Here is a 40819-nt window from a genome sequence, read left to right on the forward strand (position 1 = left end):
TTAGAAAGCGGGCTATCATAGAGACCGTTAACGATGAACTTAAGAATATTGCACAGGTGGAACATTCCAGACACAGATCTTTCGACAACTTCATTGTCAATACTCTTGGAGCTTTGGCAGCATATTGCTTCTTTCCTAAGAAACCTACAATTGCCGTTCAAAGGACTATTGATAGACAATTGACCTTATTCTAATTCGTCGAACTCACGTTAAAATTAGTAGCTGTAAGAATGTAATAAGACCTCGGCATCCTATAAAGGGTGTCGAGGTCTTCACGTTATCTGATGACAGTTTAGTTTGTTGGTTTCATCTACTGTCCACGCCCTGTATTGCTTTTCTGCATTTGCAGCGCGTGTCATAGCTGGCTGTGCGGCACGAGTCTGCGCAGTTTGGGTTGCATCAATAGTGATATGGCAGTTGATTTCAGAATGGTGGGTATGCCGAAGCCGTTGGCATAGAGATAAACTTGCTTGGCATGTGCAGGAAGTGTGATGTTCTCTTTGACTTGACCGTTCTCGTTAGTAAAAACACGGCAGAGTGGTGTCTGTTTCTTTTGCCGATAATAAATCCTAATTGATTGTCTGACTATCTGTAAGTATCATTTACCGCATATTGTTGCTTCGGCTCGCCTTGATAATGCTGTTTGTAATACTACCGAAAGGATGATGAGCAGTACGCCAAACCAGAATGCGCCATTGAGTTCTTGTCCTTCGTCGAAGAGCATCATGGCGAGTACGATGCTATAAAGCGGTTCGAGGTTATAGCTCAGATTGACGGTGAATGCTGATATGGTGCGTAGTGCTTGTAGCTGTGTGAGGAACGGACCGATGGTAAACACCGATGCAAACATCAATATCATGGCCCAGTCGATACCCGTAGGCAATAGTGTTGCGGTGGGGTAGAGGTGGAGATATATTGGCAGTATGACTGTCAGAGCGCCCCATCCTGCCAGCAATTCGTAGAGTAGCATGGTGCTGCTTGAGCGTCCGGTTTGCTGTTGTACACGTTTGCTGGTAATGGAGAATAAAGTGTAGAACAGCGATGAGAATGTACCGATGATGATACCTGTGCGATGTCTGGTATCCAGACCGAAGATGAGTAGGATGCCTGCCAGAGTGAGAAGACTGAGTGCCAGTTCATGCCACGACATGCGTCGGTGTCCGATGAGCGGTTCGATGATGGCAGTAAAGAATCCGTTGAGTGCGATACAGACCACAGCGATACTTACGTTTGATGCTTTGATACTGGCGTAGAACAATACCCAGTGAATAGCCAGCAGTATGCCACATCCAGCAATACGTGCAAGTTGGTGGCGTTCGGGTATGCTGACGCGGTGGTTCATGCGCATTACAATCCATAGTACGATGGCTGCAATAAGCATTCTATACCAAACTAAAGGAATCTCTGTTAGTGCGATGATACGCCCGAAGATACCGGTAGCTCCCGCCAACAGTATGCCGATGTGTAGTCTCAGATAGTTGTGTGGGTTGTTTTCTTGTGTCATATTAAGGCGTTTTTTTGGATTTGCTGTAAGTTTGTTATTCCTTCTTTGTCGTCTTTACAGGTTTCTTATCGCTCATATATCTCTTATAGAGCGTATAGTATTTATCGTAGCGTCCGTCTCGCACCACCGCCTTGAGCTTGGCATATTCGTTCAGCAGACTGTCTTTTTGAAGAATGGCTTGCGATTCGGGTTGGGCATAGATGCGTTCCATGGTTTTGCTCATGTTCAGACACTCTTTCAACGGGATATTTCCTGCCTCTGCATGCAATATCACCAGATTGACGAATGCCGAGATGAGGTAGTATCTGTTAAGTGGATCTTTGAATTTGGCGAATCTGTCGGCCTGATTCATCATCTTGTGGAAGTATAACTCAGAGCGTATCTCCGCTTCCTTATCACCCATACGTGAGAACTGATAGTTGGTCATACTCGTACGCATCTGGTGGTTTCGGTGCATGTTGGATATCATTGGGGTTTGTTTTGCAAAATTACACCTTATGATTGTAATGACCAAACATTTATTTGGAAATCTGCAAGACTAAGCGTGTTGCTGTTTTGTCTGACAGTTTGATACTATTCTCTATGACGACAATTTTTTTCGGTTGTTGACAGAAAAAGGATAGATGCAGGATGGAAAATACAAAGAAAAAATGGACTGCTCCATCACCGGAGCAGTCCATGTTGAATCAAAAGTAATGAATTATTTGAAAATCAGTTGTGCAAATTGATAGATGCTTTCGCGCCATACAGGCCAAGTGTGACCGCCTGGGTACTCGTAGTAGTCGTATTTCAAACCCATTTCGTCAAAGCGTGCACGCATGGCTTTGCAGTTTTCATAGGCGATGTCTTCTTCTCCGCCCATTGACAGCCAAAGTTTCTTGAGGTTCTTATTGTAAATGGCAACCTTTTCTTTCAGCGTTTTGTAACATGCCTCCGTATCAATAAACGATGCCCAAGGTACTCGTTCTTTAAACCATCCCGAACTGAATACACCGGCATAGCTCACCAGGTCAGGACTTGACACCAAGGCGTTGAGTGTATGTATTCCGCCCATTGACAGTCCGGCTAAGGCACGATACTTCATGCCTTTCTTCACTCGGAAGTTCTTCTCTACGAAAGGAATCCCCTCTTGTGTCCATTCGGCAGTAAAGTCGCTGGTGTTGCCATCCATCATCACTACAACCATTGGCACAGCCTTGCCATCGGCAATCAAGTTGTCGAGAATGATATCTGTCAGTCCTTGGTTGCTCCATCCGCGTTCGTCCTCACCGCCACCATGCTGCAGATAGAGCACGGGAAAGGTGGCTTTGGGATTGGTATCGTAGGCTGCAGGGGTATAGATATACATGGTTTTCCATTTGTTGTCAACCTTTGAGAAGTATCGTTTGCGGTGTACGTCGCCACGAGCAACATCACGTTGGGCAAAGCGTGGAGCTTTGATGTCATCATAGGGAATCTCTACACCGCTGGTCATCATCGAACAGCCATAGAACGATTCACTCTGCGGATCTGCCACACGTACTCCGTCTATTACGAGGAAATAGTAGTGGAAACCTTCGCTCTGCGGATCAGTCACACAAGTCCATATGCCATCACGGTCTTTATACATATCATATTTTCGTCCAAGGTCTATCTGCACATGTTTGGCAGTAGGAGCCTTGACGCGGAATACCACACGATGGTCGGCCAATACCTTAGGATAATGTTGTCCGCGGATATTCCAGAGTGAAGGCTGTCCTTCTTGGTTAGCGAGTGCTTGCTTGGCTTTGGCCTCTTGTTGGAAGAACGTCACCATTTCGTTGAAGGTATTTTCGTTGAATGTCACAGGACCATGCTCGCCACCTTCCACGGTGATGAACTTTTCCAACCGTCCGTTTTTCTTCAGTGCCGCAGCAAAACGCTCGCTCTGACAGTAAGGCACTACGCTGTCGGAATTGCCATGTATGACGAGGAAACGAGGAATGTTTGGTGTGACGTAGCTGTAAGGACTGGTGAGTGAAATCATGTCAGGCATATCGGCAGGCGCACCACCTATCAGTGCGGCTTCTGGTGATTTGGCATCTTTTACAGTCTCGCAGCGTTCCATAGTTGCCATATCGACTGGTCCAAACCAATCCACTATAGCATCCACTTCACTGGAATAGTCTGTATAATGCCCTACATTGCCTTCGATATCTACCGTGGTCTTACCTACGGTGTGTGTCTTCATGTGGTTGGTTACACCAGCCAGCGATGACAGATGACCACCAGAAGAATATCCTGTGATGCCGATGAACGAGGTGTCGAGATGATAGTCCTCGGCATGGGCACGAATATAGCGGATGGCGGCTTTCACATCGTTGATCTGTGCAGGGAATTTTGCGTCACCGCTACTACGATGGTTGATGCTTACTACGGCAAAGCCGGCATCCACCAGAGGTTTGCCGATTGATAGATAGCCCATGGCCTTCATGTTGTTGGCAAACCATGCGCTACCATATATTACCATCACCACTTTATACTTCTCATGACCTGTAGCAGGTAGATAGATGTCCAGTCGGTGAGCTTCCAAACTATCGCCTGCATAGTTCAAATCCTTGTACTGCGGATTGGTTTCAGGCATTTTGAATCCGCCTGGTGCGCTCTGTGGCTGTGCCATCATCACGATGGCACAGCAGAGCATAAGTAATGATAAGATAGATTTTTTCATTATAGTATTTTTGACTATATGCTTTATTTGAAGAGCAGCGGTGCCATAGTGTGCAGGGCACGGCGCCATGACAGAAACTCGTGGGCTGTGCCCTCAGAGATATGTCCCACAGCGTTGAAACCAGCTTCTTTCAAGCGAGCTGTTGAAGCGTTGATGGCTTCGGGACGCTCTTTGCTACCACAGCTTTGGAAGATCAGTTTCACCTCGCCCTTATCTTTCAGATCGGCAGGTTCGTACTGTCCACCGCTCAGCAGTCCCCAGTATGCAAACATCTCTGGGCGGCGCATGGTGATGAGTTTGGTTTCAAAACCACCCATTGACAATCCTGCCATTGCACGATTGCTGCGGTCAGCCTTGGTCTGGAAATTGGCATCAATATAAGGAATGAGCTCATCCACCAATACGGTTTCAAACTCCTTGGCATCAAACTTATTGATATGTCCGAAGCGCACATCGTTGGTCATGCCGTAGGTCATCACAATGATAAACGGTTTGCACTTACCTTCTGCAATCAGGTTGTCCATTATAAGGTTGGCATGACCTTGGTTGCTCCAAGCTGTTTCGTCCTCGCCCCATCCGTGTTGCAGATAGAGTACAGGGAAGCGTTCTTTCTTGTTTTTGCCATACGTCGGTGGAGTATAGACAAAAGCGCGACGCACGGTGTTGGTGCTTTTTGAGGGGAACAATACCTGTTGTACATGACCATGAGCCACATTCATGCGGTTCTCATAGAATGCTTGATCGTGGGCAGGAATCTCAATACCACTCTCCCAACGGCATGAACCATAGTAGTTGTTGGCACCTGGGTCGTTTACCACAGCACCATCAATGGTCAGGTGATAATAGTGGAAACCTTCATCCATAGGACCTTCTGTAGTTCCAGTCCATACGCCGTCCTTGTCTTTGCGCAGTACTGTACCGCCACGACCACCTAATCCGAGACTTACAATAACAGATTTGGCATCTGGAGCTACAATGCGGAAACGGGCATAACCCTCAGAGTTGACCATAGGATACTGTTGTCCAGGCTGGTTCTTTGAACTGGGTACAAAGTCTTCCTTAGGCTGATGTTGGTCGAGTGCAACATTGAAGTCCTTTACTACGCTATATACCTTCTTGGCTTTGTAGTTTGCATCAAAGAGCAACGGATGGTTATTCACGCCAAGCCAGGAGTCGCGGTCAGAAAGATTCCAAAATGTTACGTTGTCAATCACGTCCTTGTGTTTGCGCAATACGCGGAACACACGTGCATACTGGTCTTCCTGCAGTGCAGCAATATATGCGGGCTGTGCTACGGCTTGACCACGTGAGAACTGCAACTGTCCACCCATTTCCTCATTGGTACGGATGTCGAGTTCGGTGATGTGGATATGTTTTACCAACTGAGAATATTTGGTCAGTGCAGCATCAATATCCTTTTCCGATGGTCCATAGATGTTGTAGTGCCCCTGCATACCAATACCAGTGATTGGTACACCGGCATCCTGCATCTTCTTCACCATATTGTATATTCGCTCGCACTTCTTGGGGTCTGCAGCGTTGTAGTCGTTATAGAACAGCAGAGCGTTGGGGTCTGCCTCATGGGCATATTCAAAAGCTTTGGCAATAAATTCATCGCCACAAAGTTTGAACAGACGACTTTGGCGATAGGGAGAAGGCTCCTGTCCAGGACGGAAGCGCATCATGTTGTTGTCGTTCATGGCTTCGTTGACCACATCCCATGCATATACAATGTCCTTATATCTGTTGACCACAGTATGGATATGTTCGCGCAAGCGTTGGTAGAACACCTCTTTTTTCACTTCCTTACCTTTTTTATCGGTAAACATCCAGTCGGAGAACTGGCTGTGCCAAACCAGACAATGTCCGCGCAGTTTGATACCATTCTGTCGACAGAAGTTGGCAATACTGTCTGCAGCCCCCCAGTTCCATACACCTTCTTTCGGGTGTACCGATACAGGTTTCATATCATTCTCGGCAGTCACACTGTTAAATTCGCGCTTGATCAGTGCGATTTGTTCAGGCTGTGCAATATTGTGCTTATTGACAGCCACACCAATAGTGAAATAGTCTTTGTAGGCATCTTTCAAACCCTGTGCCTGAGCGGTTGTTGCGCTGATTGCAGCAAGAGCAACCCATACAATCTTTTGTTTGATCTTCATGTCTTTAGTTTAATTGTTTTAGGATGATGCAAAGATACATATAAAATATGTAGTAATGGTCATGCGGTGTAACACATTCTTTTTCGGTTCTTTCATTTCTGCTGGTTGAGATAATAGATAAAGATGTTGAAATGGTGTGTGGGATGGAATCGGAAGCAAGTATAGATGTCCTGATATTGATTATTCTTGAATAAGAAGACAAAAACAACGAGTCCACGAAACATGGTTTCCGTGGACTCGTTTCGTATGATAGCGTGAGTGCTTTCTGCTTGAAGTTTAGTTTTTCTTTGTCAGCACATAGTGTTTAGCCATTTCTCCTTCAGGCTCGTTGCCGAGCGAATCGGTCATGATAAGGCTATTGTCATCCTTAACCTTGTAGTAAGAGGCCTCACCACTTGATGGGCGGATAATCTCAATCACGTGATTTGCTGATACCTTGAAGATGCCACTTGCCTCGTCGTGTCCATCCTTGCGGTCGATGTAGTCGGCAGCATACTGGTAAGTGCTATCGCTGTTGAGTGTCAAGACAGTCTTGATTCCTGGGCAATCTGCTGCGGGGAGTGTTCCCTCATAGGTGCCCGCAATCGATTCGATAGCAATGCCATCAGCCTGCAGCGAATCACTCTCTACACAGCTGAGGCTATCTGTATCAGTTTTCTGACCTGTTGTCTTGTTGCCATTGCATGAAACAACAAACATTGCAGCAATAACGGCTACTGCTAAAATAATTGTCTTTTTCATATTTTATACACTTTGTTTTGATAAATAGTCAAGGGTAATCCACACTTTTCCTGATGAAGTTCCCGTTTCATCATCTAATGAGTGGGATTGTTGTATGTGGAAGTTTATGTGGAGTAGGAGGGTGTTGCACCTGTATTGTTATTCATCCCAATAGCGAATCTTGCGTGTCTGCACCACGTTGGTAGATTGGCTTTGTGCATCTTTCTCCCAATACACGATGTTGAGTTGGTTGCGTGTCCAGTTGCCGTCATCGTCGTGGGCGGTATATTCATTGCGCATATTGACCGACATCAGACACTCCTTCTGTTCATTATAAACCTTTTGACTCTCGTTGAGTATTTCGTTCTTTTCGTTGTAGATATACTCATTGACATAGGTGATGGCAGCTTTCTCGTTGGTCAGCGTGCGGCGCACCAGTCTGTTTCTGTCATCATACTCATAACTGATGCTGCTTGTGCCGTTGCGTTCCAGCATCTTCGCCTTTGTCAGATAACCATATTCATTATATATGCGCTCCATGATGTCAGGATTCTCCATCTTGCCGTCTCGTGCGAAACGCTCCATGGCATTCTCCGACACCGGATTGGTGGTCATCACCTCTTGCACATTGCCTTTCAGTCCCAACAGTACCGCATCTTTATAAAAAGGAGTAGTAGGTTGGAAGAAGATATTGATATCCGAAGCCCCATCGTTGTTTTTAGTGATAGATACTTTCACATTGCCATAGTCGTTGAAGAAATAGTATGATCCGTTTCGTGTGGTATAGTTGCCATAGTCTTGCGACAGTTTGCGGAGGAAATAAGCCGTATTGCGGTTCATCATCTCTTTGGTACGATAGGGTCCCACGGTGAAATACATCGATTCAACCCGTTTGGTGTCTTTATCGGCACTAACCATCAGTTTGGCACGTATGCCATAGAAGTTTCCCCGGAAATAATAGTCTTCGCCATCTCCCGAATCTCCCCATGGTGTGAAGTTTTTCTCTTGTATGCGTACAAGGAACGAATCGACCGCTCCCTCGATGGGCACACCCATAAAGTCGAGGCAGCGCACATCTGTAGTCTGTGCCTTTCCGCTGGCAAGTGATAGCCAGACCATTAGTGTTATGATGCAGTATCTAACCATTTTCCGTGCAAAGATAGTGCAAACCGAGAGAAGTACAAAGAAAAAACACTTTTTTCTTTGTACTTCCGAGGTGTAGCCTATCTAAGCAATGAGATTGCAGAGATACGATTAAGTGAGCGAAAAGCAAAAGAAAAAGTATTTTTTTCTTCTGCTTTGCCGAACGTGAGTATCTTGGGGCTTCAAGTCCAAAGATAGTGCAAACCGAGAGAAATACAAAGAGAAACGTAGTTTTTCTTTTATTTCCGAGGTGTAGCCTATCGAAGAGGCATTGCCTCAAAGATAGTGCAAATCGAATGCAGAATAGCAAGCTTGCTTAAATATTATGCTTAAAAAAACATAATAACCCAATTGTTTTGCTATGTTTATTTGGATGTATGTGTCAAAAAGTGTATCTTTGTGATGATTTTATGTGTCAGAAAGTGTAAGATATTGCCATTGTTATGTGTCTAAAAGTGTAAATCTATGAAAAGAAAGATATATACTCAGCTTGTAGATTGGAAGAACCAAGAGCGTCGTAAGCCATTGGTATAAAATGGAGTAAGACAATGTGGAAAAACCTATATTCTAAAAGAATTCGGCCAAAAAGAGTTTGATAATCTTGTTTACGTCAGTTGTGATAGGAATGAGAGTCTGCATGCAATATATTCAAGCGACTTTGACACAGCAAGAATTATTAGAGGATTAAGTGCTTTGACCGGAGTGGATATAATCCCCGGCAAGACTCTTATATTCTTAGATGAGGTGCAAGCATTTCCACAAGCATTGGAAGCATTGAAGTATTTCTGCGAAGATGCCCCAGAGTATCATATTGTAGTTGCAGGTTCGTTGTTAGGAGTAGCCTTGCATACAGGAGTGTCTTTTCCTGTAGGCAAGGTACAGACCATGCGACTATTTCCTATGGATTTTGAGGAATTTCTTATGGCAATGGGTGAAGATCAACTATTAAAACTTATGCATAGCAAGGACTATGAGCTGATGAATGCCTTTCATGAGAAACTGAAAGACTATTTGCGACAATACTATTACGTGGGTGGAATGCCTGAAGTAGTGAAGACGTATGTGGAAAACAGATTGTTAAACCAAGTGCGCACTATACAGAACGAAATTCTCTCCAACTATGCCAGCGACTTCTCCAAGCATGCTCCTACGCAAGAGGTGCCGCGCATAGACATGGTATGGCAGTCGATATTGGGCCAACTTTCTAAAGAGAACAAGAAATTTGTGTATGGTGTATTGAAGAAGGGTGGCAGAGCCAAGGAGTTTGAACTGGCCATACAATGGTTGGTGGATACTGGTTTAGTGTATAAGATAACAAAGGTGACAAAGCCGGAATTGCCCTTGAAGTTTTATGAAGACTTGTCGGCATTCAAGCTTTATCTATGCGATTGTGGACTGATGGGGGCTATGGCAGATACCGCAGCCAAGGATGTGTTGCTTGGTGATAACGTGTTTACGGAGTATAAAGGAGCGTTCACCGAACAGTATGTTCTTCAACAGTTGCTTGCGTCAGGCATCAATCCCATCTACTATTACAGTTCTGACACATCTCGTATGGAAATGGATTTCCTTGTTCAACGCAATGGTGCCCTATTGCCTATAGAGGTGAAGGGAGGAACAAGCATAAAGGCCACTTCGCTGCACAACTATCTTATGGAACATCCTGACATATCAGCCATACGCTATTCTATGCTGCCATACCGCCAACAAAAGAACATCACAAATATGCCGTTATACGGAGCTTTCCTACAATAATAACATCGGTCAAGCAAAGTAGCTCGTTAATAATCCTCTACAAACCTATCTGCACTACGTTTCTGAATCCCGCCACCACTCCCTACTTTTGAAATGCTTTCGCCTGTTGGAATCACTTATTGGTTCTTATCTTTGAACAGTTGCCTATTCCTTCAGCCATCCACTGATGAGGTTGATGATTTCCTGTCTGGTGGGTTCGGGGAATGAGAGAATTCGTGTGCGGTGTGAACCACCCTTGCAAACATATACATGCAAGTTGGTTTTGTTTTTGGTGAATGGTAGTCCGGCAACGCCCGATGCGCCCCATGGGTCAAGGTCACCATAGATATAGATCATCTTAGGATCGTTGTGGGTCAGATATTCCACTGTGCGTTTGTAGAGTTCCGGTGAGAATTTTACGTCTTCTGCACCTTTGGGCAACATCAGTCGCTTCAGGTATCCTTTTGCAGTCTTGATGCTCAGGTATTTCTTGAAAGGTTTGGTATAATAGCCATAGTATTCCTGTTGCCCTCATCTTTCGCGTGATGTTCACGCGCGTATGCGCATGCGCGATGTGTTGTTTTTTCGACCACCGACCACCCGTGATGGTTATGTCTCTGAGTAGTAAAGACTTATATGGTGTTCGATATTGTGGAATCGACCACCCTTCGACCACCGATCGACCACCAACTATATTTTTCTTTCCCTGGTAGTCTGACGTGTTTGAATCGATTGCCTATCGCTGGAAACTACATTTACCCAACGTTTGACACAACTCTTTCGCAATGTTTGAAATAACTTTTACCCAACGTTTGATATAACTCTTTTCAACGTTGGACACAACCATTATCCAACGTTTGACAATACTATTATCCAACGTTTGATAATACTATTATCCAACGTTTGACACAACCATTATCCAACGTTAGACAAAACTTTTGTCAGGCGTTAGAAAAACGCTGAAAAAAACAAGTGTAGCATTTACATTGATACCAGTTTGTGTGGAAACTATCGTTAGGGCTATCCAAAAACAAGAGAATAGCGATTCCTATATGCCTACGAATAGATTGTGTCGTAGTTATTTTTCGTGCGTGAATAATGCATATGAAATCCACCCATATCTATATGTCAACCCACACGAAGAAGTGTATGGATGAACATATAGTTATGGGTGGCACGATATTCAACGAACCGATATTACATCGTTGCTCCGAATCTGGCGCTTGGCAGTGGAGCTGTGAAGTAGTAGTTCTGATCGTTGTTGTTATCCAAGAAAACTACCTTTTTCATGCCAAAGAAAGGAATGCCGTTGGGGAAAAGGCGAGCAAAATCGGTAACACCGCCAGAGCGTGCAGGACTTTCGGCTTTCACGTCGAAGTTCCATGCCTTGTCGAAGGCGAGTGGAGCACCTTTTTCCACATCATCTGATTCGCAATTGATATTCATGTTACTGCTTTGTTTGAAATTTTCGAATAGTGGGTCGAGTTGTCCGGCAACGCCGCTCTTGATGTCGGTATCAAACCAAATGCCGAGTGAAGCCCCTTTCTCCATTTGTTTCACACCCGTTTCTGTTGAGGCGAAATAATAGTTGGGAGTGAGTCGGCTGTGCTCCATATCTGCACCGTCCTGCTTAGGTTGTTTCAGTCCGAAGCGTGAATCGTAGATCAAATTGTTGACGAAAATGGGCTTTGCAGCCTTCTCGACCCATACCGAACCGCCTTTTGTGTTTTTGGCGCGACGCCATCCACAATCTACAACCGTATTGTTATATACGGTCATTTCGGTGAGAGGAATCACCTCGCTGTTACCCGCATTTGAGAGTTTGAAAGCATTGGTGCAGGCATTGTAGATGATATTGTTAGCCACATCAAATTTGCATCCAGCCTTCACGTTGATAGCTTCGCCACCATCGGTCTTGTTTCCGCAATCAGCAAAGATGCTGTTGACAATGACGGCATTGCCGCCAGTAAAGTAGGTTAGGTCGTTGTAGGCATCGTGGAAGAAACTGTTTGCAATCACAAACTTACCGTTTACATTGCAAAAATGGAAGGCAGGCACACCGCCATCGATAGTAGTTTTGAAGAGTTTTCTTTGAAACGAGATGGAGTTTTCTGTAGGTGTTGCTCCTGCGTAGGCTATCTCTACATGGTTGAGCACCACTTCTTCCGAATTGTATCCGCAGATGATACCACCCCATGCCTCAGGTTTCTTGTCGTCTGAAGTAAACACAACGGGCTTCTCGGCAGTACCCATACAGTAGAGGTTGCCCAATACCACGATTTCGATGGGCACTTGCACTTCAGCCTGGCAAGTGACAGTCACACCCGGTTCGATGTAGAGCGAAGTGCCTTCCGGAATTTCTATGCTCTCGGTCAGCGTAGTGTCTTTGGTCCATACCAGCGACCCTATGGGGTATTCGGCAAACGATGTTTTGATGGCATCGGTAGAACCTTGGTTATTATTATCCTGATTGTTGTTGTTTACGTAATCGTATGGATTGATATTGTCGTTCTCGCATGCTGTTGAGAACACTGTCGTTGCCATGATCAACATGCAGGCGAAAGTATTTATCTGTTTCATATTTGTTCTTGTTTTTTATAGTTTATATCTTACTCCCAAAAGGAATGTTCTGCCGTATTTATACGTTCCTATGATGGTCTTATCACTCTGCTGTCCCTCATATTCAAGGTTGGCAGGGTTCACCGTCTTGAGGTATCTCTCTCGTTTGGCATCGAGCAGATTGTTGGCTTTGAAGAAGATAGAGAATCCGTTCATGAATTGTTTTTCGGCGCTAAGATCGAGTCCAAACATGGCTTTGTCCCATTGGTCGGCATCTTTGAAAGGTGATACCAATGCCAGTTTGGTGCCAGTGAACGAAGCCGCGAGTTGTCCATTCCATCCGTGTTCGGTATCCTTATACAGCAGAGAGAGGTTGGCGGTGTGTGGAGCCTGATTTACCAGAGGTCGGGTCTGGGTCACTCCCGTCTTATATTCCGCGCTGCCCTCTTGATATTCACGCTTTGATGTGGTGATTCTCGAATAGGTATAGGTGTAGTTTGCCTTTATACCAAAGTGGCGGATATACTTGATGACGTCGATTTCGAAACCCATGTTTTTGGCATTTCCCAAATTGTCGGGCATATAGTAGGCATCGGTTCCCGCACCAATCTTACCGTCGGAAGTGACAAACACCTGTTCGATAGGATCCTTCAGGTATTTATAGAATACGCCAGCCAGTATCTGCTCATTCTTTGACGGAAACCACTCCCATCGCAAGTCGATATTGTCGATGCGTGCTCGCTTCAGATTAGGATTACCCTTCTCCTGATATTCCTCGCCCTGAATCTGATAAGGCACAATCTCGTAGAATCCAGGTCGGTTGATGGAACGATAGTAGGATAGACGCACATTCATCTTTTGTGTAGGTGTCCACTTGATATTGGCAGAGGGCAGATAGTCCCAGTAGCTCTGTTCTCCCACCTGTCCCATGTTGCGGAAGTGTTGCAGCATGGTGTATATCTGGTTGGTGTGTTCTGCGCGGAAACCAACATTCACCTCGCCCAATTGACTCTTCATGGTCACCATGGCATAGGCTCCACCGATATGTTCCTTAGAGTCGTAGTTGAGTTGTGAGGCTTGCGAGTATGGAGTTCTGCATGTCCATTCGATATGGCCAAACTGCTCCAGACTATTGTCATCCAACGTCAGTTCGGTATCGGCAGGATTGAAGATGTAGGAATAGTATCTGTTGCTGCGTTCCTTGCGACGATACTGCCCGCCAGTTTTCCAAATAGCTTCCATATCGTTTCCGAAACGGGTGTTGTAAGTGAGGTTGATGTATCCAGCCCAATCGGTATCTCTGTTGTGTTGGAATCGGCGTTCCGCATTTTTTGGATACGTCTTGCTAATGGTCTTGTTGGGCGACCAGATCGAGCCGGAAACGGCATCCCCCTCTGTGTTGTCGGTAGTCACTGTGTTGCTCAGTGTGGCGTAGGTTCTATCGGGATCCTCCTCTTTGGCTTGAGAAAAAATTCCCGCCCAGTCGATGGTGAAATCCTTGGTGAGATGGTGAGTGCCCTTCAGATTGGTGGCAAAAATGCTTTGCGTGGTAGAGGTAGATCGCATCTCGTCATCTTGCGTATAACTGTTTTCGCCGATATATTCAGTACCGATGCCATTGCTGTATCTGATACCTTTGGAGTTGGTATGCACATACATATTATACCATTCCAACTTGTGACCAGGCAAAGTCAGGTCCAGTTTGGCATGAACACCCGTATTCAAATCGTGGATGCTGTAGTAGCGGTGTTGCAGCTTGGAAATATACATGGCCTGTTCGCCCGAAGCCATCTTTACAGAATTATAAGTGCGCTCAGTCCCCCGGAAGGTGTTTTGTATGCTACCTGCAACTATCACGCCCAAGCGGTCTTTCCAGAAGCGATTGCCTATGCTGATGCCACCAATGAAGTTGGGACTTGGAGCGGAGTGACTCTTTAGTTGCATCGGACCATTCTTAAAGTCGCTCATGCTTGCCTTGTATTCCGAACCGAAAGCCTCGTAAGGCGACTTGTGGGTATAGTCAGAACGGTTGCTTGTGAGATAGTCTCTGCCGTCTTTCCAGAAGTAATCGCTCGCTCCAATGGCAGCATTGGCTTGGAGCTGAAAACGTGAAGGAGCGTCCTTCATGACCATATCGACCACTCCACCGGCAGCATCACCTTCCATGTCGGCAGTCAACGACTTCGATACTACGAGGCGATCCATCAGGTCGCTTGGGAAGATGTTCAACGGGATGTAGCGGTTCTTGTCATCGGGACTTGGAATCTTCACCCCGTTCACAAGCGTGTAATTGTAGCGTTTGTCCATGCCACGGAGAATGGCATAAGAAGCCTCACCCGAGGCATCGCGCTCCATCGTGACACCCGATACGCGCTGAAGCACACTGGCCACATTGACGTCGGGAGACAGTTGGATGCTCTGCTGGCTAATCACGTTGATCACATTGCCAGCCGCCTTTACGGTTTCTACGGCACTACGGTCGGAGCGATATTCGCGATGACCCGTCACCACCACTTCGCCAAGTTCCTTCTGATCTTCAGTCATCGGAATGTCGAGTTTGTCTTTCTTGGCAACATCCACCACAATCTCCTGAGTCTTGTAGGCAATGTAGGAAACGATAAGGGTGAACTTTCCCTTGTTGGGCAATTCATGCAGGGTGAAAGTTCCGTCGAGGCCTGTAGTGGTGGTCACTTCAGGCAACTCTTTCACTCGGATCACAGTTCCGATGAGCGGTTCGCCCGTTTTGTTGTCCTTGACAGATCCATCCAGCGTATGGGCTTGGATAGTAGCTGTCACGGCGGCAAGCAATGCCGCACTGATTAAAAATCTTTTCATCTCAATATATGTCTCAGTAGAATACTTCTCTCTGCTTCCTTTTATTTGCTTTTTTCTATCGTGTGAATCACTTTGCCCTCTTTGTCAATCATCGACATGCGGAGCTGATTCTTGTCGGCTGTGATGACAGAAAAACCATCGGCAGAACTGCAAAATACGGTGCCGTCGATAGGTTTTACTGGGCGTGCCAACGACGACGATGAGTTGACCACATAGTCGATAGCATCTCCTTTCTTCTCGATATGCTGGAAATTATGGATGTGTCCGCAGGCGTAAATTGCCACATTATTATATTTATGGAGTACAGGCAACAGGCGCTTCTGCATATCAAGACGCTCGGTTTCCTTCTTGCCTGTCTCGGCGTAGATGGGGTGGTGACCCACCACGACGACCCAGTCTTCGTGGGCATTCTTTAGCGTTTCGTCGAGCCAAGAGAGTTGCGCTTGCATATCCTCCTTACACGCGTCGGGGTATGTGTCGGCATTCTTGCGATAAGAATCGATAAGGGGTGTGGTGTCGAGGAATACGATGCGTATGGTGGTATTCTTATGTGAAAACACCTTTGTGTAGTATTTGGCAGGCATCATCCAACGGCGGCTCACCTTGCCATAGTTGAGGAAAGCCTCGGTATTGCCCCGATATTCATGGTTGCCGCAAACAGGAAACCAGTCGAGCATGAGGTCGGGATGGGAGTAGATCAACTCGTAATTGGTCATCCAAAGTGGGTCTTGCAATGATGCCACTCCATTGAAATGATGGATATCGCCCACGGCAAGTACTGCTTCCGGATCTACCACATCAGCCATTTCGCCCATCAGTTCGGCAATCGGCTTTTGGTCGTAATAGCCATTCCGACCCATGTCGTTGGTCATATAAAGTGTGATTTCACCTTTCAATTTCTCCCATTCTGTGGCATTTTGTGCTTGCGCCTGCACGTTGGCAAGCATCAGACAGACAGCCATCAGCATCATGGCAACTCTATTGCCGCATGCTCTCATTACATTGTTTCTCATTTTATTTCTCTTTTAAAATTGATTTTATCCTCATCTAAGTAGTGTTCCGAAATACCGATATATGCTATTAAAGCACCCGAATCTCAAACCCATTCATGGTGGGTGAAATGCGAGTGCAAAGGTAGTGGGACGATGTGTCAAACGTGTTACGAGTGTTTGAACATCTTGATAAAGTCGTGTAACAATACTGTTACAAGTCAGAGAAAGAACAGTCGCGATGTTACAAATCTGCATTACAGATGGTCAATTTGCCACAAAACATCATACTTTTGATGGAAATGTCTTAGTTCTCGATATTTTTATTTAATTTTGCAACGATAAGCAATCAACATACACATTATCTATAATAAGCATACACTATGAAGATATTCGCCGTTGGCATGAACTACCTCCAGCATACCGAAGAACTGGACGGAAAGGCATATAAACCAGAAAAGCCTGTGATATTTACCAAGGCTGATTCGGCTTTGTTGAAAGACCACAAGCCTTTCTTTATTCCTGACTGGAGCAGTCAGGTGGACTATGAAACAGAATTGGTGGTGCGCATCTGCCGATTGGGAAAGAGTATTCCAGAACGCTTCGCTCACAGATACTATGATGCCGTGACCGTGGGAATCGATTTTACAGCCCGTGATCTGCAGCGCGAAGCACGCGAGAAAGGATTACCCTGGGAACTCTGCAAAGGCTTCGACGGCTCGGCGGTTATTGGCGACTGGGTCGATGTGGAGAAGTTTCGCGACATCCAGGCACTCCATTTCCATCTCGACATCAATGGCAAGACGGTGCAGGAAGGCTGTTCAAGCGATATGATCTATCGTGTTGACGAACTCATTGCCTATATCTCACAATATTTCACACTGAAAACTGGCGACCTGCTCTATACCGGCACACCTGTTGGAGTGGGACCCGTGCATATCGACGACCATTTGGAAGGATGGATAGAAGAACGAAAAGTATTGGAGTTCAACTGTAAGTAGATGAAACACGCATGGCTGAGTCTTATCGTGTTGCTCGTGTTGCTGACACCTTGTCGCGCACAACGCACCATCAACCTGACGGCTTCTGAGGTCAGGATCGACTCTGTATTGCCACGCGTAAGCTATTCCATTCCACTCTGTGGCGCATACCTCGACTCCGTATATACAGTAAGTCTCGACTATCCCGAATTCATCCCGATGGGTAATGCCGATGTGCAGCGCCTGCAGAAAATTACAGACGCATCGTTGCCGCGTATTCCACGCATGTCCCAACAACTCAGCGTCGCACGTAAAAAAGGAAGCCTTGAAGTTTCTTTCGTACCGTTGGTGAAGCGCGGACGTAAGCACCAGAAACTCGTGAGCTTTGTGCTTCGCATCGATGCCAAAGCCAAACCAGTACGCAATCGCACACAACAATCTGCCGCAGCACCTGTCAATCGCTATGCCGACCACTCGGTATTGGCAGAAGGGAGATGGGTGAAAATCAGCGTGCCTGCCTCAGGTATCTATCAGTTGACCGACAAACTGCTGCGAAATGCAGGATTTGCAGATCCCTCGCGTGTTAAAGTCTATGGCTATGGTGGTGCCTTGCAGCCTGAATGGCTGACGGCAGACTATCTGCAAACCACCGACGATTTGCATGAAGTGGCAACCTGTCGCCTTTCCGATGGGCGTTGTCTGTTGATGGCAACAGGCCCTGTGACGTGGGACAGCAACCATCAGCGCATCCGTAATCCCTATGCCAATTACGGTTGTTATTTCTTGACTGAGGGCGACAATCCACTTACAATCGATACAGAAGCCTTTTTGACCAACTGGCAATCGCATGCAGACCGCACGCATACGCTCTATGAGGTTGATGACTATGCATGGTATCAAGGTGGCAGAAATCTCTATGATGCCACGCGTATCACAGCTGCCAATCCTCGTAGCATTACGTTGCAAGGTGCACAAGACCACGATACCGGATCTCTGACTGTGACGCTCTCTGCCGACCAAGCCACTGCTGTGATGGTGGGAGTCAATGGGCAGAACGTGGGACAACTGGCGGTGGTATCGCGTGGCGAATACGATGAGATGCGTACTGCCACGGCAACTTTTCCCGTGACCGAACTGCTTGCAGCCAACAATAAAGTGACGCTCACGCCCGTCAATGCTCAGGCTGTGGTGCGTCTCGATCATATCTCGCTCTATCATGCTACACCGGAGGCTACACCCAATCTCGCTTCCGCAACATTTCCTGCACCAGACATTGTGGGACTGGTCAATAATCAGAACCTCCATGCCGACGGTCCTGCCGATATGATTATCATCATTCCTGCCGACCGTAAGATGCAGGAACAAGCCCAACGGTTGGCTGATTGGCACGAAACCCACGATACCCTTCGCGTGCGCATCGTTGCGGCCGACCAACTTTACAACGAGTTCAGTAGTGGCACACCCGATGCCAATGCCTACCGCCGCTATCTTAAAATGCTCTACGACCGCGCCACAACAGAGGCTGACCAACCGCGCTTTCTGTTGCTGATGGGGGATGGAGCATGGGATAATCGCATGCTTACCACCACTTGGCGAGGGTATCAGCCTGATCAGTTCCTACTCTGTTATGAGAGCGATAACTCCTATAGCCGTACCGGCAGCTATGTCTGCGACGACTATTTTACGCTCCTTGACGATGGCGAAGGTGCCAATCTCTTGGGTAGCGACAAGAGTGATGTGGCTGTAGGCCGCCTGCCCGTGCGTACTGTGAGTCAGGCGGAGGCGGTAGTGGATAAGATTATTGCCTATGCAGACAATCGCGATGTGGGCAGTTGGCAGAATCTTATTGTCGTGATGGGCGACGACGGCAACGAAAACCAGCACATGGAAGATGCCGATGATGTGGCGAAACAAGTCGAACACCAACAGCCTTCTGTCCAAGTGAGGCGCATTCTTTGGGATGCCTATCAGCGCACATCGTCTGCCACATCTAACAGTTATCCCGATGTGACACGGCAGATACGTCAACTGATGAATACCGGAGCACTCGTCATGAACTATTCCGGTCATGGCGCTGCAACAAGCCTATCCCATGAGAAGGTGGTGGATGTTACAGATTTCGCCAATGCCGTTTCCAGTCATCTGCCCCTTTGGGTTGCTGCCACTTGTGATATGATGCCCTTCGACGGACAGACAGAGAATATCGGTGAAACCGCACTGCTTAATCCACATGGTGGCGCCATTGCCTTTTACGGTACCACGCGCACCGTCTTCCAGTCGTATAACCGCCTGATGAACCAGACCTTCATGCGTCATTTGCTCAATATTTCCGATGGGCGCCCCATGCCTATTGGTGAGGCTGTGCGCCGAGCAAAGAACGAATTGATAACTACCGGAGGCGACCTTACCGCCAACAAACTACAGTTTCTCCTACTTGGCGATCCTGCTTTGCGCTTGTCGCTCCCCGTCAGAAAGGTGCTTATCGATAGCATCAACGGTGTGGCTTTGACAGATACCGACCGTCCGATACCACTCTCTGCCGGTACTACAGTCAAGGTTTGTGGGCATGTGCAGCAGGGGGAGGGGGCTGATCCTGCTTTCAATGGACAGATTACCGCCACGGTATGTGATGCTGCAGAGACGGTGGTGTGCCGACGAAACGATTCGTCACAGGCACAGAAAGTCTTTGTATATACCGACCACACCCATACTTTGTTTACTGGAAGTGATAGCATCCGGCAGGGTGTGTTCTCGTTTTCCTTCACCGTGCCACGTGACATCAGCTATTCCGATGCCATAGGACTCCTGCATGTCTATGCGGTGAATACCGACCGCACGCAGACTGCCAATGGACATTGCACCCGTTTTACTCTGGGCGGAACCGATGCCAATACCGATGATAACGAGGGCCCCGAAGTATATTGCTATCTCAATAGTAGCGACTTTGTGGATGGAGGGCGCGTCAATCCCACTCCTTATTTCATAGCCGAACTGGAAGATGCCAGCGGTATCAATGCCGCAGGCAATGGTTTGGGCCACAACCTGACCTTGGTGATTGACGGACAAACCACACAGACTTACAACCTCAACGATTATTTCGCTTATGATTTCGGTAGCCACACCCGTGGCATGGTAGGCTTTAGCATTCCCCAGTTGACAGCGGGCGACCACCATTTGATGTTCCGCGCTTGGGATATGCAAAACAATGTCACCACCCGCGAACTCAACTTCCGTGTGGTAGAAGGCCTTGCTCCTGGAGTGTTCGAAGTGGAAACCACACGCAATCCTGCCACTACCACTACCGGTTTCCGTATCATTCACGACCGCGTGGGTACAGCGCTCGACATCAGTATTGAGGTATTTGACATGGCAGGGCGCATGCTTTGGCAGCATCGCCAACAGGCAACACCATCAGACCGAAGTCTTACCATCGACTGGGATTTGTCTGCCAGTAACGGGCATCGCCTTTCTACCGGAGTCTATCTCTATCGGGTGCGCTTGGGTAGTACGGGAGGACAACAGGTGTCGAAAACCAAGAAACTGATAGTGTTGAGCAATAAATAACGCATGGCTACGTTATATTGATGATGAACAAAGTAAAGATTCTCCTTATAGCCATGTTGATGGCAACGGCAGCAAACGGTTGGGCGCAAGACGGAAAAAGTCAGTTCAACCCCATAGACCATGCCGTCATATCACAGACCATTGCACCCGATGCCCGTGCGGCAGGTATGGGCGATGTGGGTGCTGCCACCGATCCTGATGTCAACTCACAATACTGGAATCCCGCTAAATATCCCTTCTGTATCAGTAGGGCAGGCATAGCACTCAACTATACGCCATGGCTCCGACAGTTGGTCAACGATATCGATTTGGCATATCTGTCAGGTTACTATCGCATCGGCGACTATTCTGCTATATCTGGTTCGCTGCGCTATTTCTCCTTAGGTGAAGTTTATACCGGCACTGGTGACGATGCCATGACGGTGAAACCCTATGAGATGTCGCTCGATGTGGCATATTCGCTCATGCTCAGCGAACGCTTTTCTATTGCTGCCGCCATACGTTGGCTCTATAGTGATCTGCGTTACGACTATAGCGAAGACGCTTCGCCAGCATCGGCAGTGGCAGCCGATTTGGCATGCTACTATAACAACTACATCAATATCGGACAGCGCGAATGTCAGTTGGGACTGGGTCTGAACATCTCCAATATCGGTAGTAAGATTACCTATTTCGGCGATGAACGATCCAACTTCCTACCTGCCAATATGCGTCTGGGCGCTTCGCTGATGGTGCCTGTCGATGAGTATAACCGCTTTACCATAGCTGCCGATGCCAATAAACTATTGGTACCGACGGTGCCCAAACAAAACGAAGGCGAGAGCAAAGAGGAGTATGAACAGCGTGTCATCGATGAATACAACAATGTGAGTGCCATTTCCGGCATCTTCAAGAGCTTCCATGATGCACCTGGCGGACTGAAAGAGGAGTTGCAAGAGATACAGTGGAGTGTCGGTGCTGAGTATGTTTACCATGATCAGTTCACACTGCGTGCAGGCTATCACCATCAGAGTGAGAACAAAGGCAACTTGAAATATTTCACTGTGGGAGGCGGTTTTCGCATGAATGTCTTTTCGCTCGATGTGGGATATGTCATTGCCACAGCCAAAAGCAATCCGCTCGACCAGACCTTGCGCTTCACACTGGCATTTGATATGGACGGTATCAAGGACCTCTTCAAACGATAAATCTACACCAAATATAATACAGACAAACAACTATGATACGAGTAGGAATGGGATATGATGTTCATCAGTTGGTCAGCGGACGCGACCTTTGGATGGGCGGCATCAAGATAGAACACACCATGGGACTGTTGGGACATAGCGATGCTGATGTGCTGATACATGCCATCTGCGATGCTATATTGGGTGCAGCCAATATGCGCGACATCGGTTTTCATTTTCCAGATACCAGCAGCGAAACTGAGGGAATGGATAGCAAGATTATCCTCCGCAAGACTATTGAACTGATTGCCACCAAAGGGTATCGGTTGGTAAACATCGATGCCACTATCTGTGCCCAGCGTCCGAAGATGAATCCGCATATTCCTGCCATGCAACAATGTATGGCAGATGTTATCGGTACCGATCCCGATAATATTTCTATCAAGGCCACCACTACCGAACGTTTAGGATTTACTGGTCGTGAGGAGGGTATCTCTGCCTATGCCGTGGCGCTGATAGAAAAGTAGTGGCGATTGTTTTGGCAATCCCTTTCAACTATCTGTAGGCAGATCTTTTTATTTCTTTATCACTGCTCTTATTACAAACCAAAGATGGCACAGCAGTGTGGAAACAAATCCATAATGGTTGCGCATGACTGTGAAACGCTCACGGAGCGAGGCACGGTGATGTTGTGTGGTATTGCCGCCATCCATAAAGTCGGATAGAATTTGATGGCTGTTGACAATAGGTAGATGTCGCTTCTCCGCATCTTTCATCAGTCGGATACACCAATCTACATCGGCAGAGTGGCGGTACTGCAGATTGTAATGATGCTGTTGCGCCACATCCGTGCGGGCATAAAACGACTGGTGACATACCAACATGCCCCATCGGAACGATCGCCAAGAGAGTTGGTGGGGTGGGCGAAGTCTTCGTAATCGTAGGAAATGGCCTTGCTCATCCACTATTGCTGTATCTCCATAGACCACTGCAGGCAGTGGGGCAGAGGTGTTGCCGGCTGTCTGTAGGGCTATCGTCTGACAAACAGTCTGTAGGGTGTCGTCGGCATGAAACACGTCGCCAGCATTGAGAAATACCAGATAATCGCCCGTTGCCTTCGCCATTCCTTTGTTCATGGCGTCATAGATACCCTTGTCGGGTTCCGACTGGATGACTACGGGATAATTCTTGCCCTCGGCATAGCGATGCGCTATGGCGAGTGTATCGTCTTTCGATGCACCGTCTATAATAAGGTGCTCGATATGCTGATATGTCTGATGCGCCACACTGTCGAGGGTGCGTTGCAACACCGTAGCAGCGTTGTAGGTGATGGTGATGACGCTGATGGTAATGGTCTGTTGCATGAATAATAGTGGAAATTATTGTTTGGCTGTGGTCGGACGCATAGCGTTTTCATAAACCTGAATATACTGTCGTGCCACACGCTGGTGTGAATAGCAGCGTGTCACCTTGTCGAGACACGCTTTGCCAACGGCAGTCGGATCGGCTTCCGATAGTGCCCAGCGAATGCCATTGGCAAGGTCTTCACCACTGCAATAGTCTGCTACATAGCCATTCTGCTGATGGTCAATCTCTTCGGGAATACCTCCGATGCGGAATCCTACGCTGGGCAACCCACATGCCATAGCCTCCATGATAGTGTTGGGAAGATTCTCCGAGAGTGAAGGCAACACAAAGACGTCGGCAGCCTGATAGACACTGACGATGCGTTGCTCGTTGCTGATATAGCCCAGTGGGTAGGAACGGAACGGCAACTGCGCCACTACATCTTCGGCATGACCGCCGAGGATAGCCACTGCGGTATGTTCCACCATGTCGGGGTAGTGCTTTGCTAATAGTTGGCAGGCTTCCGTCAGATACTGCATACCTTTGTTGGGATTGGTAGCGCGCTGTGATACAAATAGAATGATACGGTCATCGATAGGCAATGATAGGCGTTGGCGTGCAACCGTTTTGTCTCCTGGTCGATAAATATACGTGCTGATAGGGTTGGGGATAGCGCTGACAGTCTGTCCTTTCAGCAGTGCGCTCTGTCGAGCCTCACCTGCCAACCACTGGCTACAAGCAACGAAACTGATGTGTCGTCCCTCGAGCATGTGTTGTTTGCGACGCCATATCAACGATGATAGGTCGTTGGCAGAACCGCCACCGGGCAGCAACCGACAGTATTGACAAGCGGTTTTGAACCGTTCACATCCGAGTGTAAGATGGCAGATAGCTGTTGCAGGCCATATATCGTGCATGGTCCACACCACCGGTTTGCCACTCTCCAGGATGCGTCGGATGCCGTTGAGCGATAGCGTGCCTTGGTTGATCCAGTGGAGATGAATGATGTCAGCTTCTCGAAATTCGGGCAGTTTGGTGATGTCGCAACCAGCATTTGCCATATCCACTTCAAAGAGATGGCGGCGCTGAAAGCGTAGGCGCACCCAAATGCACAGGCGTTCCCATAGAAAATTCCAGTGTAGCCGTTTTTGATGAGGTATTTGTGCTACGCTGATATGATCACTTTCTTTAGTGCCTACCAGCATTTTTGCTTTCACACCATTGCCGTTTAGAGCCTCCAATAGACGCTTAGCTGCCACTGCAGCACCACCTGTTCGTTCGCTTGTGTTGACTATCAGAACTTTCATATCTTCTTATTTTGCTACAAAATTACAAGTTTTTCTATAATTCCATTCTATTTTTTAGAGAAAAATCGTCTATGGGTGTGGAAGCAGAAGGCGGTTTGCACTATCTTTGAGGCAATGCCTCTTCGATAGGCTGCACCTCGGAAATAAAAGAAAAACTACGTTTCTCTTTGTATTTCTCTCGGTTTGCACTATCTTTGAGACTACGTCTCTTCGATACTCACGTTCGGAAGAACAAATAAAAAAAACGAGTTTTTCTTTGTTCTTCTCTCACTAAATCGTATCTTTGTGGCAAAAAAGAAAGAAATAGAATATGAATAAGAACGACTTTATGGCAAGAGCCATTGAACTATCGGAAAATAGTGTGAAGAATGGTGGTGGACCATTTGGTGCTGTCATTGTGAAAGATGGAGCGATTGTGGCAGAAGCATCCAATTGCGTCACAATAGACCTTGACCCGACTGCACACGCAGAGGTTAGTGCTATTCGTAAAGCAACAAAAGTGTTGGGAACATACGATTTGGCAGGGTGTGAAATCTATACCTCATGCGAGCCATGCCCTATGTGTTTGGGTGCTATCTATTGGGCACACCTCGACAAAATCTATTATGCGAATGACAGAAAAGATGCTGCCGACATTGGTTTCGACGACGATTTCATCTACCAAGAACTCGAACTGAAACCTGAATATCGTAAGAAACCCAGTGAAATAGTGATGCAACACGAAGCTAAACGAGCCTTTGAGATGTGGCGCGAGAAGACAGATAAGACCGAATACTAATATGGATATGATATTTGTTGATTATATAATCCCCAAACAATAAATATCTTTATGTTGAAACGCACAATTCTATTTATCCTTTTGTCTTACATCTCAGTAGTCTGTATTGATGCGCAACGCCGTTGGGTTGTAACCGACGAAGACCTTACAGTGTGGGATTCTCCCCAATACCTGAATAAACTCGGTATGATACATCGAGGCTATGAAATCACCGAAACGGGTATGGATGGCGATATGATTCGTTTCGAATATCATGGAAAAACAGCTTATGTCGCTGAGTATTGCTGCAAATTGTTGAAACAAGAACCTGCAAAGAAAACTGAGCCAGCACAGCGTGAAGCAGTCATAGAGGTTAAGAAGAGCGAGAGCGATCGTGCATCATACAATACAGGAAACCCCTCAACAGCAAGCAACAACAGCAAATGAAGAAGCTGTTGGTGATGCAACCGACGTCCCCGAAAGAGTTGTTGTACCTAAAGAGAATAATAAAAGTGCAGAAAAAGTAACTTTGCCATCTGTAGTATTCAGCAGTCTATCCTCATTTATTGTTCCATGGTTAGCACTCTGTGTCTTAGCACTTATACTGTTTGCATTCTTTGGTGTAGATGTCCCAGGCATGTTCGATAAGATGGCTGATATGGATGTTGCAGATATAGGAGCAAAGTGTTTTCGCCCACTTATAGCTGCCACAGTATGTGGTATCACCTATTACTTTACCTCTAATCTGGATATCATGGTAGGGGCACTCTTGGTATATCAAGTCCTTTTACTTCTCTTGCGAACAAAGCAACTCGGTAGTTTCAGAGCAGCTATTGTTGAGATGCTATACTTGACAATGATAGCGTCCATATTCGTTTTGGTTATTATACCGTTGATATTCTTCTCAGATAGAGGCTCTACAAAATCATCAAAAAGAAAATCAGATGATGATGATGAGATATCAATCAGCGATCAATATGGTCATTCTGTCAGAGTTCGTAAAACAGGTATGAATACCTATACAGGGAATGACGGTCATGAATATGAGGAATCTGCAACAGGTGGCTTTCAAAGAAAAATGTATGATTAATCCCTTTTGCCGTTTCTTTAGTGGAGCCTACCAATGGGTTTTGTGATGCAAAACCGTATGGTATAAGGCGATAATACCTATTAGTCCGAGGCAAAGAACCATAACTCTCTGCATCGGACTAAAACGTAGTATATATTCGGTAATTACGATGTGCATACTTTGTTGGAACTTCTGAAATCCAAAGAAAATAATAAATTTCCTTTGTATTTCGCTCACTTAATCGTACCTCTGACGCGATGCGTCCAAGTTACTCACGTTCGGAAATGAAAAGAAAAACGAGTTTTTCTTTTGCATTTCGCTCACTTAATCGTACCTTTGACCTGCGGTCCAAGGTAGGCTGCACCTCGGAAATGAAAAGAAAAACGAGTTTTTCTTTTGCATTTCGCTCGGTTTGCACTACCTTTGCACCTAATATTATAGAGAAAGAGATTTGTACTATAAGAATAATATTAGGTAAACAAGAGTGTAGCAACAGATAACAATTGCTCGAAAAAACGATAACGACAGCATGATACAGTCAATGACAGGCTATGGTAAAGCCGTAGTAGCATTCAAAGAAAAGAAGATTAATGTGGAAATCAAGTCGCTCAATTCCAAGCAACTTGACCTAACCACTCGTATAGCACCACTCTATCGTGAGAAAGAAATGGAGGTGCGCCAACTCATAGCAAAGCATTTGCTGCGCGGAAAAGTGGAAATGTCACTCTGGGTAGAAAAGGATGTCATAGTTGATGCCACTACCATCAACACCGCATTGATGCAGAACTATTACGATCAGTTGCGCTCTTTTGTTGAGGCTAATGCTATCGGACAGCAGGTGGATTGGTTGCAGACACTGACCCGCATGCCCGATGTTATGGCAAAGACAGAAGTGGAAACACTGACCGATGAAGAGTGGGAAATGGCACGACAAGCAGTCGAGCAGGCCATCAAAAACCTTGTTGACTTCCGTATTCAGGAAGGTGCAGCTCTGCAAAAGAAGTTTGCTGAGAAGATCGACAATATCGAAGCACTGCTCCAAAGCATCGAACCCTACGAGAAAAGTCGTGTGGAGAAGATTCGTACTCGCATTGTAGATGGACTCAAACAGATACCTTCTGCCGAATACGACAAGAACCGTTTGGAACAAGAACTCATCTACTATATCGAGAAACTGGATATCAGCGAAGAGAAACAGCGCTTGGCAAACCATCTGAAATATTTCCGCGAAACCATGGCAGACCATGCCGGACAGGGTAAAAAGCTCGGCTTTATCGCCCAAGAGATGGGTCGCGAAATCAATACCACCGGTTCGAAAAGCAATCAGGCAGAGATGCAGAACATTGTGGTGAAGATGAAAGACGAATTGGAACAAATCAAAGAACAAGTGCTCAACGCACTCTAAATCGCCTATGAAAGGAAAGCTCATCATCGTTTCAGCCCCATCCGGCAGCGGCAAATCGACTATCGTGCGTTGGCTGATGGAGCAACATCCAGAGCTGAAGCTCTATTTCTCCGTATCCTGCACCAGTCGCCAACCACGCGGAACAGAGCAGGATGGAGTGGATTATTTCTTTCTGCAACCCGACGAATTCCGTCAGAAAATAGCCAATGGCGAGTTTCTTGAATATGAAGAGGTCTATACCGACCGCTTCTATGGAACACTCAAAGCACAGGTGGAACGCCAGCGTGAAGCTGGCCAGAATGTCGTCTTCGACGTCGATGTGAAGGGTGGAGTAAACATCAAGAAGTATTATGGCGATGAAGCCATGAGCCTTTTCATCCAACCCCCATCGGTAGAAGAACTGCGCCGCCGCCTTGAAGGACGCGCCACCGATACTCCCGAAGCCATCCAACAGCGTTTGGATAAGGCAGAATACGAATTGACCTTCGCCCCGAAATTTGACCATATCGTGGTCAACGACGACCTCGAAACAGCCAAACAAGAGGCACTCCGACTGCTCAAAGACTTCCTCGGATGAAGCATATCGGCATCTTTGGAGGGTCGTTCAACCCTATCCACTGTGGACATGTGGCACTCGCGGAAGAGATTCTCCGCCACACCAGCCTCGATGAGATATGGCTGATGGTGTCACCCCACAACCCCCTGAAGCAGCAAAACGACTTGCTTGATGACCAGAAGCGACTGGCATTGGCTGAGAAAGCCCTTCAGGGTCACCCTCATATCAACGTCAGCGACTACGAAATGCACATGCCACGACCGTCCTATACTTGGAATCTTCTCGAGGCATTGACCGCCGATTTTCCCGACCATGTGTTTTCGCTCATCATCGGAGGCGATAATTGGGATCTCTTCAATCGCTGGTATCGCGCTGACGACATCCGTAGGAAATACCCCATCATCGTTTATCCACGCCCCGGAAGTACGATGGTTCCTGCCGACGATGACCATACCTGTTGTCACCTCACCGTGGTAAATGCACCGCTCCTTGACGTGTCGAGCACCGCTATCAGAGCCCGCATACAACGAGGCGAAAGCATCATTGGAATGGTGCCCGATAGTATTATTGCCGACGTAGAACGATTCTATCATCAATAAAAGATAACTAAAAATAAGTAAATTATCATCATGGAGAAATTGTTGCGAATCATCAGCATGCTTTGGAGGCCTATCCGATCCAATGCCTCCTTCTTTGTCTTCATGTATGCATTAGGATATTGCTGCACACAGACAGAAATACGACTGCACCTGCGCGGTGCCGTTCCCTACGAGTTGTCGGCTGTCGAATTGTTTTTCGATCTCTATCTGTTGTGTGCCATCCTGGCGGTAATCCCGCGTAAAGTGCGCCGTGTCATCCGTGCCGTTCTGGCTTTCATATTCTATGCGGTGGCACTCATCGACATGTTCTGCTATGTGCATTTCGAATCCACTTTGACCCCCACTATGCTGATGCTCTTCTTCGAAACCACCGGACGCGAAGCCGGCGAGTTTCTGCAATCTTATGTCGGATGGGATCTCATCACCTCTAAAACAGGACTCATACTGCTTATCGCGCTGCTCCATCTGGCATGGAATATGGTGGCACAACAGTTGCGGAGCAATAAAATGGTTGGTCCACGACTCGCTCCCCCGGTGGTATGGACGCTCAGTGCACTGGCAGGAATCGCTGCCTTTGCCTTTTTCATCCATTGCGCTTCCCGTTGTTGGGACAATAAGTGTGCCACGGTACGCCTGATGAGCAAGCACAATCTGGGAGAGGTGGAACACGAACTGACCCAAAAGGGGTGTGCCAATCTCTATCTCCCCATCTACCGTTTGATGTTTAGTCTCTATGCCAACCGATTGGCAGCGAAGCAGGTGGATCGTCTTCTTGCCACTTCCGAGCATGTCAGCGTAGAGAGTTGCGACTTCCGTAGTCCGCAGATCGTACTCATCATCGGCGAGAGTTACAACCGTCATCGCTCTCAACTCTATGGCTACCAGCGGCCCACTACCCCCCGACAGCTACAGCGCATGCAGGATAGCACCCTTGTGGCGTTCACCGATGTGGTAGCTCCATGGAACTTGACAAGCTTTGTTTTCAAGCACATGTTCTCACTTCACTGTATTGGCGACGATGGAGAGTGGTGCGACAGTCCGCTCTTTCCGCAGGTTTTCCGCAAAGCTGGCTATCACGTGAAGTTCCTTACCAATCAATTCCTACCCAAATCGGGTGAAGAAGTATATGACTTCAGTGGCGGCTTCTTCTTAAACAATCCCACGCTGAGCCGTGCACTCTTCGACGAGCGCAACTCCAAACTCCATCGCTACGACGAAGGATTGCTTGAAGACTACGACCGCATGGTGGCAAAGAAACGCTATCCCCACCAGCTCACCATCTTCCATCTCATGGGCCAGCACGTCGATTACCGTGCGCGCTTCCCGATGAAAACCCGTCGGAAGTTTACTCCTGCCGACTATAACCGCACAGACTTGTCGCCACAACGTCAGCAGATCAATGCCGACTATGATAATGCTGTGCTCTACAACGACTCTGTGGTCGATCAGATTATCCGTCGCTTTGAAAACGAAAATGCCATCGTCATCTATGTGCCCGACCATGGTGAGGAGTGCTTCAACGGCAGTCTTCCCTTCTATGGTCGCATGCATTCTGCCGATATCGACTATCGGTTGGCACGCGAGGAATTTGAGATACCTTTCTGGATATGGGCTTCCGATGAATACCGCATGACCCATCCCTACGGATGGAAAGCCATACAGGAGTATCGCCACCGTCCGCTGATGACCGATGCGCTGCCCCATACGTTGCTTTTCCTTGGTGGCATCCACTCCAATTACTATCGTAAAAACTATGATGTGCTCAATGCCGAGTATAACACCCAACGGCCACGAGTGCTGAAGATGACCACCGATTATAACCATCTGAACAAGACATCACGCTGATGAAAACCACTCCTACGCTCCTTACGCGCACCGAATGCGCCGCCTTGCGCGGTCTCGCCATCATCGCCATCGTGCTCCATAACTATTGTCACTTCGTGGGATCGATAGTCAAGGAGAATGAGTATCAGTTTTTCACCTCTAATAATGACCGCCTGATGCAAGCGCTATCCAGTCCCGACAGTCTGCTTCCTGCCCATCTGCTCTCGTATTTTGGCCATTACGGTGTACCCGTATTCCTCTTTCTCAGCGGTTTCGGACTGGTGATGAAATACGAGCGTGGCAGTGCCCCTGCCGATTCATTGGATCGCCGCTTGTCGTTTGTGCGCTACCATTATCTCAAACTCTTGCGCATGCTCATCGTGGGTTTCACCATCTTTCTCATGGTCGATGCCGTCACTCCGGGGCGTTTCCACTTCCATTGGAATCATGTAGTGGCACAGTTGGTGATGTATATCAATGTGTTGCCCACACCCGATAAAATCATCTGGCCCGGCATCTATTGGTTCTTCGGACTGATGATAGAACTCTATATCGTCTATCGTTTCCTGCTCTATCGCCGCCATTACGGATGGACCGTAGCGCTGATGGCAGTCTGCTGGATACTTCAAATGGTATGCGACCCTGAGGGCGAGCCCCTCAATCGACTGCGCTATAACTTCATTGGCGGCATGGTGCCCTTCGGCATGGGCATCCTCTGGGCACGCTATGAGCAGTGGCGCAAGGCGATGCCCCTATGGGGACGCGGTGTTTGGAGTGTGATATTGCTGGTGTCGCTGATATTGCTTTTTGTCATGAGCTACACCTTCCAGACATGGCTGTGGGTTCCTGTTATTGCCATTGTGGGTAGTGTGGCATTTGTCAAGAGCATACCTGCAGGTGCAGGCCATGTGTTGGCATGGTTTGGTGGCCTGTCAGCCGCCATGTTTGTGGCACACCCCATCATCCGCAAACTCTTTATCACCGTGGCATGGCGAGGCGACCTTTACGACGGACTGATGCTCTATGTCGTAGTGGTCATCGGTGCTTCGTGGGCGGTGCGACTATTGATAGACCAGATACCACAACCCCAAAGCGATAAATAGTATGCGTACCAAGGACATCGAACTGGCAAATATCAGCCGTTTCCGAGGCGAACTGATGGGAGCCGCCATGCTCTTCATCATCCTTTTCCATGTGGGATTACCCCGCACCGATTTGTTTTTTGGCCTCCGTCGCTGTGGCAATATCGGCGTCGATATATTTCTCTTTCTTAGTGGCATAGGCCTTTGGTTCTCCTGGGTGAAGCAACCTTCCACCTGGAGTTTCTATCGTCGTCGCCTGTTGCGCATCTTGCCTGCGTGGCTCATCATGGCATCGCTCTACTATATTCCACGCTTCAATCCGCAAACCGGGAGTATCATCGATCTGATAGGCAATATCACCATCAACTGGAATTTCTGGCTTCACGACGAGCTGACTTTTTGGTATATTCCCGCCATCATGATGCTTTATCTCTGGGCACCACCTTATATGAAACTCATCACCAGGCACCCCATCTATCGTTGGTCGGTGGTATTGATGGTGTTGTGGTGTGTCATGGTGCAGTGGATCATACCCGTCCACCATGCTGTGGGACATTTGGAAATCTTCTGGAGCCGCGTGCCCATCTTCTTCCTTGGCATCAATTTCGGTGAAACGGTACGTCGTGAAGTGCGCATCGACGGTGCTGCCGTATGGCTTGCCCTGATCACCTTTGTGGCATGTTTCGCATCGTGCATCTATCTCGAACAGGTATCTCACGGGCGTTTCCCACTTTTCGTAGAGCGCATGATTTATATCCCTTTGACGCTGACAGCCATTCTGTTGCTCAATAGAATATTTCGCCGACTGCCCCAACGCGTCAACCGTTTCTGGGCTTTCTTCGGCGGATTGAGTCTGGAGGCATATCTCATCCACAACCACTTTGTGATGGCTTGGCTCAGTCCCTACCATCTGGGTTACTGGCCCACGTCGCTGTTGACCATCGTGCTGACCATCCCCTTGGCGTGGTTGCTCCATCAATTTGTGAAACGACTGTTGCAATGGCTATGAAAGAAGTAGTGGTATATGATTTCGACGGAACGCTGACCAAGAGCGATTCGCTATTGGATTTCATCCGTTATGTGCATGGGCGATGGGCAATGCTGTGGGGATTTCTGTGTTATTCGCCCTTGTTGGTGCTGATGAAACTGCACTGTTATCCCAACTACAAAGCGAAGCAAAAGGTGTTTGCCCATTTCTTCCGAGGCATGACGCTTCAGGAGTTTGACCGCCATTGTCGGCAGTTTGCTGCCGACAACCGCACGATACTGCGCGAAAAGGGTATGGCATCGCTGCAACGCGATTGCGATGCCGACCGCCAGGTGGTCATCGTCAGTGCCTCTATCGACAACTGGGTGCAGCCGTTCTTCCCCCATGTTTGTGTGCTCGGCACACAGGTTGAGGTGGCTCATGACCGGTTGACCGGTCGCTTTCTCACCCCTAATTGCTATGGCAGCGAGAAGGTGCGTCGCCTGTTGCAACGCTTTCCCGACCGCCAGCAATATCGCCTGACCGCCTATGGTGATAGCCGTGGCGACCGTGAGATGCTTGCTTTTGCCGATGAGGCTCATTATAAACCATTTCGAGTATGAGAGAAAAACAGTTGGAAAAGATGCTGGTGACGGTTGTTGCCGTGCTGCTGTTGGTGCTCAACGTGCTGATGGTGATGAAGTATGATGCGGTGTTTTCCGTTGTTGCCGCCGACTATGCCAAGCGCTTGTCGTATCTCTTCCATGTCTCTGGCTTTGATCCCAACAACTATGCGATACTCACCGAGTGGGGCATGAAATATGATGTGTTGCGCCATCCGCTGTTACCCTATCTCATGGCATTGCCGGCTTCGGTCAACGAGGTTGTCATGTCGCTGTTCGGCTTCAATGCCGCACTCTATATATCCGCCATGATCGTATGGTTTAGCGGCTGTGTGTCGGCATGGTTGCTCTATCGCATCATCCACCGACTGGTGGGTGTCGTAGCCGAAGATGCCGCCCTGCTGACCCTGTTGTTCTTTAGTTTTGCCTACATCCAGGTCACGTTTTTCGTGCCCGACCATTTCAGTTTGTCGCTCTGTCTCATCCTACTTTCCATCTATTTGATAGGCGGTGCAGCTCAGGAAGGCCGTGTGCTGAAAACCTGGCAGACCGCTCTGCTCTTTATAGCAACCGCCGGTGTGACACTGACCAATGGTGTCAAGGTGTTTGCCGCCGAATGGATAGCCCGTGGACGTCGCTTCTTCCAGTGGCGTTACTTCCTTTTGGCGGTGGTCGTTCCATCGGCATTGATGGTTGGAGCAGGCATGCTGGAGGAGCGAATCTATGTTTATCCGAAACAGCAGGAACAGCAGCGCTACTTCGAAGAACACAAGGCAGAGATGATGGCGAAAGCACGCCAGAACCATCAACGCTATAAGCATGCGCCATGGGTCATCCATAAAGGCAAGGCGCTGGGACAGGGCGGACTGCTCCGATGGACCGATATCTCGACCTCCCGATGGGACACGATGACCGAAAACCTCTGGGGCGAATCCATCCAGTTCCACGAAACTCACGTGCTCGACGATGTGCTGACGAGTTATCGCCCGGTATTGCTGTCCTATCAGTCGGTGTGGCGCTATGCCGTTTCACTGCTTCTGCTTTTGCTCTTTGTGGCAGGTATCTGGATGGGACGTCACCACCATTTGCTATGGATGTGCCTGTTGGGCATCGTGCCCGATGCACTGATGCACCTCGGACTGGGCTTCGCCATCAACGAAGTGTATATCATGGCAGCCCATTGGCTTTATGTGGTACCTATCGCCCTGTCGTTTCTCTTTGTGCGAGCTAACGGTCGGTGGCTGTTGGCGCTGCGTGGAGTCACGTTGGCACTGATGGTCTATTTGGTGAGCCACAACCTCGCTCTCCTTTTCGACTGGATGCAGCAGCCCATCGTATCTACCGCCTTCTGGTATGAATAAGTGTATGATTTCTCAAGCAACAAAATAAAAATTTGGTATGATAAGTATATTCAACGACATTTTCAAGATTCGTAAGGAAGAGCGCTGGATGGCACTCATCGTCCTGCTGGTGATAGTGGCACTCAACGGCTTGTTTATTGCGCGACTCTCCCCGCTGTTTATGCAAGAAGGCTTCGGACCCTATTGGAAAGTCTTTATGCGCGAGTTCCATCTCTCCGGCTACGACCCCTTGACCTATCTTGGCGTTACCGATTGGGGCACCGTCTATAATGTCTATCGCCATCCGCTATTGGCATTTTTCATCTGGCCCCTGTTCCTCATCAATGCCATGTTGAGTGCATTGACGGGTGTCAACTGTGTGCAATATGTCGTAGCACTGCCACTCGTGGCAGCTTCGCTCTATTCCTATCTGTTCACCTATCGCATCATGCGCGAGTTTTTCCTCTTGCCCAAGGGCGATGCCACACTGCTGTCGGCGTATTATTTCTCGATGGCATATATCCTGTTGTCGGTCATTGTGCCCGACCACTTCACCATTTCGATGTTCTTGCTGCTGCTCACCGTCTATGTGTCGGGCTGTTGCATCCATGCCGGGCGACAACTGTCGTGGTGGCAGACCGCATTGTTTTTCGTGGTGACAGCGGGTGTCACGCTGAGCAACGGTATCAAGACCTACCTCTCGGCACTATTGGTCAATGGCCGTTCGTTCTTCCGTTGGCGCCATTTGCTACTTGGCGTGCTGCTGCCGGCAGCATTGATATGGGGATTCTCGCGCTGGGAATACCGCACCTACGTATGGCCCAAAGAGCAGCAACGGGCTGCCGCAAAGGCTAAAAAGGCAGAGGAACGCCAGCGTTTCATGGCTTCGTTGTCGGTAGATGAACGTCAGAAAGCCGAGGAAAAACAGCAGAAGCGCAATCAGGTGCTTGCGCGTCAGGCAGCCAAAACAGGTAAGCCGATGAAGAAAGTGGGCTTCTTGAGCTGGACCGATACCACCACTCCACGATTGGAAACAGCCTATGAAAACCTCTTTGGCGAGGCCATACAGTTCCACCAGCAGCATTTTCTGGGCGATACGCTCGTGTTCCGTCCCGTCTTTGTGCGCTACGATTGGGCTATCAGCTATGTGGTTGAAGGCATCATCGTACTGCTTTTCATCGTGGGACTGTGGGTAGGTCGTCGCAACAGAGTGTTGTGGTTGGCACTATCATATTTTGTTTTCGACATGGGCATCCATCTCGTTTTAGGTTTCGGCATCAATGAGATATTCATTATGGCCCCCCATTGGCTCTTCGTAGTGCCTTTTGCAACAGCCGCATTGTTCCATCGGTTGCAGGGCACACCGCGTCAGGTGCTTCGCCTATTGACCGCAGTATTGTCGATCTACCTCCTTCTCTATAATGGTGTGCAGCTGGTAGATTTCCTCCTGTCGCCCATCAATGCAACGCTCTGAAACGTGTGACCGTACTGAAAAAAACTACCTATACGATACTTACGGACGTTGGATGAGATATCCATCCAGCGTCCATAGTTTTTCTGTTGACAGGCTCTTTCTCTGCAAATCAAATTGTTTTGCTGAGTAAATCAAATTGTTTTGCTGAGTAAATCAAATTGTTTTGCTGAGTAAATCAAATTGTTTTGCTCACGCAAGTATTGTTTCTGATAGTGCAATATATTGTCTGTTAGTGGTTTGTGCACGTTTGGAAGGTGTGCGACAAATGGTACTTTGCAGCGTCATAGAAGTCATGTGCCGATGCAACGCAACATGGTTGTGATAGCAATCTCAATGAATTTGCAGAGGAAATTCAATGAAATTGCAGAGGAAATTCAATGAAATTGCAGAGGAAATTCAATGAATTTGCTAAAGGAAGTGCCGTCTGTGATGGTCTAATATTCAGTAGGCAAGCGAGTTATCTTCGCTTCCAACAATGGCTGTAAACGTAGGGGAATGGACGTAGGGAAATGCAAGACGAGAGAAAATATGGCAATCCGTGGTGTTGTTACAAAATGTTTTCGTAACTTTGCAAGAATGCTCAGCTTTTCTTTGCATAAAGGCAGTCTGGGGAATTGAGGAAAAACTGGGTTACGATTTGGCAACCGTACTCAATTCCACATTCTGCTATAATTTGCATCAAAGAACACCCGATGCTGAGCCAGCAACCGTACTATGACTCATCATCGAGTGCAAAGGTAATCATTTCTTTTAAATTACCAAAAACATTTATTGTTTATTTACTGTATAATTTCAATATTAATCTCCGTCTTGAACTTCCTCACATAGATAAAATCTGAAAGGGCGAAGTTCATGTGCTGAAAGAGCGTGTGAAACTGATTGATCAGATGCAAATCCTGTGTCAGTTCCTGGTCTAGGCCTTCGTTCCAATTAGGAGGAGGGCAGTCCATACCAATAAAAGAATCAAAGGAGTCATCTTCATCTCTTGGGAGTGTTAGCGTCAACACAGATACACCATCAGCATACATAGGATTCAAGTCACCATCACACAGTGCATACCACAAATCTTGTCTATCTTCACCCTGTATAGGATGCAAAACCGGATAGTCTGTATCGAGATAACATTTAGCAGTAAGCACCATCTCTTCGCCATCACCTTCATCTATGATATTTATCATCTTATTCCAAATACAATGAGCTCGATCGTACATTTCACGAAGTGCCTCACGCAGTGCATCATTAAAGGCGATAATATCAGGTAACAGTTCTTTCTGATTTGCCAGAACCTGCTTGTTGATGATGTCTTTTCGTAGGGACAAAAGCACATCATTATCAGAGTTATAACTGCGATAATCATTATATTTTAGCATGATCTCCCTCTCTATTGCATCTACATTGTAGTCCATAATAAAACGATTAGTTAATCCCATAAATATCTATAATGCCTGCAGAACAGTTCAAGTCCTTCCTCGATGATCTTTTCTTCTTCCTCACTGAACGATGTTATATGCTTCAGTAACTCAAAAGCATCAATCATCTTCTGTATGGCCTTATTCCATTCTGCCATTCCCTTAAATGCAGGACAATAGCCATGCTTGTCAAGAGCCTTGAATGCTTTTAATCGAGCAGCAATCACCCCAGCCAAACAGTTGTCAGTGTTCCATACCTCTTCTATGGGGTAGTCATTCTTGTAACTCCAGTTCTCAGCGGAGTCATCTTTCTTCTTCCTTTTCATACAGAATCAATAATATTAATCCGACAAATCACGATAATACTTGCAGAACAATTCCACCCCTTGTTCAAGAGTCCGTATATCTTCCTCATAAGACGGGGAATAATCTTTCACCAATTCGAATGCATCGATCATCTTCTGAATGGTTTTATTCCAATCCTCCAGGGTCTCGAAATCTTCTGGCCATCCGTGCTTTTTATGAGCCTTGAAAGCTTTCAATCGAGGAGCAATCTCTCGTGCCAAATAGTGATAAGTCCCCCAGACTTCACTTATTGGATAACCATTTATATAGTCAATAGAGTCATCATATTTCTTTTTCATATTGCTTGCCAATTAATGGATGTTCAGAATTAAATGTTGCATAGTCGATACGGACCTGTCTGCCCAAAGAAGGATCTGTGGCTACAAGGATGTCGCTGGATTTGCAATTGCCTATAAGGAGCTTGCACAAGCGCTGTTCATCCTGAGTCAGTTCTTGGTGCCATTCGTCAGTGGTTAGAACCACTACCATTCTGTCTAATCTGGTATTGATATCTTCCATCTCCAGCAACTCGCATAGGTACTTGACCCCATTGGTATTCTCATCCGCATACGACGTGATAGTTTCTGGACTGAACAAGTCAGACTGAAACAGGCCGCACAATTGATTCATGCTCATATTGTTTCTTTCGTCACTCAAAGCCGGAATGGCCTGAACGATAAACCTGCTGATAGCTGCCATACGCTCATAGTAGTGTGCCATAAACTCTCTACGAAACATCTTCTTCCTTTTAATCTTGTTCATTGATGCGCTAATACACCAGAAATAATCTTTGGCCTTGCTGAACAATTCTTGTTTCTTTGATGGTGCTAATTCTCTAACAGAAGGTATGTAGCCACCATTTCTGCGGATGACGGAGAAATACTTCTCTGCACGTACCTTATGATATATATAATCATCCCACCTATCTTTGTGGTAATTGTCGAGTTTGAAGAATCTGAATTCTTCTTCCTGTTGTTCTCTTACAAAACCATAGAATGAGGTATGCCAAATACAACAAGCGGCAATCTCTGCATTGGTAGCCTTGACCTCAGGGGCAATGACGATTTCTTTTGTCAGCGAATGCTCCCAATAATCTCCCTCCATAGGGTGAGCATCGAGATGTGGTTCACTGTCTTCGTCCCATTTGCTCATGGAGATATGGCACACATTAGAATTTGCATCATCATGATGTTTGGGAGTCATCAAGCGCAACATATCGAAATGAATCTTATACCATTTCAAATTACCCTCTGCATCTGGGTGCATCTGCAAAATACAAGGAGCCACCTCCTCAAAAGAAACGCTGTTCAGTAATTCTTTGAAAGTCATAATTCCGTTCTTTTATCTTTTTTCGTTTGTGGTGCAAAGATAAAAGAAACCTCTGCCATTATGGGGCAGAGGTTCTAGGAAATAACATATCATTGTATACAAATACAACTTGGCTGTTATTCTTCTTTTCAAATCTGGGTCATATGCCATTTGATCTCTTCACGAATCCCATTCCTTTCATCCTGTGTTAGGGCTCTTTTTCTTTCTTGTTCTTCTTCCTCACAAATCTTTTGATAATAGAATTCTATTTGCCAGTCTTCATGATACTTTCGCAAATACTCTTTCTTTAAAAAAGAATAAATCCCTTGATCTAAAACGTCAGTACACAATTCTCCCAAAGATATAGCCTCACCATCGTTTTTGCCATGTTCTTTAGCCATAGCATATGCTTCAGCAAACATCTTGCAATATTCATCCAAATAGTTCTTCTCACTGACAGCATAAGCATAACCATGTGCGTAGTTTTGGCTTTTGCCATTATCTATCCATTTATGGAAGGCCTTTGAGTATTCTTTTGCCATTTCATATGAGTTCTCTTCTTGCTCTTTAAAAAGATAGATGTATCTCTCTACGAAAACAGGATCATCATTCAACGATTTTGCATGAATAGACAATTCCTTTTCTTTTTCTTCTTCATTTTCTATGAAGTCATACGCATCACGATATGCCCAATAATTGTTCTCGCCTTTATCTGCAATAGTATCACACCATTGTTCACAATGGCCCTTTTCTGCTTCTTTTGCATAATAGGTGATGTATTCATCAGCCAAATTCAAACTTGAAATGGCATAATTATCTTCTTCTGTTTGCCCATCCTCGTTAGAACCTTCTTTTGATAGATCCTTAAAATACCGTTTTGCAATTTTAGCATATATAGGATAGTATTTTTCATCTATCCCAGTTTTCTCAAAAGAGGTTAGTATCATTGCTTCTGTTAATTGAAAATATGCCATAATGAATAGTATTAATAACTATCTGTGATGCCAAGTACGCCCACCATCTTTTGAATATTCGATGTCGTTCTTTTGAGTATTGATGCGGAGTAACTCACTTCCGCGCTGAATCATTTGTGCCATATTGATTATTTTTCCTTACGAATTCAACTATTTCGTTTATTTCAGAAACAATATTCGTCACAATTTCGTCTTCATTCATGCCTAATTCATTAAATGATTTAGTTCCAATCCAAGCTTTTTCAGTCGTTTTATATCCTCGTTCCCTTAATATCTTCTTTAATGCAAGAACTTCATTGTCTTGGATATTTTTATAATCTTTGGAATCATATATAATATGTCTTATTCCTAGATAACCTCCTTGGCTATCAGTAATAGTTATACCATA

The 40819-nt window shown here is 46.8% G+C and carries 35 protein-coding genes and 1 pseudogene; 18 read left to right on the forward strand and 18 right to left on the reverse strand.

Features of this window, described 5'->3' with window-relative positions:
• On the forward strand, positions 1–194 hold a 194-nt coding region (locus tag CIK90_RS10775), incomplete at its 5' end, for a transposase (RefSeq protein ID WP_216820902.1).
• A gap of 404 nt (positions 195–598) precedes the next feature.
• Here the strand turns inward: CIK90_RS10775 and CIK90_RS10780 are convergent.
• The 6 genes from CIK90_RS10780 to CIK90_RS10805 form a co-directional block, all read right to left on the reverse strand.
• A complete protein-coding gene (locus CIK90_RS10780; protein WP_094389817.1) occupies positions 599–1504 on the reverse strand; it encodes a DMT family transporter in 906 nt (301 codons plus the stop codon).
• 34 nt (positions 1505–1538) lie between these two features.
• Positions 1539–1973: a hypothetical protein gene (locus tag CIK90_RS10785; RefSeq protein ID WP_144007266.1), complete on the reverse strand. Its 435-nt coding sequence runs from the start codon at positions 1971–1973 to the stop codon at positions 1539–1541.
• Positions 1974–2204: 231 nt separating this feature from the next.
• Entirely contained in the window at positions 2205–4193 is a 1989-nt protein-coding gene (locus CIK90_RS14490; protein ID WP_254046337.1) for an alpha/beta hydrolase-fold protein, read from the reverse strand.
• Positions 4194–4216: 23 nt separating this feature from the next.
• Positions 4217–6355 (reverse strand): bifunctional endo-1,4-beta-xylanase/feruloyl esterase, encoded by a 2139-nt coding sequence (gene xyn10D/fae1 / locus CIK90_RS10795; protein ID WP_094465340.1) that lies wholly within the window; start codon positions 6353–6355, stop codon positions 4217–4219.
• 276 nt (positions 6356–6631) lie between these two features.
• Positions 6632–7096 (reverse strand): copper resistance protein NlpE, encoded by a 465-nt coding sequence (locus CIK90_RS10800; RefSeq protein WP_094389815.1) that lies wholly within the window; start codon positions 7094–7096, stop codon positions 6632–6634.
• Between the two features lie 138 nt (positions 7097–7234).
• Entirely contained in the window at positions 7235–8194 is a 960-nt protein-coding gene (locus tag CIK90_RS10805) for a hypothetical protein (RefSeq protein WP_094435239.1), read from the reverse strand.
• A gap of 489 nt (positions 8195–8683) precedes the next feature.
• Here CIK90_RS10805 and CIK90_RS10810 point away from each other — a divergent pair.
• Positions 8684–9973: pseudogene (locus CIK90_RS10810) on the forward strand (ATP-binding protein).
• A gap of 144 nt (positions 9974–10117) precedes the next feature.
• On the opposite strand, the gene CIK90_RS10815 reads toward CIK90_RS10810, so the two are convergent.
• From CIK90_RS10815 to CIK90_RS10830, 4 genes are all read right to left on the reverse strand, one after another.
• Positions 10118–10396, reverse strand: coding sequence for a hypothetical protein (locus CIK90_RS10815; RefSeq protein WP_094465342.1), 279 nt, complete (start codon positions 10394–10396; stop codon positions 10118–10120).
• 753 nt (positions 10397–11149) lie between these two features.
• A complete protein-coding gene (locus tag CIK90_RS10820) occupies positions 11150–12532 on the reverse strand; it encodes a right-handed parallel beta-helix repeat-containing protein (protein ID WP_094465344.1) in 1383 nt (460 codons plus the stop codon).
• Positions 12533–12547: 15 nt separating this feature from the next.
• Positions 12548–15346 carry a TonB-dependent receptor gene (locus CIK90_RS10825; RefSeq protein WP_094465346.1) on the reverse strand — a complete coding sequence of 933 codons (2799 nt, stop codon included), beginning with the start codon at positions 15344–15346 and terminating at the stop codon, positions 12548–12550.
• A gap of 41 nt (positions 15347–15387) precedes the next feature.
• Positions 15388–16359: a metallophosphoesterase gene (locus CIK90_RS10830; protein WP_094389810.1), complete on the reverse strand. Its 972-nt coding sequence runs from the start codon at positions 16357–16359 to the stop codon at positions 15388–15390.
• A 359-nt stretch (positions 16360–16718) separates the two neighbouring features.
• Between CIK90_RS10830 and CIK90_RS10835 the strand changes: the two genes are divergently transcribed.
• From CIK90_RS10835 to ispF, 4 genes are read left to right on the forward strand one after another with little or no spacing between them, the layout of a single operon-like run.
• Positions 16719–17336: a fumarylacetoacetate hydrolase family protein gene (locus CIK90_RS10835; RefSeq protein ID WP_094435235.1), complete on the forward strand. Its 618-nt coding sequence runs from the start codon at positions 16719–16721 to the stop codon at positions 17334–17336.
• Complete coding sequence (porU, locus tag CIK90_RS10840) at positions 17337–20879, forward strand: type IX secretion system sortase PorU (RefSeq protein ID WP_094465348.1); 3543 nt, start codon at positions 17337–17339, stop codon at positions 20877–20879.
• A 23-nt stretch (positions 20880–20902) separates the two neighbouring features.
• The gene (porV, locus tag CIK90_RS10845; RefSeq protein ID WP_094465376.1) at positions 20903–22066 is read left to right on the forward strand and encodes a type IX secretion system outer membrane channel protein PorV; all 1164 of its coding nucleotides are present in this window, start codon (positions 20903–20905) and stop codon (positions 22064–22066) included.
• 32 nt (positions 22067–22098) lie between these two features.
• Positions 22099–22572 carry a 2-C-methyl-D-erythritol 2,4-cyclodiphosphate synthase gene (ispF, locus tag CIK90_RS10850; RefSeq protein ID WP_094389807.1) on the forward strand — a complete coding sequence of 158 codons (474 nt, stop codon included), beginning with the start codon at positions 22099–22101 and terminating at the stop codon, positions 22570–22572.
• A gap of 48 nt (positions 22573–22620) precedes the next feature.
• On the opposite strand, the gene CIK90_RS10855 is transcribed toward ispF, so the two are convergent.
• Together CIK90_RS10855 and CIK90_RS10860 are read right to left on the reverse strand one after the other, a co-directional pair.
• The gene (locus CIK90_RS10855; RefSeq protein ID WP_094465350.1) at positions 22621–23409 is read right to left on the reverse strand and encodes a glycosyltransferase family 2 protein; all 789 of its coding nucleotides are present in this window, start codon (positions 23407–23409) and stop codon (positions 22621–22623) included.
• A 15-nt stretch (positions 23410–23424) separates the two neighbouring features.
• Positions 23425–24699 carry a glycosyltransferase family 4 protein gene (locus tag CIK90_RS10860; protein WP_094465352.1) on the reverse strand — a complete coding sequence of 425 codons (1275 nt, stop codon included), beginning with the start codon at positions 24697–24699 and terminating at the stop codon, positions 23425–23427.
• Between the two features lie 310 nt (positions 24700–25009).
• Between CIK90_RS10860 and CIK90_RS10865 the strand changes: the two genes are divergently transcribed.
• The 12 genes from CIK90_RS10865 (at position 25010) to CIK90_RS10920 (ending at position 36395) form a co-directional block, all read left to right on the forward strand.
• Positions 25010–25477, forward strand: coding sequence for a nucleoside deaminase (locus CIK90_RS10865; RefSeq protein WP_094435227.1), 468 nt, complete (start codon positions 25010–25012; stop codon positions 25475–25477).
• A gap of 51 nt (positions 25478–25528) precedes the next feature.
• Positions 25529–25903, forward strand: a complete 375-nt coding sequence (locus CIK90_RS10870) for a hypothetical protein (protein WP_094465354.1) — start codon at positions 25529–25531, stop codon at positions 25901–25903.
• Complete coding sequence (locus tag CIK90_RS10875; RefSeq protein WP_144007267.1) at positions 25851–26546, forward strand: hypothetical protein; 696 nt, start codon at positions 25851–25853, stop codon at positions 26544–26546. The genes CIK90_RS10870 and CIK90_RS10875 overlap by 53 nt, the downstream gene beginning before the upstream one ends.
• Before the next feature lie 508 nt (positions 26547–27054).
• The gene (locus CIK90_RS10880; protein ID WP_094465358.1) at positions 27055–27930 is read left to right on the forward strand and encodes a YicC/YloC family endoribonuclease; all 876 of its coding nucleotides are present in this window, start codon (positions 27055–27057) and stop codon (positions 27928–27930) included.
• A gap of 7 nt (positions 27931–27937) precedes the next feature.
• Entirely contained in the window at positions 27938–28507 is a 570-nt protein-coding gene (gene gmk / locus CIK90_RS10885) for a guanylate kinase (protein WP_094389801.1), read from the forward strand.
• Positions 28504–29085, forward strand: coding sequence for a nicotinate (nicotinamide) nucleotide adenylyltransferase (gene nadD / locus CIK90_RS10890; RefSeq protein WP_094465360.1), 582 nt, complete (start codon positions 28504–28506; stop codon positions 29083–29085). Before gmk ends, nadD begins: the two co-directional genes overlap by 4 nt.
• 30 nt (positions 29086–29115) lie before the next feature.
• Positions 29116–30930, forward strand: coding sequence for a phosphoethanolamine transferase (locus CIK90_RS10895; RefSeq protein ID WP_094465362.1), 1815 nt, complete (start codon positions 29116–29118; stop codon positions 30928–30930).
• Complete coding sequence (locus tag CIK90_RS10900) at positions 30930–32012, forward strand: acyltransferase (RefSeq protein ID WP_094465364.1); 1083 nt, start codon at positions 30930–30932, stop codon at positions 32010–32012. The genes CIK90_RS10895 and CIK90_RS10900 overlap by 1 nt, the downstream gene beginning before the upstream one ends.
• A gap of 1 nt (position 32013) precedes the next feature.
• Complete coding sequence (locus CIK90_RS10905; RefSeq protein WP_094465366.1) at positions 32014–33000, forward strand: acyltransferase; 987 nt, start codon at positions 32014–32016, stop codon at positions 32998–33000.
• On the forward strand, positions 32997–33581 hold the full coding sequence (locus tag CIK90_RS10910) for an HAD family hydrolase (protein ID WP_094389877.1): 585 nt from the start codon (positions 32997–32999) through the stop codon (positions 33579–33581). The genes CIK90_RS10905 and CIK90_RS10910 overlap by 4 nt, the downstream gene beginning before the upstream one ends.
• Complete coding sequence (locus CIK90_RS10915) at positions 33578–34942, forward strand: DUF6080 domain-containing protein (protein WP_094465368.1); 1365 nt, start codon at positions 33578–33580, stop codon at positions 34940–34942. Before CIK90_RS10910 ends, CIK90_RS10915 begins: the two co-directional genes overlap by 4 nt.
• A 37-nt stretch (positions 34943–34979) precedes the next feature.
• Positions 34980–36395, forward strand: a complete 1416-nt coding sequence (locus tag CIK90_RS10920) for a DUF6080 domain-containing protein (RefSeq protein WP_094465370.1) — start codon at positions 34980–34982, stop codon at positions 36393–36395.
• Positions 36396–37174: 779 nt separating this feature from the next.
• Here CIK90_RS10920 and CIK90_RS10925 read toward each other — a convergent pair.
• From CIK90_RS10925 to CIK90_RS14260, 6 genes are all read right to left on the reverse strand, one after another.
• A complete protein-coding gene (locus tag CIK90_RS10925) occupies positions 37175–37801 on the reverse strand; it encodes a hypothetical protein (RefSeq protein ID WP_094389876.1) in 627 nt (208 codons plus the stop codon).
• A gap of 14 nt (positions 37802–37815) precedes the next feature.
• Positions 37816–38130 carry a hypothetical protein gene (locus CIK90_RS10930; protein WP_094389794.1) on the reverse strand — a complete coding sequence of 105 codons (315 nt, stop codon included), beginning with the start codon at positions 38128–38130 and terminating at the stop codon, positions 37816–37818.
• Positions 38131–38145: 15 nt separating this feature from the next.
• A complete protein-coding gene (locus tag CIK90_RS10935; protein WP_094389793.1) occupies positions 38146–38448 on the reverse strand; it encodes a hypothetical protein in 303 nt (100 codons plus the stop codon).
• Complete coding sequence (locus CIK90_RS10940; protein ID WP_094465372.1) at positions 38432–39478, reverse strand: DUF6557 family protein; 1047 nt, start codon at positions 39476–39478, stop codon at positions 38432–38434. The genes CIK90_RS10935 and CIK90_RS10940 overlap by 17 nt, the downstream gene beginning before the upstream one ends.
• 128 nt (positions 39479–39606) lie before the next feature.
• Positions 39607–40431, reverse strand: a complete 825-nt coding sequence (locus CIK90_RS10945; RefSeq protein ID WP_144007268.1) for a hypothetical protein — start codon at positions 40429–40431, stop codon at positions 39607–39609.
• Positions 40432–40525: 94 nt separating this feature from the next.
• The coding region (locus tag CIK90_RS14260) for a hypothetical protein (protein ID WP_158216062.1) at positions 40526–40819 on the reverse strand (294 nt) is incomplete at its 5' end.

Origin of the sequence: Prevotella sp. P5-126 (genome assembly GCF_002251185.1) — a bacterium.
Lineage (GTDB): Bacteria > Bacteroidota > Bacteroidia > Bacteroidales > Bacteroidaceae > Prevotella.

Coding starts and splice junctions, on each gene's coding strand:
- CIK90_RS10780 (WP_094389817.1), bottom strand. CDS start 1,504: ATGACACAAGAAAACAACCCACACAACTATCTGAGACTACACATCGGC.
- CIK90_RS10785 (WP_144007266.1), bottom strand. CDS start 1,973: ATGATATCCAACATGCACCGAAACCACCAGATGCGTACGAGTATGACC.
- CIK90_RS14490 (WP_254046337.1), bottom strand. CDS start 4,193: ATGAAAAAATCTATCTTATCATTACTTATGCTCTGCTGTGCCATCGTG.
- xyn10D/fae1 (WP_094465340.1), bottom strand. CDS start 6,355: ATGAAGATCAAACAAAAGATTGTATGGGTTGCTCTTGCTGCAATCAGC.
- CIK90_RS10800 (WP_094389815.1), bottom strand. CDS start 7,096: ATGAAAAAGACAATTATTTTAGCAGTAGCCGTTATTGCTGCAATGTTT.
- CIK90_RS10805 (WP_094435239.1), bottom strand. CDS start 8,194: ATGGTCTGGCTATCACTTGCCAGCGGAAAGGCACAGACTACAGATGTG.
- CIK90_RS10815 (WP_094465342.1), bottom strand. CDS start 10,396: ATGTTGCCCAAAGGTGCAGAAGACGTAAAATTCTCACCGGAACTCTAC.
- CIK90_RS10820 (WP_094465344.1), bottom strand. CDS start 12,532: ATGAAACAGATAAATACTTTCGCCTGCATGTTGATCATGGCAACGACA.
- CIK90_RS10825 (WP_094465346.1), bottom strand. CDS start 15,346: ATGAAAAGATTTTTAATCAGTGCGGCATTGCTTGCCGCCGTGACAGCT.
- CIK90_RS10830 (WP_094389810.1), bottom strand. CDS start 16,359: ATGAGAAACAATGTAATGAGAGCATGCGGCAATAGAGTTGCCATGATG.
- CIK90_RS10835 (WP_094435235.1), top strand. CDS start 16,719: ATGAAGATATTCGCCGTTGGCATGAACTACCTCCAGCATACCGAAGAA.
- porU (WP_094465348.1), top strand. CDS start 17,337: ATGAAACACGCATGGCTGAGTCTTATCGTGTTGCTCGTGTTGCTGACA.
- porV (WP_094465376.1), top strand. CDS start 20,903: ATGAACAAAGTAAAGATTCTCCTTATAGCCATGTTGATGGCAACGGCA.
- ispF (WP_094389807.1), top strand. CDS start 22,099: ATGATACGAGTAGGAATGGGATATGATGTTCATCAGTTGGTCAGCGGA.
- CIK90_RS10855 (WP_094465350.1), bottom strand. CDS start 23,409: ATGCAACAGACCATTACCATCAGCGTCATCACCATCACCTACAACGCT.
- CIK90_RS10860 (WP_094465352.1), bottom strand. CDS start 24,699: ATGAAAGTTCTGATAGTCAACACAAGCGAACGAACAGGTGGTGCTGCA.
- CIK90_RS10865 (WP_094435227.1), top strand. CDS start 25,010: ATGAATAAGAACGACTTTATGGCAAGAGCCATTGAACTATCGGAAAAT.
- CIK90_RS10870 (WP_094465354.1), top strand. CDS start 25,529: ATGTTGAAACGCACAATTCTATTTATCCTTTTGTCTTACATCTCAGTA.
- CIK90_RS10880 (WP_094465358.1), top strand. CDS start 27,055: ATGATACAGTCAATGACAGGCTATGGTAAAGCCGTAGTAGCATTCAAA.
- gmk (WP_094389801.1), top strand. CDS start 27,938: ATGAAAGGAAAGCTCATCATCGTTTCAGCCCCATCCGGCAGCGGCAAA.
- nadD (WP_094465360.1), top strand. CDS start 28,504: ATGAAGCATATCGGCATCTTTGGAGGGTCGTTCAACCCTATCCACTGT.
- CIK90_RS10895 (WP_094465362.1), top strand. CDS start 29,116: ATGGAGAAATTGTTGCGAATCATCAGCATGCTTTGGAGGCCTATCCGA.
- CIK90_RS10900 (WP_094465364.1), top strand. CDS start 30,930: ATGAAAACCACTCCTACGCTCCTTACGCGCACCGAATGCGCCGCCTTG.
- CIK90_RS10905 (WP_094465366.1), top strand. CDS start 32,014: ATGCGTACCAAGGACATCGAACTGGCAAATATCAGCCGTTTCCGAGGC.
- CIK90_RS10910 (WP_094389877.1), top strand. CDS start 32,997: ATGAAAGAAGTAGTGGTATATGATTTCGACGGAACGCTGACCAAGAGC.
- CIK90_RS10915 (WP_094465368.1), top strand. CDS start 33,578: ATGAGAGAAAAACAGTTGGAAAAGATGCTGGTGACGGTTGTTGCCGTG.
- CIK90_RS10920 (WP_094465370.1), top strand. CDS start 34,980: ATGATAAGTATATTCAACGACATTTTCAAGATTCGTAAGGAAGAGCGC.
- CIK90_RS10925 (WP_094389876.1), bottom strand. CDS start 37,801: ATGGACTACAATGTAGATGCAATAGAGAGGGAGATCATGCTAAAATAT.
- CIK90_RS10930 (WP_094389794.1), bottom strand. CDS start 38,130: ATGAAAAGGAAGAAGAAAGATGACTCCGCTGAGAACTGGAGTTACAAG.
- CIK90_RS10935 (WP_094389793.1), bottom strand. CDS start 38,448: ATGAAAAAGAAATATGATGACTCTATTGACTATATAAATGGTTATCCA.
- CIK90_RS10940 (WP_094465372.1), bottom strand. CDS start 39,478: ATGACTTTCAAAGAATTACTGAACAGCGTTTCTTTTGAGGAGGTGGCT.
- CIK90_RS10945 (WP_144007268.1), bottom strand. CDS start 40,431: ATGGCATATTTTCAATTAACAGAAGCAATGATACTAACCTCTTTTGAG.